Consider the following 49,681-nt stretch of genomic DNA (forward strand, 5'->3'; position numbering starts at 1 on the left):
GGCGCCTCAAATTGTGTCTAAGAGACAGGCACACACCCGACCCCACCGGAACCTGGTGGCGTTCGGCTCGGTTCCGGTGGGGCCGGGCGCGCGCCGGGGCGTCCCTTCGGGCACCGGACGTGGCCAGGGGGTGGACAGTGACGCGGTACAGCGTTCGGCGCCCTGCGGGGACGCCCCGGCACACACCCGACCGGGACGGGCCGGGGCAACCCAGCCCCGCCGGCGTTTGAGGCGCGGGTGCGGGCAGCGCCCGAAAAGGCTCCGCGCAGCGTCCCCCGGCCACCTCCCGCCTCCGCGGCGGAACCGGGAGGTGGCCGGGGGAGCGCCGGGACCGCGTACCGAGCCGGAGGCTAGATCGCTTCCTTGCGGGTCAGGAAGTTGAACGACACCCACCCCGGGAGGACCGGGAGCCAGAACGTCATCAGACGGAACAGCAGGACCGCCGAGATGGCGACCTCCCGTTCCAGGCCGGCCGCGATCAGGCCCAGCGTCAGGGTGGTCTCCACCGCCCCGATGCCGCCCGGGGTCGGGGCCGCCGAGCCCAGCGCGTTGCCCGCCAGGAACACCACGGCGATGCTCGCGTAGCTGATGGCCTCGCCGCCGCCGAACGCCCGGACCGAGGCGTCCAGGCACATGACGAAGCAGCCGGTGAGCAGCAGCATGCCGCCGATGCCGGTCATCAGCTTCTGCGGGCGCTGGAGCACGTCCAGCATGCGCGGCACCACGCCCGCGAACAGGGCCCGCACGCGCGTCGCGACGAACTTCCGCAGGAACGGGACGGCCGTCACCACCAAGACCAGCACCGCCACGGTCAGCAGACCCGCGATGACCGTCCTGGACGGGGTCATCTCCGGGGTCTTCTCCGTCCCGGTCAGATAACCGAAGGCCAGCAGCAGCAGGATGTGACTGGCGAGCCCGAACAGCTGCGAGGCGCCCACGCTGGCCACCGCCAGCCCCGGCCGGACGCCGGCCCGCTGGAGGAACCGGGTGTTCAGCGCGACACCGCCGACGGCCGCCGGCGCCACCAGCTTCACGAACGACCCCGCGACCTGCGCGACCACGGTCCTCAGGAACGGCACCCGCTCCGGCACGAAGCCCAGCAGGCTCATCGCCGCCGCGAAGTACGTCAGCACCGAGAAGGCCAGCGCCGTCCCGACCCAGCCCCACTGCGCCTCGCCGATGATCGTCGCAAAGTCCACGTGCGCCAGCTGCGTCAGCAGGAAGTACGCACCGAACGCGCCCGCGATGAAGGACACCAGCGTGCGCGGACGGATCCGCTCCAGGCGCGCCGGTTCCACCGGCGCCTGCGGGCGCAGCAGCAGCACCTGCTGGCGGATCTGGCTCAGCAGGTCCTCCTCGCGGGCCCCGTCGAGCGCGTCGTCCAGCGCCTTCTTCTCGGCCTTGCGGTCGGCGGCCGGGCTCGTCGCCGAGCCCCCGTCCCGCGGCGGTCTCGCCGCACGGGAGGACTCCAGTACAGCCTCCCGCTGCCGCTCGGCCCGCTCCCGGGCCAGCTTGCGCAGCGTCGCCCGCGTGGAACGGCTCAGCGCGATCGGCTGGAGCAGCGGCAGGCAGTCCGCCACCGCGTCCGGGCCGAGCACCGACACCGCCGAGGCCACCGCCCGCTCCGCGCCGACCCGCAGGCCGAGCGTGGTCAGCAGCTGCGCGATGTCCATCCGGAGCACCAGATCGCCCGCGGCGATCTCACCGCCCCGCAGGTCGGTGAGGATGACCGTGCCGGAACGATCCACCACGAGCGCGTCCCCGGTGAGCCGCCGGTGCGCGATCCGCCGCGACTGCAGGGCCCGTACCTGCTCCCACGCGTTGCGCGTCAGGTCGTCGGTGATCTCCTCGTCGGCGAGGGAGTCCAGCGTGCGGCCGCCCAGGTGCTCGTACACGAGCATCACGGCGTCCGGGCCGAGCTCGGAGGTGGCGATCAGCTTCTGCGCGTTCGCCCCGGCCGCGATGGCGGCGTACGCGAGCAGCGCCTCCTGCTCCAGCGCCTGGCGCAGCGACTGCAGGCTGCGCCGGGTGGTGATGCCGCGCAGGGTGAGCCGGCGCCAGACCCGGTAGAAGAAGCCCTGCGCCTGCTGCTCGCGGTCCACGACGGTGACGTCGAGCGGTGGGCCGTCCTCCAGGGTGACGTGGTAGCGGCGGCCCCGGTCGCTGACCTCGGAGGCCTCCGGGCCGTCGGTCGTCTCGGCGCGCATCGCGCTGACCGGCTGGAAGCCGACGCGGCGCAGTCCGGCGAGGAGGTTCTGCCCGGTGGGGCGCACATTGGGGGAGCCGACGGCGTACAGCGTCCCGTAGGCGACGCTCCAGCCGATCAGCACGGTCAGGATGATCGAGAAGGGCGTGGTGTAGCCGCTGACCAGCATGGTGAACGCGTCGAGGAGCAGGACCACCCACAGCGCGACGCGCCAGCGCGGTCTGCGGGTCATCCCGACGGCCGTCATGTACGCGATCACAGGCGCGAGGTAGCCGTGCACCGGGTCGGTCAGGGCCCCGCCGGCGCCGGCGGAACGGGTGAGGGCGTCCTGGATGCTCTCCGGCGCGGCCTGCGAGACCCACAGGTCGGTGGCGAGGGTGACCCCGTGGGCGAGGACCGCGGCGAGCACGCCGTCGGCGATGCGCAGTCCGTCGCGCTTGATCAGCCGCTCGATGGCGAAGGCGACGGGGAGCAGCAGCACCGCGATGCTCGACACCAGCGCGGCGACCTTGATCAGCAGGTCCGGGGCCTGGCCGGTGCCCTTGTTGATGTCCTCCTCCAGGCCGACGGTGGTGCCGTGGGCGAAGGCGGAGATGCCGAGTACGACGGCGATGCCGAGGATGCCGACGAGGAGGCGTACGAGGTCGGACGGCCGGTGGACGCGGGCGGCGAGCAGCGGTTCGTCCACCTCGAGCCGGTCGGCGGCCGTGGAGGCGCGCCTGTGCGGACCGGCCTTGGGGGGGGGCTCGGGACCGGCTTCGGGGGCGGCGGCGGCACCGGCCGGACCAGCCGGGGGACCGGCCTGCGGACTGGCCTGCGGACCGGCATGCGGACCGGCCTCGGGACCGCCCCGCGGACTGTGCTCCGGACCGTCGTCAGGGCGCGCGTCGTCGTCCGCCGTCGCGCCGTCCGGAGGGCCCACACCCTGCTCCTTAGTCGTCACTTCCGTCTCTTCTTGATCACGTATCACCAGTCACCGCCCGGAAGATGGTGGCACGGACCGACCGGCGTGCGGGGCATCAGGGTGCGAGCCGGTGCGGAACCGTGCCCTCCGTCGGCGGGCGGCCGACGTGCTGCACCATGGGCCGAATGAGCGAGGAGCTGCCCGCGTACGCGGAGCGAGTGCTGGACGCCGCCGAGCGGATTCCGCCCGGCCGGGTGATGACGTACGGGGACGTGGCCGAATGGATCGCCGAGGGAGGGCCCCGCCAAGTCGGCCGCGTCATGGCCCTGTACGGGGGAGCCGTGCCCTGGTGGCGCGTGGTGCGGGCGGACGGTGTACCGCTGCCCGGCAGCGAGCGGCGCGCCCTGGAGCACTACCGCGCCGAGGCCACCCCGCTGCGCACGACGGCGGCCGGCGAACCCCGGCTGGACATGCGCCGGGCCCGCTGGGACGGCGACAGCGGTGAGGGCGGCGACGGGGACCGCGACGGGGAACGCGACGAGGCTCACACCTGACAGCTTCCGCCATGGGCGGCCCGCACGGGCGGTCGAGCGCGCGTGCGAAGGACCGTACGGGGGACCCGGAGGAACTGCGCGCGGTCGTCGGCTTGCCGTAGCGTTGCCTCTTCGACTGCGGCCGGGGCTGTGCCCGCGGCTGTCACGGCAGACCCCCTCGCAGCACAGGCAGACCCACCAGGACCGGCACTTCACGTGATGACCTCTTCCTCCGACCGCACCGAGCGGCGGCGTACGCGGACCCCTGACGCGTACCGCCTCGTGCGCACCGGGCCGGAACGTGTGGATCCCCCTGTTCTGGACGCAGCCCAACGGGCGGTGGTTGACCACACCGCCGGACCACTGCTGGTCCTGGCCGGACCGGGCACCGGGAAGACGACCACCCTGGTCGAAGCCGTCGCCGCCCGCGTCGAGGCGGGCACGGACCCCGCCCGGATCCTCATCCTCACCTTCAGCCGCAAGGCGGCCGTGGAACTGCGCGACCGGACCGCCCTGCGCCTCGGCGGCGCGCGGGCTCCGCAGGCCACCACCTTCCACTCCTTCTGCTACGGCCTGGTCCGCGCCCACCAGGACACCGAACTGTTCGCCGACCCGCTGCGGCTGCTGTCCGGCCCGGAGCAGGACGTCATGGTCCGCACCCTGCTGGAGGGCCAGCGCCGCACCCACTCCGCCCACTCCCCCCACTCCGCCCACTCCGCCCACTCCACCTTGTCCATCCGCTGGCCGGACGACCTGCGGGCCGCGCTGACCACGCGCGGTTTCGCCGACGAGGTCCGGGCCGTGCTCGCCCGCGCCCGCGAGCTGGGCCTGGGCCCGGCCGCGCTCGACTCCTTCGCGACCCGGATCGGCCGCCCGGACTGGAAGGCGGCCGCGGCGTTCCTCTCCGAGTACCTGGACGTCCTGGACATGCAGGGCACTCTGGACTACGCGGAACTGGTCCACCGCGCCGTCCTCCTCTCGGAGCGCACCCCCTCCCTCTCCTCCTCCTACGACGCGATCTTCGTGGACGAGTACCAGGACACGGACGCCGCGCAGCTGCGGCTGCTGCGGGCCCTGACCGGCCCCGGCGGCACGCTGGTCGCCTTCGGCGACCCGGACCAGTCGATCTACGCCTTCCGCGGCGCGGACATCAACAACATCCTGGACTTCGAGTCCGCCTTCCCGGGCGCGGCCGTCCACGCGCTGACCGTGGGCCGCCGCTCCGGTGCGGCGCTCCTCTCCGCGACCCGCCTCCTGACGACCCGCATGCCGGTTCCCCGCCTGCCGTCCGCGGCGGTACGCGCCCACCGGAACCTCGAAGCGGTACGGGAGGGCGGCCGGGTCGAGGTCTTCACGTACCCGACGGCCGGCGCCGAGCTCGACAACATCGCCGACATCCTGCGCCGCGCCCACTTGGAGGACGGCGTCCCCTGGCAGGACATGGCCGTCCTGGTCCGCTCCGGCGGCCGCACCCTCCCGGCCATGCGCCGCGCCCTGATCACGGCGGGCGTCCCGGCCGAAACGGACGGCTCGGACACCCCCCTCCGCCACGAACCAGCCGTGGCCCCCCTCCTGACAGCCCTCCGCGTCACCGCCACCGCCGCCGCCACGGCCACACCGCAGCCCACCCCCGCCGCACCCGTGTCCGTACCGCCCGCATCGGCCGCCGCGGACCCGGCCCCCGCCGTAGACCCGGCCGCGCCGGCCGCCGAACCGGCCGCGCCGGAGCAGTCGGCCGAGTCCGCTTTGCCCGTGCCCGAGGCGGCTGCCGAGCCCGGCCCGGCTGCGCCGGCCACCGGCGAGCTGCCCGCCACGGCCGCAGGCCCGGGCGCCGAAGGCCCGGGCACAGGCGAGCTTGCTCGCATTTCCGGGGCGGGCGGGCGGGGAACGTCCCCTGATCCCGCCCCGCAGGCCCGGCCCGCCGAAGGCGCGATCCCGGCCGCGCCGGACGCCGCCTGCGCCGCAGGCGCCAGCGTGGGCGAGCTTGCTCGCACCTTTGGGGCGGGCGGGCGGGGAACATCCCCCGTCCCGGGCCCGGAGGCCGACACCGACGAGCCCGCCGCAGGCGACACCGCGGGGGGATCCGGTCCGCACCCGGGGGACCCCGCCGACCCCGCCGCCGGCGACGCCGCGGGGGGCCCGGGCCCGGACCCCAGCGACCCTGCCGGCGGCATCACGGTCGAGGCCGCCCTCGACCTCCTCGCCTCCCCCCTCGGCGGCATGGACGCCGCCGACCTCCGCCGGCTCGGCCGGGCCCTGCGCGACGAGGAGCGCGCCGCAGGCGTCAAGGTGCCCGCGCCCTCCGACGTGCTGCTCGCCCGCGCCCTCGCCGAGCCCGAGCGGCTCGTCGCCCACGACCCCGCCTACGCCCGCGGAGCGCAACGCCTCGGCCTGCTCCTGCGCAAGGCCCGCGAGCTGCTCCAGGGCGGCGGCACCGCCGAAGAGGCCCTGTGGACCCTCTGGGACGGCACCCCCTGGCCCCAGCGCCTGGAGCGCAGCGCCCGCCGCGGCGGCGCGGCCGGCCGCAACGCCGACCGCGACCTCGACGCCGTCTGCGCCCTCTTCGACACCGCCGCCCGCGCCGAAGAACGCACCGGCGGCAGCGGCGCCCTCAACTTCCTCGAACAGCTCGAAGCCGAGGACATCGCCGCCGACACCCTCACCACCCGCGCCTTTCGCCGCGACGCCGTCCGGCTGATGACCGCCCACCGCTCCAAGGGCCTGGAGTGGTCCCTCGTCGTCGTCGCCGGGGTCCAAGAAGGCCTCTGGCCCGACCTCCGCCGCCGCGGCTCCCTCCTGGAGGCCGACCGCATCGGCCTCGACGGCCTCGCCGAGCCGCTCACCCCCGGCGCGCTCCTCGCGGAAGAGCGCAGGCTCTTCTACGTCGCCGCCACCCGCGCCCGCGACCGCCTCGTCGTCACCGCAGTCAAGGCCCCCGCCGAAGACGGCGACCAGCCCTCCCGCTTCCTCACCGAACTCGGCGTCCCCCCGCTCGACATCACCGGCCGCCCCCGCCGCCCCCTCGCCGTCCCCGCGCTCGTCGCCGAGCTGCGCGCCACCACCGTCGACCCCGACGCCTCGCCCGCCCTGCGCGACGCGGCCGCCCGACGCCTCGCCCGCCTCGCCGCGCTCACCGACGACGAGGACCGCCCCCTGGTCCCCGCCGCGCACCCGCAGCGCTGGTGGGGCCTGTACGAGCCCACCCGCAGCAGCGTCCCGCTGCGCGACCGCGACCGCCCCGTCGCCCTCTCCGGCAGCGCCCTGGACCAGCTCGCCAACACCTGCTCCCTCCAGTGGTTCCTCGGCCGCGAGGTCAAGGCCGACACCCCCTCCACCGCCGCCCAGGGCTTCGGCAACGTCGTCCACGTCCTCGCCGACGAGGTCGCCTCCGGCCGCACCCCCGCCGACCTGGCCGTCCTCATGGAACGCCTCGACTCCGTCTGGGACGCCCTCGCCTTCGACGCCCCCTGGAAGTCCCACCAGGAGAAGGACAACGCCCGCGCCGCCCTCGAACGCTTCCTGCGCTGGCACACCACCGACCGCGGGGGCCGGGCGGCCGTGGCCACGGAGCACGAGTTCGACGTCACGCTCGAAGCGGGCGACTACGCCGTCCGGATCCGGGGTTCCATGGACCGGGTCGAATCGGACCCGCAGGGGCGCGCGTACGTCGTCGACTTCAAGACCGGCAAGGCCGCGCCCACGAAGGCCGAGGTCGCGCGCCACCCCCAGCTCGCCGTCTACCAGCTCGCCGTCCGCGAGGGCGCCGTCGACGAGGTCTTCGACGGGCTGCGCCCCGCGCCCGGCGGCGCCGAGCTCGTCCAGCTCCGCCAGGGCGCCGCCGACCCCAAGATCCAGGCCCAGGAGCCGCTCGACGGGGAATGGGTCGGCGACCTGCTCGCCACCGCCGCCGGCCGGGTCCTCGACGAGCGCTTCGCGCCCGCCACCGGCCGCCAGTGCGACCACTGCTCCTTCCGCAGCTCGTGCAGCGCCCGCCCCGAAGGCCGCCAGACGGTCGAGTGAGCGGGGATGTCAGTCCGGGCGGCTAGCCTTTTCGGGTGTCCGCGCGTCCGTCCGTCCTCACCGACCCCGAGCAGCTCAAGGAGCTCCTCGGCATCCCCTTCACGCCCGAACAGCTGGCCTGCGCCACCGCCCCGCCCGCCCCGCAGGTCATCGTCGCCGGCGCCGGCTCGGGCAAGACCACCGTCATGGCCGCCCGCGTGGTCTGGCTGGTCGGCACCGGGGCGGTCGCGCCCGAGCAGGTCCTCGGCCTGACCTTCACCAACAAGGCCGCCGGCGAACTGTCCGAGCGCGTACGGAGCGCCCTCGCGCGGGCCGGCATCACCGACCCGGACCCTTCCCCCGCCGATGCCGAGGCGGCCGGCGGCGAACCGCGGATCTCCACCTACCACGCCTTCGCCGGCCAGCTCCTCAAGGACCACGGCCTGCGCATCGGCCTCGAGCCCAGCTCCCGCCTCCTCGCCGACGCCACCCGCTTCCAGCTCGCGGCCAAGGTGCTGCGCGAGGCCCCCGGCCCCTACCCCTCCCTCACCAAGTCCGTCCCCGACCTGGTCGGAGACCTGCTCGCGCTCGACGCCGAGCTCTCCGAGCACCTCGTCGAACCGGCCGAGCTGCGCGCGTACGACACCGAGCTGCTGAACACCCTCGCCGACGTCAAGCTCACCAACGACGACCTGCGCAAGGTGCCGGAGGCCGTGCGCGGCCGCCTCGAACTGCTCGAGCTCGTCGGCCGCTACCGCGCCGCCAAACGCTCCCGCGACCTCTTCGACTTCAGCGACCAGATAGCCCTCTCCGCGCGGCTCGCCACCACCCGGCCAGAGGTCGGCGCCCTGCTGCGCGAGGAGTTCGGAGTCGTGCTCCTGGACGAGTACCAGGACACGTCCGTCGCCCAGCGCCTGCTGCTCTCCGGCCTCTTCGGCGGGGGCACCGGCCACGCCGTGACCGCCGTCGGCGACCCCTGCCAGGCCATCTACGGCTGGCGCGGCGCCTCCGTCGCCAACCTCGACGACTTCCCCGAGCACTTCCCGCACGCCGACGGCACCCCCGCCACCCGGCTCTCGCTCAGCGAGAACCGGCGCAGTGGCGGCCGCCTCCTCGACCTCGCCAACGGGCTCGCCGCCCCGCTGCGCGCCCTGCACGAGGGCGTCGAGGCGCTGCGCCCGGCGCCCGACGCGGTGGGCGCCGGCTCCGTCCGGGCCGCCCTGCTGGAGACGCACGCCGAGGAGCTGGAGTGGCTCGCGGACTCCGTCGCGCACCTGGTCCGCACGGGGACGCAGCCGCGCGAGATCGCCGTACTGTGCCGGTCCGCCGGGGACTTCGCGCGGATCCAGGCCGTCCTCGTCGACCGGGACGTCCCCGTGGAGGTGGTCGGCCTGTCGGGACTCCTCCACCTCCCCGAGGTGGCGGACCTCGTCGCCGTCTGCGAGGTCCTCCAGGACCCGGGCGCCAACGCCTCCCTCGTCCGGCTCCTCATCGGCCCCCGCTGGCGGATCGGCGCGCGGGACCTGGCGCTGCTGGGCCGCCGCGCCCGGCTGCTGGTGGGCCGGTCGCCTGCCGAAGCGGCGGCGGATCCGGACGAACGGCTCGCGGCGGCGGTGGAGGGGGTCGACCCGGCGGAGATCGTGTCGCTGGCCGACGCGTTGGAGACCTTCCTCGACGGCGCGGGATCAGCCCCGGACGACCTCCCCTTCTCGGCGGAGGCCCGGGTCCGCTTCGCGCACCTCGCCCAGGAACTGCGCGACCTGCGCCGCTCCCTCGCCGATCCGCTGATGGACGTCCTCCACCGCGTGCTGACCGCGACCGGCCTGGAGGTGGAGCTGTCCGCGTCCCCGCACGCGCTGGCGGCCCGCCGCCGTGAAACGCTGTCGAACTTCATGGACGTCGCCGCGGGCTTCGCCGCCCTGGACGGCGAGGCCTCGCTGCTGGCCTTCCTGGCCTTCCTGCGCACGGCCGCCCAGTACGAGAAGGGCCTGGACCACGCCCTGCCCGGCGGGGAGAACACGGTCAAGGTCCTGACGGCCCACAAGTCGAAGGGCCTGGAGTGGGACGTGGTCGTCGTCCCCGACCTCTGCGCGGGATCCTTCCCGAAGGACAAGGCCCCCGAGGCCTGGACCTCGTACGCGAAGGTGCTCCCGTACGCGCTGCGCGGGGACGCGGACACGCTGCCGAAGGTCCGGGCGTGGAACTCGGCGGGCCTGAAGGCCTTCAAGGCGGCCCTGAAGGACCACAAGGCGACGGAGGAGCTCCGCCTCGGCTACGTGACCTTCACCCGCCCCCGCTCCCTCCTCCTTGCCTCGGGCCACTGGTGGGGCCCGACCCAGAAGAAGCGCCGCGGCCCCTCCGCCTTCCTGACCGCCCTGTATGAGCACTGCACGGCCGGGTTCGGCGAGATCGAAGCCTGGGCGGACGAGCCGGCTCCGGACGCGGAGAACCCGGCTCTCGCCGACGCCTCCACCGAGGACCACTCCTGGCCCCTCCCCCTGGACCCGCACTCCCTCACCCTCCGCCGCCGGGCGGCGGCCCTGGTGGAGTCCTACCTGGCAGCCCCCCCACCCCCCGAGGAGGACCCCTACCTCTGGCCCCCGTCCTGCGAGGAACCCTCCTACGAGGACGAACCCCCCTGCCCGGCGGGCAATCCGGACCCCGAGGTCCCTTGGCCCACGGGCGCCACAGGCCCGTTCCCCGCCGGGGAGCCGGACCCCGAAGACCCTTGGGCAGCCGACCCCTGGGCGGCGGAGCTCCCGCTGCCCCCGGGCGGCGCAGCCGTGCCCGCGCGCGGTTCGGCAGTCCCTGCCCCCAGCGGGGAGCCGGACCCCGAAGACCCCTGGGCAGCCGACCCCTGGGCGGCGGAGCCCCCGCTGCCCCCGGGCGATACAGCCGTGCCCGCGCGCGGTTCGGCAGTCCCTGCCCCCGCCGGGGAGCCGGACCCCGAAGACCCTTGGGCAGCCGACCCCTGGGCGGCGGAGCTCCCGCCGCCCCCGGGCGGCGCAGCCGCGCCCGCGCGCGGGGGCGCAGTCCCGACCTCCCAGGGGGTCCTGGGCGGAGCCCCGGTTTCGGAAAGGGGCGGGGTGGGGGACACATCCTCCCCGGCCGCGCCCGCCGCCCCGCATGACGACGACCTCTGGCCGGAGGCCGCCGTACCCGCCCCGGCCGACGGGCGGGAACCCGACGACCTGTGGGCAGCGGAGGCCCCGCAGCCCGCCCGCCGGCTCCGGGGCGCGGACCCGTACGCGCCCGCCCCGCAGAGCGACGGCCCCTCGCCAGAGGCCGCGCAGCGACCCGGCACCGCACCGCTCACCCCCGAGGACGCACGCGCCATCGCCTCCTGGGACCGGGACCTCGAGGCCCTGGAGGGCGAGCTCCGCCGTGCCCGCGCCACCGTCCGCGACGTCGAGCTCCCCGCCGCGCTCTCCGCCAGCCAATTGCTGCGCCTCGCCGCGGACGAGCAAGGCTTCGTCCGCGAGCTCGCCCGCCCCATGCCCAAGCCCCCCCAGCCGGCTGCCCGCCAGGGCACCCGCTTCCACGCCTGGGTCGAGTCCCGGTTCGACGAGCTCCCGCTCCCCCTCCTCGACGTCCTCGACCCCGCCACCGAGCTCCCCGGCTCGGACCAGGAGGTCGCCGACGAGGCCGACCTCGACGCCCTCAAGGCCGCCTTCGAGCGCAGCCCGTACGCCGACCGCCCGCCGCACCGCATGGAGGCACCGGTCCAGCTCACCCTCGCCGGCCGTGTCATCCGCGGCCGGATCGACGCCGTGTACAAGAACCCCGACGGCTCGTACGAGATCGTCGACTGGAAGACCGGCCGCACCACCGAGGCCGACCCCCTCCAGCTCGCCGTCTACCGCCTGGCCTGGGCCGAAGCCACCGGAACCCCCCTCTCCCAGGTCACCGCCGCCTTCCTCCACGTCCGCAGCGGCCGCGTGATCCACCCCCGCAACCTCCCCGACCGCGCCCGCCTTGAGCGGATCCTCCAAGGCGAACCGGGCCCGGACGGTGCCCACCAGGCGGACAGCTAGGCTCGTGGGCATGAGCCACACCCCGCCGGACAGCGTCGTCCGCACGTACATCGACACCCACCGCGCCGCCTTCCTCGACGACCTCGCCGAGTGGCTCCGCATACCCTCCGTCTCGGCGCAGCCCGAGCACGCGGGCGACGTACGCAGCAGCGCGGAATGGCTCGCCGTGAAGCTCAAGGAGACCGGCTTCCCGGTCGCCGAGGTCTGGACCCCTTCTGATTCGAAGACGGGCCCCGGCGCCCCGGCCGTCTTCGCGCACTGGCCGGCCGCCGACCCGGCCGCCCCCACCGTCCTCGTCTACGGGCACCACGACGTCCAGCCCGCCGCCCTCGCCGACGGCTGGCACACCGACCCGTTCGAGCCGGTGATCCGCGACGGCCGCATGTACGGCCGCGGCGCCGCCGACGACAAGGGCCAGGTCTTCTTCCACACCCTGGGGGTACGCGCGCATCTGGCGGCCACCGGCGCCGCCGCCCCCGCCGTGCACCTCAAGCTCCTCATCGAGGGCGAGGAGGAGTCCGGCTCCCCCCACTTCCGCGACCTGGTCGAGCGCGAGGCGGAACGGCTCGCCGCCGATGTCGTGATCGTCTCCGACACCGGCATGTGGTCCGAGACCACCCCCACCGTCTGCACCGGCATGCGCGGCGTCGCCGACTGCGAGATCGACTTCCACGGCCCCGACCAGGACATCCACTCCGGCGCCTTCGGCGGGGCCGTGCCCAATCCGGCCACCGTCGCCGCCCGCCTGGTCGCGGCCCTGCACGACGCCGACGAGCGGGTCACGATCCCCGGCTTCTACGACAACATCGCGGAGCTGACCGACGCCGAACGCCGGCTGATCTCCGAGCTGCCCTTCGACGAGTCCGAGTGGCTCCGTACGGCCAAGTCCCACGCGGCCGCGGGCGAGAAGGGCTACTCCGCCCTGGAGCGGGTCTGGGCCCGCCCGACCGCCGAGGTCAACGGCATCGGCGGCGGCTACCAGGGCCCCGGCGGCAAGACCATCGTGCCCGCCTCCGCCCACCTGAAGCTTTCGTTCCGCCTGGTGTCCGGGCAGGACCCGTACGAGGTCGAGGCGGCCGTCACCGACTGGGTCGCGGCCCGCGTCCCGGCCGGAATCCGCCACTCCATCACCTTCGGCGCCCCCACCCGCCCGTGCCTGACCCCGCTGGACCACCCGGCGCTGCAGTCGGTCGTACGGTCCATGGGCCGCGCCTTCGGCCAGCAGGTCCGCTTCACCCGCGAAGGCGGCTCCGGACCCGCGGCGGACCTCCAGGACGTGCTGGGCGCGCCCGTCCTCTTCCTCGGCATCTCCGTCCCGTCCGACGGCTGGCACTCGCCGAACGAGAAGGTCGAGCTGGACCTGCTCCTCAAGGGCGTCGAGACCACCGCCTACCTGTGGGGCGACCTGGCCGCCCACTGGAAGCCCGCCTGACCGCACCGCACGGCACCGCACCGCACCGCACCGCACCCACCACACGAGTCACCGAGCCTGCCTTGTCCCACCCACCGGGGGAGTTGGAAGTACCTGTGAGCACCCAAACCGAGCGCCCTCTCTCGCTCGCCGCGCCCAGCGGAATCGACCGTGCCGCGCACCACCGCCTCGACGAGGCCTGGCTCGCCGCCGCCTGGAGCCACCCGACGACCCGCGTCTTCGTCGTCTCCGGCGGCCAGGTCCTGATCGACGACACCCCCGACGGCGGGACCGGCATCGTGATGACCCCGGCCTTCGAGGCCCCGGTCACCGAGACGCACCGCTACTTCCTGGGCACCGACGAGGACGGCGTACGGTACTTCGCGCTGCAGAAGGACGCGCTGCCGGGCCGCATGGACCAGTCGGCCCGTCCGGCCGGCCTGCGCGAGGCCGGGCTGCTGCTGAACCCGCGCGACGCCGGGCTGATGGTGCACGCGGTGGCCCTGGAGAACTGGCAGCGGATGCACCGCTTCTGCTCCCGCTGCGGCGAGCGCACCGTGGTCGCGGCGGCCGGGCACATCCGCCGCTGCCCGGGCTGCGGCGCGGAGCACTACCCGCGCACCGACCCGGCCGTGATCATGCTGGTCACGGACGAGCAGGACCGCGCGCTGCTGGGCCGCCAGGTGCACTGGCCGGAGGGCCGGTTCTCCACCCTCGCCGGCTTCGTCGAACCCGGTGAGTCGATCGAGCAGTCGGTCATCCGCGAAGTGTGGGAGGAGGCGGGCGTCAAGGTAGGCGAGGTCGAGTACGTGGCCAGCCAGCCGTGGCCCTTCCCGTACAGCCTGATGCTGGGCTTCACGGCCCGCGCCACCACATCGGAGATCAACGTCGACGGTGAGGAGATCCAGGAGGCCCGCTGGTTCTCCCGCGAGGACCTGCGTGAGGCGTTCGAATCCGGCGAGGTCATCCCCCCGTCGGGCATCTCCATCGCGGCCCGACTGGTCGAACTCTGGTACGGCAAGCCCCTCCCGAAGCCGGCCCCGGCGACCGCCTGACGCAGAAGGCCCCCGCCGGGGCGGGGGCCGTTCTGCGTGCGAGGAGGCCGGTCAGACGGCGAGCGCCTGCTTGACCTGGGCCAGGCTCGGGTTCGTCATGACCGACTCGCTGCCGGCCGGGGATACCACCAGGACGGTGGGAACCGTCTGGTTGCCGTCGTTCGCCTTCTCGACGAACGCCGCGGACGCGGGGTCCAGCTCGATGTTGATCTCGTTGTACGCGATGCCTTCCCGGTCCAGCTGGGACTTCAGCCGACGGCAGTAGCCGCACCAGGTCGTGCTGTACATCGTCACGGAACCCTTGTCCTGCATGCTGCGGTCTCCTCTGTGGGGTCTCGGCGGTCTCGGCGGTCTCGGGGCCTCGGGGGTCTCCGTGGTCCGAGTACTCGAACGTACGGCACCGCGCGGCCATTCCCGTACGAGAGGTGCGGCTGGTACGGCCGGTGCGGCCGGTCCATCAGGTGCGCGACCGGCCGGCAACCCGGCGTGACGAGCCGGTGTGACAAGTACGACGGACCAGGGCGGCCTGTGGACAAGTTTCCCGCCCGACCCACGAGACCTGGCAGCATGGCGGGGTGACAGCAGCAACGCACTCCTCATCCTTCCCCGCCGCCGCCGCCGACTCGGCGGACGCGGTGCTCCTGGGCCTGGACCCGGAGCAGCGCGAGGTCGCGACGACCCTGCGCGGACCGGTGTGCGTGCTGGCGGGCGCCGGCACCGGCAAGACCCGCGCGATCACCCACCGCATCGCCTACGGCGTCCGGTCCGGCCAGCTCATGCCGGCCAGTGTGCTGGCCGTCACCTTCACCAACCGCGCCGCCGGCGAGATGCGCGGCCGCCTGCGCCACCTCGGCGCGGGCGGGGTCCAGGCCCGGACCTTCCACTCCGCCGCCCTGCGCCAGCTCCAGTACTTCTGGCCCAAGGCGGTCGGCGGCGACGTCCCCCGGCTGCTGGAGCGCAAGATCCAGTTCGTCGCCGAGGCCGGCGCGCGCTGCCGCATCCGCCTCGACCGGGGCGAGCTGCGCGATGTCACCGGCGAGATCGAGTGGGCCAAGGTCACCCAGACCGTGCCCGCCGACTATCCGGCGGCCGCCCTCAAGGCGGGCCGCGAAGCCCCCCGGGACATGGCCGAGATCGCCCAGATCTACGGGACGTACGAGCAGCTCAAGCGCGACCGCGGCATGATCGACTTCGAGGACGTGCTGCTCCTGACCGTCGGCATCCTCCAGGACCGCCACGACATCGCCGAGCAGATCCGCACCCAGTACCAGCACTTCGTCGTCGACGAGTACCAGGACGTCAGCCCGCTCCAGCAGCGGCTGCTCGACCTGTGGCTCGGCGAGCGCGACAGCCTCTGCGTCGTCGGCGACGCCAGCCAGACGATCTACTCCTTCACCGGCGCCACCCCCGACCACCTGCTGAACTTCCGCAACCGCTACCCGCAGGCCACCGTGGTCAAGCTGGTCCGCGACTACCGCTCCACCCCCCAGGTGGTCCACCTCGCAAACGGTCTGCTGAACCAGGCCAAAGGCAGGGCCGCCGAGCACCGCCTCGAGCTGGTCTCCCAGCGCGAGCCCGGACCCGACCCCGTCTACGCCGAGTACCCGGACGAGCCCGCCGAGGCGGAGGGCGTCGCCGGGCGGATCCGCGACCTGATCGCGGCGGGCGTCCCGGCCGGCGAGATCGCCGTGCTCTACCGCATCAACGCCCAGTCCGAGATCTACGAGCAGGCCCTCGCCGACGCCGGAGTCCCGTACCAGCTGCGCGGAGCCGAGCGGTTCTTCGAGCGCCAGGAGGTCCAGAAGGCCATCCTCGCGCTGCGCGGAGCCGCCCGTTCCGGCGGGAACGACCCGCTGCTCGACGACGTCGTGGAGCTCGGCTCCCAGGTCCGGGCCGTGCTCAGCTCCACCGGCTGGTCCACCGAGCCGCCCGCCGGCTCCGGCGCCGTCCGCGACCAGTGGGAATCGCTCGCCGCGCTGGTCCGGCTCGCCGAGGACTTCGCCCGCGCCCGGCCCGCCGCCACCCTGGCGGACCTCACGATCGAGCTCGACGAGCGCAAGGCCGCCCAGCACGCCCCGACCGTCCAGGGCGTCACCCTGGCCTCGCTGCACGCGGCGAAGGGCCTGGAGTGGGACGCCGTGTTCCTCGTGGGCCTCACCGACGGCATGATGCCGATCACCTACGCCAAGACCGACGAACAAGTCGAAGAGGAGCGCCGGCTGCTCTATGTCGGCGTCACCCGGGCGCGCCTGCACCTGACCCTCTCCTGGTCGCTCTCCCGCGCTCCGGGCGGCCGGGCCGCCCGACGCCCCAGCCGCTTCCTGAGCGGCCTGCGGCCGGGCTCCGCGGCCCCGGGAACCGGGCCGGGCGGCGCGGCCGAGCGCGGGGCCCGCAAGCGCGGCCGCCGCGGCCCGGCGCTGTGCCGGGTCTGCGGCAAGACGCTGACCGAGGCCGGCGAGATGAAGCTGATGCGCTGCGAAGACTGTCCTTCCGACATGGACGAAGGACTCTACGAGCGGCTGCGGGACTGGCGCGCGGTCCAGTCGAAGGAGCAGGGACTGCCCGCCTACTGCGTCTTCACGGACAAGACGCTGATGGCGATCGCGGAGGCCGCACCCTCCGAGGCGGGGGAGCTCTCGATGATCTCCGGGGTGGGCGTCCGCAAGCTCGAGCGGTACGGCGCCGACGTCCTGGCCATCTGTGCAGGTCAGGAGTCCGGGGGCGAGGATTCTGACGACGCGTAGAAACTCGTCGGAAAAATAGTTTGCACATGTCCAGCGAAGCCCCATAGGTTCTTAGCAACGGAAACGGTGGCTTCTCCGAAGCCCCTGATCCGTGCTGTACTTATCCGAATACGCATGGGACAGGCCCCAGGGCCCCGTCCCCGAGACGCCGAGAGGAGGCGAGATCAGTGACCAGCTTCATGACCAACACCACCAAAATGGCCGATCGTTCGGTCGTCGCCTCCTGCCTGCTCGGTTCCGTCTCTCTCCGGGGTACCGGTCTGTCCGCGATTGCCGCTGACAGCCCCGCCCTGGCGGCGGCCCTGCCGGTCCGCGAGCGCAATGAGCGACCGACTCAGGCACCGGTGGCAGTACTGGCAGCAGAAGCTCAGGCGCATGGCGCCTATGGGTTTGCGGCCGCAGCCGGTGCCGCCAGTGCCGGATTCAAGACGCAGCAGACGAAGCAGACGACGAAGCAGCAGCACCACCTGATGTGGGCCTTCCGTGGGCTCGAACCCTGGAGTGATCCAGTCTGATCGCATGATCAGGCCGGCGCCTTCAGGGCCGCGGAACCCCACCCGGGATCCGCGGCCCTTCTGTTTGTCCCCGAACGGGGACGACGCAGGGAAGGCGCCTCGGGACTGGCATTACCAGTCGGTGTGAGAACGAAGCCCAGCCGAACCCGGCCGACCGGCCGGAACGACTAGCCGACCCAGACGAGGAAGAAACCACCGTGCAACTCGAAGCGCACGCCCCGTCCGTACCGCAGACCCAAACGATCTCCCCGCCCGCAGTCCCGGAGGACCACGCCTTGACCCCGCTCACCGCGCTGACCGCGCTCGACGACGCCATCGAGAACCTCGGCGTCCCGGTTCCGTGCCGCACCTTCGACCCCGAGGTCTTCTTCGCCGAGTCCCCGGCCGACGTGGAGTACGCCAAGTCCCTGTGCCGGACCTGCCCGCTGGTCGAGGCCTGCCTCGCCGGGGCGACCGAGCGCCGCGAGCCCTGGGGCGTCTGGGGCGGCGAGCTCTTCGTCCAGGGTGTCGTCGTGGCCCGGAAGCGTCCGCGTGGCCGTCCGCGCAAGAACCCGGTTGTCGCGGCATGACCGCCAACGGAACCATCGACCGCCCCCTCACGCACGACCCCCTGAAGCAGGCCCTCATGACCCCCGACACCACGAGCGAGCAGCCGCACGGCTCCGCCCACGCAGCCTTCATCACCGCCGGCGCGATCACCTCGCGTCAGAACAGGACCCGCGAAATGCAACTCATCCAAGAAGCCCTGGCCCGTGCCCATATGGACGACCGCATGCGTGAGGCCGACGCCGAGCGTCACGCCCTGCGCCTGCTGGCCGCCCGCCGCANNACCAGCCGAGAAGAAGCTCCCCGGGGGGACCGGTCCGAACGAACGGACCGGTCCCCCCGGTGCGTTGCGCAGGGCAGTCCACCCCTGACGGGGATATCGTCTTGGAGGTGGACCAGCCGACTCCCCACCCCGCCCCTCCGGGACCGGAGGCCCAGCCCGTCGTCTGCGCGCGCTGCGGCACACAGTCTCCCAACGGCCCCCCGCCCACCTGGACCTGCTCCGTGGAGAACGGGACGCGACAGTTCTTCTGCGTCGACTGCGCCCGGGCCAACCTCCGGGCGATCGAGGGCAGGCTCGACTCCTCCTGGTGGTGAGCCCCCCGCCCCTCCCCCCGCCCGCGCCCATCCCCGCATGCCAGCACGCCGTGCCTGCCCGGCACGCCCTCATGCGCGCCGGTAGCTCCGCGTCCGTCACTCCACTCCGCGCCGGTTACTCCTCGGAGGGGAACCCCGGCAGCCAGGAGTCCAGTTCGTCCCGCAGCCGCACGGTCGCGCCCAGCTGGCACAGCACGCCGATGGTGCTCAGCGTCACCCGGTGGATCAGCAGGTAGGAGGGCGGCAGGTTGATCTGCCGGCCCAACTGGTGTGCGGGGGAGCGGGGATCGGCGATCCGCGCCGCCTGCCCGCGCAGCCACGGCCGGGTGAAGGTGAACTCCTCGGCCTCGGCGGGCTCGATGATCGGCTTGAGGTAGCCCAGCACCGCGTCGGGGTCCAGATCGATGGACTCCTTCACGAACCCCTCGGCGCGCAGGTGCCCGTAGACCCCCTCGGCGTCACCGTCCAGCGTCATCCGCAGCGACCGGCCGATGGGCTTGGGCCAGCCGCCGGGCAGCCGGTCCACCGTGCCGAAGTCCAGGACCCCCAGCTGCATCCGGCCGTCCGGCCCGGATAGCAGCCGGAAATTGCCCGGGTGCGGGTCCGCGTGCAGCAGCCCGGTGCGCGCGGGGCCGGAGAAGAGGAACCGGGCCAGCAGCTGTCCGGCACGGTCGCGCTCCTCCTGCGAGCCGTCGGCTATGACCTCCGACAGCGGGGTCCCCTCCATCCACTCGGTCACCAGCACCTGGTCGCCCTGGTGCACGACATCCGGTACGACCACGTCCGGGTCACCCGCGAACGCGTCCGCGTGCGTGCGCTGGGCCTCCGCCTCCAGCTCGTAGTCGAGCTCCTCCTCGACCCGGTCGCGCAACTCCTTGATCAGCGGCTTGATCTCCATGCCGGGTATCAGCGGCCCCAACAGCCCCGCGAACCGGCCCAGCTGCTTCAGATCCGACAACAGCGCCTCGCCGGCCCCCGGGTACTGGACCTTGACCGCCACCTGCCGGCCGTCGTGCCACACCGCCCGGTGCACCTGGCCGATGGAGGCCGCCGCGGCCGGCTTGTCCTCGAACTCCTCGAAGAGATCCCGCCAGTCCGCACCGAGCCGGTCGGCCAGCACCTGGTGCACGGTGGACGTGGGCAGTGGCGGCGCCGCCTCCTGAAGCTTGGTCAGCGCCGCCCGGTAGGGGCCCGCGACCTCCTCGGGCAGCGCCGACTCGAAGACCGACAGGGCCTGCCCGAACTTCATGGCACCGCCCTTCAGCTCCCCGAGCGTCCGGAACAGCTGCTCGGCGGTGCGGTTCTGAAGCTCGCGCGCCACGATCTCCGCGGACTTGCCGCCGATCCGCTTGCCCAGCCCCCACGTGGCCCGACCCGCGAAGCCGAGCGGTAGTGCGGCCAGCCTGACGGTACGGGTGACCGCCTTCCGGGGAAGATCAGACATATGCCCCTCCAATTCCCAGACAGCTGCGCCGCAAGCGGCGGTTTCAGGAAGGGCTCCGGTGATCCGACAGCCCCCAGCATCCTGTCATGGCCCTCCCGGCCGATCCGCTCCCGATCCTCCTCCCGACCGCTCCAGCGCCGCTGGACCGTCGGCGCTCGCCCCGCACGGGCAGTCGGGGTGGGCGCGCAGGGGGTTCGGCTCCCAGTGGAGAGCCGGGAGGGCGGCCTCCCAGCGGGAGGCGGTGGACGCGGGCAGTTCGCCGTCGAGGAAGGACAGCGCGTGGGCCGCGGCCAGGCCGGCCACCGCGGTGGACAGGCCCAGGTCGCAGGCGGCATCGGCTCTTCGGCGGTGGGCCGAGCGCCACTGCACCAGCATCCGCGGCCAAGCCGGATCCAGGTCCACCCGGTCACGCTCCATGCACCCCGCGCAGGCCGTCGCCCCCGGCAGGACCAGCGGTCCCACCAGCCCGGTGCCCTCCAGCACCCCTGCGTACAGGTGCGGGATGCCCGTGGCGACCCAGCCGGCGGCGGTGTCCGGATCCGGGGCCCAGGCCTGCAGCCCGTCGCGCGGCGCGACCACCACCAAAGCGAGCCCGGGCTCCGGCCCCCCGCCCTCCCCGGCCCGCGGGGCGCGGGCCGGGGCGGACTCGCGCACCAGCTTCCCCGCGGCCTCGGCCCGCAGCCGGCCCACACTCCCGGCCCCCAGCCCGCCCGGGGCCACATCCGCCGGCTCCACCCGGCCCCCGTCGAGCACATCGACCCCGCCCACGCCGGCTCCCGCCAGGACCGCGGCGATCAGAGCGCCGACGCGGCCGCTCCCGCGCACCTGGACCCGTATCGCCCGGCGCGCGGCCATACCCCGCAAGTCACCGCCCGGCTCCCGGTGGACCAGCGACAGCGAGCCCAGATCGGGCGCCAGCCGCTCCAGGGCCTCCGGCCGCTTGCGCACGGCCTGGGCCCGCGGGCCGCCCGCGGTGGCGTCGTCGAGCAGCCCGGCCCCCGCCAACCGCCGGACCAGTTCGTCGGCCTGGCCGTCGGGCAGCCCCATCCCCGAGGCGTCCGCCCGCAGCAGGTCCATCCCCCGCGTCCCGTCGATGCGGTCGATGAGCGCGCCCGTCGCCGTGTCGACGGGACCGAGCACCACCGCGTGCGCGGGGGTCACCCCGAACTGCACCGTCTGCATATCGCGCCAGGCCCGTGCCAGTGCCGGCTTCACCTTTGGATACATGGCAGTCCCCCGCTCCCGATTTCCTTCGCGTTCTCCGTTCCTCCGCCACAGTGCACGCCCGTCGAAATGCGTGCAGGAATTTGTCCACAGGCGAGGGGTATTAGGCATATGAGATGGAGAAAAGAGGTGTTCCGTGTGCCCACGGTGAATCGATCATGTTCGAACCCTGGACGCGCGGGACTTCGGCCACGGCTACCGGGTACGGTCGTGTGGTGTCCGCCGACCCATCGCAGCGCGCCGTAGAAGTCCGCCGGAGCGCGCGCCGCCGCAGGACCGTATCCGCCTACCGCGAGGGTGACCGTACGGTCGTCCTCATCCCTGCCCGGATGTCGGAGGCCGAAGAGCAGCGCTGGGTGGGCGTCATGCTCGACAAGCTGGCCGCCCAGGAGAGCAAGCGCACCCTCGGGGACGCGGAACTCACCCAGCGCGCCGAGCGTTTGTCCGACCAGTACTTCAGCGGCCGCGCCCGCCCCCGCTCGGTCCGCTGGGTCACCAACCAGAACACCCGCTGGGGCTCCTGCACCCCTGCCGAGGGCAGCATCCGGCTCTCGCACCGCCTCCAGGGAATGCCGGAGTACGTCGTCGACTACGTACTCCTGCACGAGCTGGCGCACCTCCTCGTGCCCGGCCACGGCCCCCGCTTCTGGGAGCTGCTGGAGGCCTACCCGCGCACCGAGCGGGCCCGCGGCTACCTGGAGGGCGTGGTCGGGGCCGAGAGGCTGCCGAAAGTGCCCGCCGCCCGCGACGAATAACCCCGAGTGACACAGCGTGATATGTACCGGGTCGGTACCGGCTTGGCCGGATGTCGGCAGTTGCCGTTAGCCTGAGCGGCAGTATTCACAGTCGGGATGGGGGACGGTCGTTACGTATGGCCAGGGAATTCCAACGCGGCCACAAGGCCAAGATCAGTGATCTGACAGCGGGCACCGATCTGTACGTGGGCGTGCAGATCGCCGGGCCCGGACTCACCTTCGACATCAGCTGTTTCGGGCTGGACGTGAACGAGCAGCTGTCGGACGACCGCTACTTCATCTTCTTCAACCAGCCGAAGTCGCCCGAGGAGTCCATCCAGCAGCTCGGCGCCCAGTCCGGCGACACCGAATCCTTCCGGGTGACCCTGGACCGTGTTCCGGCCTCCATCCACAAGCTGTCCTTCACCGCCACCATCGACGGCGCCGGGCAGATGTCGCAGATCGGGCCGGGCTACATCCGGATCGTCGCGGGCGGCGAAGAGGTCGTCCGGTACGCCTTCAACGGCTCGGAGTTCACCACCGAGCGGGCCGTCATGCTCGGCGACTTCTACCTCAAGGACGTCTGGCGCTTCGCGGCCGTCGGCCAGGGCTTCGACGGCGGGCTCGACGCACTGCTGAAGAACTTCGGCGGCGAGGTCGCCGAGGAGCAGCAGCCGCAGCAGCAGGTCCCGCCGCAGGCAGCGGCCTCGCCCGGGTTCGCCCCGCCGCCGCAGGCGGCCGCCCCGGGCCCGGGCCCGGCACCCGCTCCGAACTTCGGCGCCCCGGCCCCACACGCCCCGGCCCCACACGCCCCGGCCCCGGCACCCGCTCCGAACTTCGGCGCGCCCGCCCCAGCCCCGCAGGCTCCCCAGGCCCCCGTACCGCAGCCGCAGGCGTACCAGCAGCACACCGCGCCCACCATGGCCGCGCCGCTGGCCCCGCCGGCCCCCGCGCCCTACGGCCAGCCGCCCCAGCAGCAGCCCCCGTACGGCCAGGCACCCGGCCAGTACCCGGGCCAGGTCCCCCCGCCCGCCCCGGCCCCCGCGCCCTACGGGCAGCAGCCGGGCTACGGCCAGTTCCCCGGTCAGGTCCCGGGCCAGCAGCCGCCGTACGGCCAACAGCCCGGCTACGCCCCGCAGGCCGCGGCCCCCGCCTCGGCCGGTCTCGCCGCGGCCCTCCAGCCGTACAAGGAAGCCCCCACCGGCACCCGCTGGACCCCGCAGAACCAGCAGCTCATGCGGGTCGACTTGGCCATGGGCGGCCAGGCCGTCCTCGCCCGCCAGGGCAGCATGGTCCTCTACCAGGGCAAGGTCGACTTCAGCTACAAGGGCGCGGGCTTCGCCGGCCGCGTCGTCGGCAACGCCACCGGCCAGGAGATGCAGCTCATGCGCTGCACCGGCCGCGGCCAGCTCTTCCTCGCCGAGAACGGCGCGCACCTGCACGCCATCGAGCTTCAGGGCGACGGAATCTGCGTCTCCGCCGAGGCCGTCCTCGCCTTCGACGAGTCGCTCCAGCACGAGGTCCGCCGCATCGAGGGCCACGGCATCCCCGGCGGCGCCCTGTTCACCATGCAGTTCCAGGGCACGGGCACGGTGATCGTCAAGACGAACGGCGTCCCGGTCGTCCTCCCCGTCACCCCGACCACCTTCGCGGACAGCAACGCCATCGTCGCGTGGTCGGCCGCCTCCCAGGTGATCATCTCCAGCCAGGTCCGGCTCCGGCGCAACGCCTACCCCGGCCACAGCGGGGAGACCGTGAACCTCCAGTTCCGCGGCGCTCCCGGCAACTTCATCGTCGTCCAGCCGTACGAGGTCTGAGGGAGCCCGACATGAACGCAATGAACCAGCAGCTCGCGGGCTACGCCCCGACCCCCGTCACGGCCCGCATGGAGAACCACGGCCGGGCCATGCTCAAGGTCGCCATGCAGAGCGGCCAGGACCTCTTCGCCCGCACCGGCTCGATGGTCGCCTACGAGGGCTTCGTCCAGTACGAGCCCAATCCGCCGGCCGTCCGCCAGATGGCCTCGCAGTGGCTCACCGGCGAAGGCGCACCGCTGATGAAGTGCACCGGCGACGGCCTGCTCTACCTCGCCGACTACGGCGCCGACGTCGTCGTCATCAACCTCAACAACGACTCGCTCTCGGTCAACGGCACCAACCTGCTCGCCTTCGACGCGCACCTCCAGTGGGGCGTCGAGCGGGTCAAGGGCCTCGCCAAGTTCGCCGGCCAGGGCCTGTTCAACGTACAGATCGCGGGCACCGGCTGGGTCGCGATCACCTCCCGCGGCACCCCGATCGTCGTCGACTGCGGCCGCGGCGAGGACGAGACGTACGTCGACCCCGACGCGCTCGTCGCGTGGTCGCCGAACCTCAAGGTCAAGGGAAAGCGCAGCTTCAAGGCCTCGTCGATGATCGGCCGGGGCAGCGGGGAGGCCTACCAGATGGCCTTCTCCGGCCAGGGCATCGTCGTCGTACAGCCCAGCGAGGACAGCACCGACCGGCTCCGGGCCCGGGGCTGAGGGGGAGAAGGCACACCATGCAGAGTTCACTTTTCGCCCACGCCGAGGCGCAGTCGCAGGAGCGGTACGCCGTCCAGAACCCGCAGATGCTGCGGGTCACGCTGAGCGGCTCCGACGACGTCCTCGCCCGGAAGGGCGCAATGGTCGCCTACCAGGGGATCGTCGACTTCGACGGCGAGTACCAGTCCACCACCCAGCGGGGCGCCCGCCGCCGCACCGGCGAGGGCCTGGACCTCATGCGCTGCTCCGGGCAGGGCACGGTCTACTTGGCCAACCTGGCCCAGTACGTGCACATCGTGGACGTGGACCAGGACGGCCTGACCGTCGACAGCAGCTACGTCCTGGCTCTGGACTCCACCCTGCACCACGAGGTCATCGCGGTGGACAGCCAGTACGGAATCTCCGGGTCCGGCAAGTACCAGCTCAACATCACCGGCCGCGGCAAGGTCGCGCTGATGACCTCCGGACAGCCGCTGATGATGCAGGTCACGCCCGACAAGTACGTCAACGCCGACGCGGACGCCATCGTCGCCTGGTCCACCAACCTGCGGGTGCAGATGCAGGCCCAGACGCACTCCAGCGGCGTCTGGCGCCGGCGCGGCAACACCGGCGAGGGCTGGGAGCTGAGCTTCCTCGGCACCGGCTTCGCACTGGTGCAGCCCAGCGAGGTGCTGCCGCCGCAGAACGCCCAGCTCGGCCAGGGCGTCGCGGCCCAGTTCGGCATGGGCCAGCACGGCTCCCACGCGCAGAACCAGAACAACGCCTGGAACTAGCCGTTCCGGGAGGCGCGGCGAAGGGGCGGTCCCGAGCAGGGACCGCCCCTTCGCCATGCCACGCGGTTACGCCGTCACGCCCTGAGGCCCTTGTGCCCCCAGCCGCGCCAGGGTCGCCTCCACCAGCCGCACGACCGAGGTGTCGGCCACCGCCGCCACCTCCTCGTACGGGAACCAGCGCAGGTCCAGGGACTCCTCGCTGATCTCCGCCCGCGCACCGGCCGGGGCCAGTGCCGCGTACTGCACGTCCAGGTGCCAGTTGCAGGGCGCCGGGATCGGATGCCGGTCCAGGCGCACCGGGCCGCCCGCGAGCAGCGTCAGCCCGGAGGCGATGCCCGACTCCTCGCGGGCCTCGCGCAGCGCCACATCCGCCAGCGTCGCGTCGCCGGCCTCGCAGTGGCCGCCCATCTGCAGCCACATGCCGAGCTTCTTGTGCAGGGTCAGCAGGACGCGCCCCCGCTCGGGGTCGATCACCAGCGCGCTGCCCGTGACGTGCCCGGCCTGGCAGGGCTTGTAGACCCCGTCCGGATGGGACGCCAGGTGCTCCAGGTAGAGGTCGCGCAGCTCCGGCTGGTCCTCGTAGGCCTTCAGTACGAGGACCGCGTCGTCGTGCAGTCTCACTTCTTCTCGTCGCCGTCCTCTTCGCGCTTCTCGGCGGCCTCGCCGAGCATCTTGTCCAGCTCCGAGAAGTCCAGGTGCTCGCGGTGCACGAAGCCGTCCGGGTCGTCCAGGTCGGAGGCGGTCGGCAGCATGTCCGGGTGCTCCCACAGCCCGTCGCGGCCGTCGACACCGCGCGCGTCGGTCAGGGAGGCCCACAGCCGCGAGGCGTCGCGCAGCCGGCGCGGCCGCAGCTCCAGGCCGATCAGCGTCGCGAAGGTCTGCTCCGCCGGGCCGCCCGAGGCGCGCCGCCGGCGCATGGTCTCGCGCATGGCGTCGGCCGAGGTCAGCCGGGGCTTGGCCGCCTCGTGCACGACCGCGTCCACCCAGCCCTCGACCAGCGCGAGCGCCGTCTCCAGGCGGGCCAGCGCGGCCTTCTGCTCCGGGGTGTCCTGCGGCTGGAACATGCCGCCCTGGAGCGCCTCCTGGAGCTGCTCCGGATTCGACGGGTCGATCTGGCCGACCACGTCCTCCAGCTTCGAGGTGTCGACCTTGATGCCGCGGGCGTAACCCTCGACCGTGCCGAACAGGTGCGAGCGCAGCCACGGCACGTGTGCGAAGAGGCGGGCGTGCGCCGCCTCGCGCAGCGCCAGGTACAGCCGCACCTCCTCCGGGGGCACGCCCAGGTCCTTGCCGAAGGCCTCGATGTTCAGGGGCAGCAGCGCGGCCTTGCCGGCCGGGCCCAGCGGCAGTCCGATGTCGGTGGAGCCGACGACCTCGCCCGCGAGCACACCCACGGCCTGCCCGATCTGCTGCCCGAACATGGCCCCGCCCATGGAGCGCATCATCCCGAGCAGCGGGCCCGCCATGGCCTGCATCTCCTCGGGCAGCACGCCGCCCATGGCCGCGCCGACCCGCTCCGCGACCGGGTCCACGAGCTCCTTCCACACCGGCAGGGTCGCCTCGACCCACTCGGCGCGGCTCCACGCCACGGCGGTGTTGGCGCCCGAGGGCAGCGAGGTCACGCCGTCCAGCCAGTGGTCGGCGAGGCGCACGGCCTCTTCCACCGCGGACTTCTCGGCGATGCCGACGCTGGTGTCCTTCACGCCGTCCGCAGTGCCCTGCGCGACGGTCTGGCGGGCGATGTCCTTGGCCATGTCCCAGTTCACGGGACCGCCCTCGTAGCTGAGCATCTGGCCGAGCTGCTGGAAGGCCGCACCGAGGTCGTTCGGGTTCATCGCACCGAACATCGCGGCGAACGGATTGTCCGCGCCGCCGGGACCCCCCGCGCCGCCCGGCAGGCCCATGCCGGGGAACCCGAACGGATTCGCCGGGCCGCCCTGGCCGCCCTCATTGCCCTTCTTCTTGCCTTCGTCGCCGTTGTCCGGCTCCTCCGGCGGAAGGCCGAATCCGAATGGGGTGTCGCTCACGGGTTTCCTCGGCTCGTAGGGCCGCCGGCGGGAGCCGGCGGGCGATGGTCCGACAACACACCAAGCGTAGACACCCCACCCGCTTGCGGGCTCGGTGCTCCGCCGACTCCCGGGCTGCGGCAGGATGGACATCACCTGGTGGGTACGCGTCACGGCGCGTCCCTACTGAAGACAACCGCTGGAGACGCCCGGTGAGTTCCCCAGATCCGCACCTTTCGGATGAGCGCAGTGCGCCGCTCGACCCCGAAACCCGCCCCGAACACGGCGACAGCGCCCACGGCGTTCGCCAGCCGCGAAACCCGGCCGCGCGAGGCCCCGTGATCGCCGTGACCGGCGCCGCGACGGGAGTGGGCGCGGCCCTGGTGAGCCGCCTGGCCGCCTCCGACGAGGTCAAGCAGGTCGTGGCGATCGACGAGCGGCGCGGGGACTGCCCGGCCGCGCTGTGGCACGTCCTGGACGTACGGGACCCCGCGATCGCCGAGAAGCTGCGGGGCGCGGACGTCGTCGTGCACCTCGCCCTCGACCTGGACCTGGAGACCGACCCGGCGGCCCGTACGGCGTACAACGTGCGCGGGACCCAGACGGTGCTCACGGCCGCCGCGGCGGCCGGGGTGCACCGGGTCGTGCTGTGCACCTCCGCGATGGTCTACGGGGCCCTGCCCGACAACGACATCCCGCTCTCGGAGGACTCCGAGCTGCGGGCCACCGCGGAGGCGACGGGCGTCGGGGACCTGCTGGAGATCGAACGGCTGGGGCGGCGGGCCCCGCGGGCGCACCCCGGCCTCAACGTCACGGTGATCCGCCCGGCGGTCCTGGTCGGCGGCACGGACACCGCCCTGACCCGCTACTTCGAGTCCCCGCGGCTGCTCGTGGTCGCCGGATCCCGGCCGACGTGGCAGTTCTGCCATGTGGAGGACCTGGTCAGCGCGCTGGAGTACGCGGCCCTGGAGAAGGTCGAGGGCGAGCTCGCGGTGGGCTGCGAGGGGTGGCTGGAGCAGGAGGAGGTGGAGGAGCTGAGCGGTATCCGCCGCATGGAACTCCCCTCGGCGGTCGCCCTGGGCGCCGCGGCCCGGCTGCACCGGATCGGCCTGACGCCGTCTCCCGCCGGGGACCTCGCGTACACGATGCACCCATGGGTGGTCAGCGTCAGCGGGCTGCACGCGGCGGGCTGGCGGCCGCGCTGGACCAATGAGGAGGTGCTGGCCGAGCTGCTGCAGGAGGTCGCGGGGCGGCACACGGTGGCGGGGCGCCGCCTGGGCCGCAAGGACGCCGCGACGGCTGCCGGGGCGGCGGGGGCCACGGTGGCCCTGCTGGGTGCTGCCGCGGCGGTCCGGCGGGCCCGCAAGCGGCGCGGCCTCTGAGCTCCGCCGGGCCGGTGCCGGGCCGGTGCGGCGCCGCCGCGCAAGCGGCCCCGGGCTGTGCCCGGGCTTCCTGGGGCTCTGCCCCAGACCCCGCGCCTCAAACGCCGGCGAGGCTGGATTTTTGCCCCGCCTGGGTGTGTTTGTGCGGGCCGCAAGGGCCTGGGCCCCGCCTTCCCGCGTGGCCGGATGTACTCCGCCTGGGTGCGCGGTGGGGCGTACGGGCCGCTGATCCGCGCCGGATCCTGCGCCGCCGAAAGGCGCGTACCACCTGGGGTTTCCTGTAGGAGGCTCCCAAGCGGGGCGTCGCGGCACGGGTGAAACAGCTATTCCGCCGCGTCAGCGGCTAGGGCACGATGGACGGTATGGCACCGCACTTCGATCACCCCGGCGAGCAGGCCGCTTCGGACCCGATCCGGCTGCTCGCGATCCGTGAGACCCCGCTGTCGATCGACGAGGTCTTCCAGGCCGTCGGCGACGATGCGACGGGCGGTACGACGCTCTTCGTCGGCACGGTGCGCGACCACGACAGCGGAGCGGACGTCGATTCGCTCGGCTACTCCTGCCACCCGACGGCCGAGGCCGAGATGCGCCGGGTGGCCGAGCGCGTCGTGGCCAAGTACCCGGTCCGCGCGCTGGCCGCCGTACACCGCGTGGGCGACCTCGCCGTAGGTGACCTGGCGGTCGTCGTCGCCGTGTCCTGCCCGCACCGCGGCGAGGCCTTCGACGCCTGCCGGATGCTGATCGACGACCTCAAGCACGAGGTTCCGATCTGGAAGCACCAGACCTTCGCCGACGGCACCGAGGAGTGGGTCGGAGCCTGCTAGGGCCAAGCCGCACCCCGCCTGCGCAGGCGCCCCCGGCAACGGATAGCCTCCACCCGTTCGGCCGCGCAACACGCCCTCGATTTGCGTAACCCCTTCCCGGGCACCAGCGTTGAAGCCACAACGAAACGTACGCACTTCGGGGTAGGGAGGCAGGCCCATGGCGTCTCTGGCGTGGTTGCTGATTCCGCTGTTCGCCGCGATCGGCGCGGGGATATGGGGTAGCTGGGCGGCTCGCGACCGCACACAAGGCGACATATCCGAGCTGGCCGGATACGCGCGATTCCGTGAAGCCATGGACAAGGCAGACAAGGCCGAACAGACCAGAGCGAAGGTAGAGGCCCACTCCGGTTCCGACGCCGTCTGAGCGTCCCGTGAGAATCCCTGCGGCCCACCTGAGACGCAGCTGAGAGTTTCGCCCGCGGGCCCCGTACGGACCGGCCCCGGGGGCCGCCCGTCAGGGCCGTCCCGTACTGTCGGATCCATGCCACGCCGCACCGCGACGATGCTCGCTTCCACCCTCGTGCTGTTCGCGCTGCTCTGCGCAGGCGTCTTCATCAAGGTCCCGTACTCGGAGATGAGCCCGGGCCCCACCGTGAACACCCTCGGGGACTCGCACGGCGAGCCCGTCCTCAACATCTCGGGGCGCACGACGTACCCGGCCAGCGGTCACCTCAACATGACGACGGTCCGCGTCACCGGCGCGGATTACGACATGAACCTGCTGGAAGCGGTGTACGGGTGGCTGGCCGACGACAACATCGTCGTGCCGCACGAGAACCTCTATCCCGACGGCAAGACGGACGAGCAGTCCACCCAGGAGAACGCCGAGGAGTTCAGCCAGTCGCAGCAGAGCGCCAAGGTGGCGGCCCTGAAGCAGCTCGGCATCCCGGTCACCGCCCGCGTCATCGTCGCCTCCGTGGTCAAGGACAGCCCCTCCGACGGCAAGCTGCACGCCGGTGATGTGATCAAGGCCGTGGACGGTGCGCCCGTCACCGCCCCCGAGGACGTGGCCAAACTCGTCACCAAGCACAAGCCCGGCGAGCCGGTCGAGTTCACCATCGTGCCCGCCGCGGAGGCGGCCGAGGCGGCGAAGGCGAGCCGCGAGCCCAGCGGATCCACCAAGGTCGCGATCACCGCCGCCAAGGCGGAGGGCGACGGCCACGCCATCGTCGGCATCCGGGCCGGCACCGACCACACCTTCCCGTTCACGATCGACATCAAGCTCGCCGACGTGGGCGGCCCCAGCGCCGGCCTGATGTTCGCCCTGGGCATCGTCGACAAACTGACCCCGGAGGACCTGACCGGCGGCAAGTTCGTCGCAGGGACCGGCACCATCGACGACGCGGGCAAGGTCGGCCCGATCGGCGGCATCCAGATGAAGACGATCGGCGCCCGCAAGGCCGGCGCCGAGTACTTCCTGACGCCCGCCGAGAACTGCGCCTCGGCGGCCAGGCACGTGCCCGACGGCCTGACCCTGGTGAAGGTGTCCACCATCGACGACGCCGAGAAGGCACTGGAGAAGATCAGCAAGGGGGACCCGGCCGGGCTGCCGCAGTGCAGCGCCAAGCCCTGACCGGTCCGCCCCCTCGGGCAGCGCGGCTACGAGAAGGTCGCCGCCAGCGCCTCCGCCAGCCCGGGCACCAGGTTCCCGCCGGTGAGGACCTCCGTCGAGGAGTCCTTCTCACGCAGCCGTACGGCCGACTCGCGCGAGCCGTCGCGCAGTACGGCCACGGTCAGCCGGACCTCCTGCCGCTCCGGGTGCGCGGCCACCCACTTCGCCAGCTGCTTGTCGCTCAGCCCCTCCGGTACGGAGGCCTCCGCGGACGGCGGCAGCATCAGCCGCTCCACCGTCAGCGCGCAGCCGACGACGGCGTCGGGCCAGGCGATGGTGCCCAGGAACTTGTCGAGCGGGGTCCCCGCCGGGACCTCCTCCTGCTCGATGGGGGTGAGGGAGGACTTGCCGGCGTCGTCCTGGTCGAGGCCGAGCTGGCCCGCCAGGCGCGGCTCCTGCTTCTTGAGCCGGGCGGTGTCGACGAGCGCGAACAGCCGTGCGGGCTTGTCCCAGCCGAGGCCGGCCGCGTACTCGTCGATCTCGAGGCAGGCACGGGTCAGCGGGCTGGCCGCCATCGGAGTGCCGGGGGAAGGGGGAAGGTTGGACATGGACAACATCCTGCCTCCTTTCCCCCGGATACCGGGAACTGACCAAAGCCTCAGTAAGTTGCATGAGTGGGCTCTACGATCGGGGCCCGTTCATTACCAGACAGCGACTTTCGAGGTGCGCACCTTGGCTTTCCAGATGCCGGACCGCGGCGGAGGCCCTTCCGGGCCACGGATGAGAGTCGGCCGCCCGTCCCGGCGAGCCCGCACTCTCCTCATGACCCTGGGCGTGCTGGCCGTCCTGGCGATGCTCTTCATCATGTTCGCGGGCTTCTGGACGGACTGGCTCTGGTTCCGGTCCGTGAAGTACTCCGGTGTCTTCACCACCACCCTGTGGACCAAGATCGGCCTCTTTGCCGTCTTCGGCCTGCTGATGGCCGGGGCCGTGGGCTTCAACATCTGGCTGGCGCACCGGCTGCGTCCGCCGCTGAGCGCGATGTCGATGGAGCAGCAGAGCCTCGACCGCTACCGGATGAGCGTCGCCCCGTACAAGAAGTGGCTGCTCCTGGGCATTTCCGTGCTCGTCGGCCTGATCGCGGGCGCGTCGGCGGCCGGCCAGTGGAAGACCTGGCTGATGTATGTGAACGGGGTGCCCTTCGGGCAGAAGGACCCCGAGTTCGACATGGACGTGTCCTTCTACACCTTCGACCTGCCCTGGTACCGCTTCCTGCTCGGCTTCGGCTTCGCCGCGGTCGTGCTGTCGGTGATCGCCGCGGCCGTCGTGCACTACCTGTACGGCGGACTGCGCGTGACCAGCCCGGGCGCCCGGGCCACCGCCGCGGCGACCGGGCACCTGTCGGTGCTGCTCGGCCTGTTCGTCACCCTCAAGGCGGTCGCGTACTGGCTCGACCGGTACGGCCTCGCCGTGAAGTCCAGCGACTTCAAGGCCGCGGACAACTGGACCGGCCTGCGCTACGTCGACGCGAACGCGTACCTCCCGGCGAAGACGATCCTCGTCGCGATCGCCGCGATCTGCGCCCTGCTGTTCTTCGCGACGCTGTGGCGCCGGACCTGGCAGCTGCCCGTCATCGGCTTCGGCCTGATGGTGCTCTCGGCGATCCTGATCGGCGGGCTGTATCCGGCGATCGTGCAGAAGTTCCAGGTCCAGCCGAACGAGCAGGCCAAGGAATCGCCGTACGTCGAGAAGAACATCAAGGCGACGCGCGACGCCTACGGGATCGCCGGCTCCGAGGTCAAGGACTACCCGGGCGTACCGGCCGCGGGCACGGACAAGAACCAGCTGCGCAAGGCGGCCGACACGACCGCCAGCATCCGCCTCCTCGACCCGAACATCGTCTCGCCGGCCTTCCAGCAGCTCCAGCAGGTCAAGGGCTACTACGCCTTCCCGTCCACGCTCGCCGTGGACCGGTACAGCGGCCAGGACACGGTGATCGGGCTGCGCGAGCTGAACATCGGCGGCATCCCGAAGAACAACTGGATCAACGACCACTTCAAGTACACGCACGGCTACGGCGTGGTCGCGGCCAAGGGCACCACCGTCGGTGACCAGGGCGCTCCGGACTTCACCCAGTCCGACCTGCCCTCCAAGGGCATGTTCGGCACGGACTTCGAGCAGCGCATCTACTACGGCGAGCAGACGAAGCAGTACTCGATCGTCGGCGGACCGCAGAAGGAGCTCGACTACTCGGACGACCAGAAGGGCGAGAAGGAGACCAGCTACAGGGGCGGCTCCGGCGTCAGCCTCGACAACCCGATCAACCGGGCCGCCTACGCGCTCACCTTCTCCGAGCCGCAGATCCTCTACTCCGGGGCCATCGGCGACGGGTCGCGGATCCTCTACAACCGCACGCCCAAGGACCGCGTCGAGGCGGTCGCGCCGTGGCTGACCATCGACGGGGCGCCGTACCCGGCGGTCGTGGACGGCCGGATCAAGTGGATCGTCGACGCCTACACGACGACCAACGGCTACCCGTACGCCTCGCGCACCACGCTGGGCCAGAGCACCGCGGACTCGCTGACCAACAGCCAGCGCGCGGTGGTGGCCCAGGAGAACCAGGTCAACTACATCCGCAACTCGGTGAAGGCCACGGTCGACGCGTACGACGGCACGGTCAGCCTGTACCAGTGGGACACCCAGGACCCGGTCCTCAAGACCTGGATGAAGGCGTTCCCGGGCACGGTGAAGCCCAAGAGCGAGATCTCCAAGGCGCTCATGGACCACCTGCGCTACCCGCAGGACCTCTTCAAGGTCCAGCGCGAGCTGCTGACCCGCTACCACGTCACCGACCCGCAGACCTTCCTCAGCGGCAGTGAGGCCTGGGCCGTCCCCGACGACCCGACCACCAAGGCCGGTACGGCGGTTCCGCCCTACTACCTGTCGATGAAGCTGCCGGGCCAGACGGAGAAGGACCAGGTCTTCTCGCTCACGACGACCTTCACGCCGAACGAGCGGGACAACCTGAGCGCCTTCATGGCGGTCAACGCCGATCCCGGCACCCCGGACTACGGCAAGATCAGCGTCCTGAAGCTGCCGACCAGCAAGCCGGTCGACGGCCCCAAGCAGGTCCAGAGCAAGTTCCAGTCCGAACCGAAGATCGCCGAATCCATCCGCCTGCTGCGCGGTGGCGACTCGGAGGTCGAGTACGGAAACCTGCTCACGGTCCCGCTCGACGGCGGAATGCTCTACGTGGAGCCCGTGTACGTGCGCAGTTCGGGGCTCAAGTACCCGCTGCTGCGCAAGGTACTCGTGACCTACGGCGGCCAGACCGCCTTCGAGGACACGCTGGAGAAGGCGTTGAACGTGGTCTTCGGGGCCGAGGCGCCGACCACGCCCGTACCGCCGGCCCAGCCGCCGGGCGAAGGCACCACCACGCCGCCGCCCGCGGGCCAGGACCCGACGGTCAAGGCGGCGCTCGCCGACGCGCAGAAGGCGGTGGAGGACGCCGAGAAGGCCAGGCAGGCCGGCGACTGGGCGGCCTTCGGCAAGGCGCAGGACGAGATCAAGGCGGCGCTGAAGCGGGCGGTCGACGCGGAGGCGAAGCTGACGCAGCCCACGCCGGGCGGCCAGTAACAACGCGGTAATGGCTCCGCCCCGCGTCGTGATACTGTGGTTTCACCGACGCGGGGTGGAGCAGCTCGGTAGCTCGCTGGGCTCATAACCCAGAGGTCGCAGGTTCAAATCCTGTCCCCGCTACTGAAGATGAAGGCCCGGATCCAATGGGATCCGGGCCTTCGTCATGTCCGGTGGCGGACACGCGGTAGCTGAGACGGGTGAGTTGGGGCGGGAGCGTGTTTGACTTGACTCTCTATGGGCATGTCGACAAAACGCTGTAGTGACCTCACTGGCTGCGACATACCAGGTGTACGCGGGTAGCAGGTGATGCGACGATGGGATATATGGGGGACAGGTCAACTCTGCTGGAGACAGGGCGGTTTGCGAGGGCAGAAGCCGAGTCGGGTACGGGAGCCGGTGGGATGGCTCGTGCTGACAACGCGCAGACCGCACTGACCGATGCGGACTTCTTGGACAAGCACAGCGCGGAAGACATGTTCGCCGAGACCGACGCGGCGAGCGACGCCGAGCTGGAGGCACGCCACCGCGTGGCCGCCGACAAGGGCGACCCGGGCGCCATGAGCGTGCTCGGGGCGCTGCTGCTGCGCCGCGGCGACCTGGCCGGAGCCGAGCCGTACCTGCGCGGCGCCACCGCGGAAGGGGACCGCGCCGCCGCGAACAACCTGGGCGTACTGCTGCACCAGCGGGGCTATCCCGAGGAGGCCGCCGGCTGGTGGCGGGTCGCCGCCGTCGCCGGATCCGCGCCCGCCGCGCACGCCCTGGGCCGTCACTTCCGCGAGCGCGGGGACGAGCCGGCCGCCGAGTACTGGCTCCGCCAGGCGGCGCAATCCGGCCATGCCCTGGGCGCGTACGGACTGGCCGACCTGCTGGAACACCGCGGGGACAAGGGGGTCGAGCGCTGGTTCCGGGCCGCGGCCGAGCAGGGGCACCGCGAAGCGGCGTACCGGCTGGCCAGGCACCTGCGGAAGGGCGACCCCGCCGAGGCCGAGCAGTGGTACCGGCAGGCCGCCGCGCGCGGCCACCGGCGTGCCGCGCTGCACCTGGGCGCGCTGCTGGAGGCCCGCGGGGAGCTCAAGGAGGCGGGGCGCTGGTACCTGACCTCCGCCAAGCAGGGCGAGGCCCGAGCGGCCTGCGCCCTCGGCTTCCTGCTGCGCGACGCCGGCGACGAGGACAGTGCGGCCGCCTGGTGGCACCGGGCCGCCCAGGACGGGGACGGCAACGCCGCGAACGCGCTGGGCGCGCTGCACGCCGCCCGGGGGGAGACGCAGACCGCGGAGCGCTGGTACCGGACCGCCATGGACGCGGGCGACCAGAACGGGGCGTACAACCTTGCTTTGCTGTGCGTCGCACAGGACCGGACCGCGCAGGCCGAGCAGTGGTACCGGCGGGCCGCCTACGCGGGTCACCGCGAGGCGGCCAACGCGCTGGCCATCCTGCTCCTCCAGGGCGGGGACGCGGCGGGCGCGGAGCCGTGGTTCTCGAAGGCCGCGGAGGCGGGCAGCGTGGACGCCGCCTTCAACCTCGGGATCCTCTTCGCCAGCCGGGACGAGGACCGCACGGCGCTGAAGTGGTACGAGCGGGCCGCGTCGGCGGGACACACCGACGCCGCGCTCCAGGTCGGCATCGCGCTGGTCCGGGACGGCGAGGAGCGGGCCGCCGAGCGGCACCTGCGGTGCGCGGCGGGCGGCGGCAGCGCGGAGGCGGCCTTCCGGCTGGCCTCGCTGCTGGAGTCGCTGGCCCCGCCGCCGGAGCCGGTGGCGCTGGGCGAGCCGGCGGGCGGCGCGCCGCGGACCGAGAGCGAGGAGTGGTACGAGCGGGCCGCCGAGCTGGGGCACCGGCGTGCCCAGGTGCGGGTCGGCATGCTGGCCGCCGCCCGGGGTGACCTGGCGGCCGCCGCGCGGTGGTACCGGGAGGCGGCCGAGGCCGGGTCCCGGAACGGGGCGTTCAACCTGGGGCTGCTGCTGGCCCGCGAGGGGAGCGAGCCGGAGGCAGCGCTGTGGTGGACGCGGGCGGCGGTGGCGGGCCACGGGCGCGCCGCCCTGCGGCTGGGGCTGCTGGCGGCGCGCCACGGGGACCTCGCGGAGGGCCAGAAGTGGTGCGTCCGGGCGATGGAGTTGGGGCCGGAGGAGGTTTCGGAGCGGGCGGCGCGGCTGCGGGAGGCGCTGGCGGAGGAGCTCTCCGCCTGACCCGTGCCGGGGGCTTCGCGGCGTGCGGGTGCGGCGCCGCTCCCCGGGGCGCTGCACCGGACCCCGCGCCTCAAACGCCGGCGGGGCTGGAATGTGGCCGGTGTGGCTGGGCGGGTGCGGCTCAAGGATCCGGGGCTCCGCCCCGGCCCTGCGCCTCACATCGATGATCTCGATGCCCGGCTACGGAGGCCATGACCGGTGGGGCGGCTCTGGACGACGACGAGGTGGTCGACACCCCGACCGCGCTGCTCCTGCGAGGGCCGGCCGGTTAAGCGATTTGCATCTGCCGGGGGGCCTCACGTAAAGTCAGGTTTACCGACGCGGGGTGGAGCAGCTCGGTAGCTCGCTGGGCTCATAACCCAGAGGTCGCAGGTTCAAATCCTGTCCCCGCTACTGAAGGCTGAAGGCCCGGATCCTCTGGATCCGGGCCTTCAGCCGTTTCGGCGAAGAAGATGAACGAAAGACGGGAAGGACCCGGGAGCAGTGTTCCCGGGTCCTTCCCTCGTTTGGTCCGCTACGCGGCCGCGCAGTTCGGGCAGACCCCGCGGTACGTCACCTCGACCGCCGACACCACGAAGCCGAAGCGCTCCGTGTCCGGCAGGTCGGCCAGCGGGTTGCCGGCCGGGTGGACGTCGCGGATCGCGCCGCACTGGGCGCAGACCAGGTGTTGGTGGGGGCGGTGGGCGTTCGGGTCGTACCGCTTGGCGCGGCGGTCCGTGGAGACTTCCAGGACCTCGCCCAGCGTGACGAGCTCACCCAGCGTGTTGTAGACGGTGGCGCGCGAGATCTCGGGCAGCTTGGCCACGGCGCGCGCGTGCACCTCGTCGGCCGTCAGGTGAACGTGGTCACCGTCGAGCACCTCGGCCACGACGCGTCGCTGTGCCGTCATGCGCCAGCCGCGTCCGCGAAGTCGTTCCAGCAGGTCACTCATGGACACCAGCCTAACAGCGAGGGGATTCGGTGTAACTCCCGAACCGGTGCGGATTTAGATGCTCACTTGACTTAGACAAAGTCTATCGTAGGATCGGTTACGGCACACGCCAAGACAGGACATGCAGGTAACGCAGGAGGCGCACGTGACGCAGGGACCGCTCACCACGGAGGCCGGGGCCCCGGTCGCCGACAACCAGAACAGCGAGACCGCCGGCCTCGGCGGCCCCGTTCTGGTTCAGGACCAGCTCCTGCTCGAGAAGCTCGCGCACTTCAACCGCGAGCGCATCCCGGAGCGCGTGGTGCACGCCCGCGGCGCCGGCGCCTACGGCACCTTCACGCTGACCCGCGACGTCTCGCAGTGGACCCGCGCCAAGTTCCTCTCCGAGGTCGGCAAGCAGACCGAGACCTTCCTGCGCTTCTCCACCGTCGCGGGCAACCTCGGTTCGGCCGACGCCGTGCGCGACCCCCGCGGCTGGGCGCTGAAGTTCTACACCGAAGAGGGCAACTACGACCTCGTCGGCAACAACACCCCGGTGTTCTTCATCAAGGACGCCATCAAGTTCCCGGACTTCATCCACACCCAGAAGCGCGACCCGTACACCGGCTCGCAGGAGGCGGACAACGTCTGGGACTTCTGGGGTCTGTCGCCCGAGTCCACCCACCAGGTGACCTGGCTGTTCGGTGACCGCGGCATCCCGGCGTCCTACCGCCACATGAACGGGTTCGGCTCGCACACGTTCCAGTGGAACAACGAGGCCGGCGAGGTCTTCTGGGTCAAGTACCACTTCAAGACCGACCAGGGCATCAAGAACCTCACCCAGGCCGAGGCCAACAAGCTTGCCGGTGAGGACCCCGACAGCCACCAGCGCGACCTGCGCGAGGCCATCGAGCGCGGCGACTTCCCGTCCTGGACCGTGCAGGTCCAGATCATGCCGGCGGCCGAGGCGGCCGGATACCGCTTCAACCCGTTCGACCTCACCAAGGTGTGGCCGCACGCGGACTACCCGCCGATCGAGATCGGCAAGCTGGAGCTCAACCGCAACCCCGAGAACGTCTTCGCCGAGGTCGAGCAGAGCATATTCAGTCCGGCCCATTTCGTCCCCGGTATCGGTCCGTCCCCGGACAAGATGCTCCAGGGCCGCCTCTTCGGCTACGGCGACGCCCACCGCTACCGCGTCGGCATCAACGCCGACCACCTGCCGGTGAACCGCCCGCACGCCACCGAGGCGCGCACCAACTCCCGTGACGGCTACCTGTACGACGGCCGCCACAAGGGTGCGAAGAACTACGAGCCGAACAGCTTCGGCGGCCCGCACCAGACGGACCGCCCGCTGTGGCAGCCCATCGACGTCACCGGTGGCACGGGCAACCACGCCGCCCCCGTGCACAGCGAGGACAACGACTTCGTCCAGGCGGGCAACCTCTACCGCCTGTACTCGGAGGACGAGAAGTCCCGTCTGATCGAGAACCTGTCCGGCTTCATCGCCAAGGTCTCCCGTGACGACATCGTCGAGCGGGCGATCAACAACTTCCGCCAGGCGGACGGCGACTTCGGCAAGCGGCTCGACGCCGCGGTCCAGGCCCTTCGCGGCTGATACGGATCGCTTGCCGTAGCAAGACGACGGGCCGGAATCCTCCTCGGAGGGTTCCGGCCCGTCGTCGTATCCGGAGCGGGCCGCAGCCGCTACGCGGAGACCGCGCGCCGCGTCGGCGCCCAGCAGCGGATGACGTCGCGTACGGAGACGATGCCCACCGGGCCGCCGTGCTCCAGGACGATCAGATGCCGGAAGCCGCCGTGGGCCATCGCCTCGGCGGCCTCCTGCACGGTGGCGTCGGGGGTGCAGAACACCACGTTGTTGGTGGTGTGCGCGCCCACGGACTCACGGTCGGGATCGTGGCCCGCGCCGATCGAGTTGAGGATGTCGCGCTCGGTCAGGATGCCGATGCCGCTGTGGTCGGGATCGAGTACGACGGCCGCGCCGACGCGCCGGCCGGACATCAGGCAGGCCGCCTGCCGGAGGGTGTGAGCGGGGCCGAGGGTGAGGATCACGGTGCTCATTGCGTCACGGACGAGCATGAAGAGAGCCACCTCCTGGGGTGAGCCCCCCGCTTGGGTGGGTGCGCCCGCGGACGCCTCCTTGAGAAGGAATTCACAAGCGCACAAGCGTGGGGAGTCTCAGATTCCCATGGACACGAAGCGTCATCAAGGGGGCGCGCTCAGCTCATACGGTCGGTCAGGTGCGCGGGCGGAGCAGGTCCAGCATCTCCTCGTGGAGCAGCCCGTTGGACGCCGCCGCGTTCCCGCCGTGGACCCCGTCCACCCCGTCCAGGCTGGTGAACCGGCCGCCCGCCTCCTGGACCACGACCGCGATGGCCGCCATGTCCCAGAGGTTCAGCTCCGGCTCGGCGCACAGGTCCAGCGAGCCCTCCGCGACCATCATGTACGGCCAGAAGTCGCCGTAGCCGCGCGTACGCCAGCACGCGCGGGTCAGGTCCAGGAATCCGGGGAGCCGGCCCTGCTCCTCCCAGCCGCTCAGCGAGGAGTACGCGAAGGAGGCGTCGCCCAGCGTGCCCACCTTCGACACGCCGATCGCCGCGGTCTCGCCGAGCACGCCGCCCGCGTACGCGCCCCCGCCCTGCGCCGCCCACCAGCGCCGGCCGAGCGCCGGCGCGGACACCACGCCGACCACCGGGCGGAAGACCCCGTCGGCGCCCTCGGCCATCAGGGAGATCAGGGTCGCCCAGACGGGGACCCCGCGCACGTAGTTCTTCGTACCGTCGATCGGGTCCACGACCCAGCGGCGCGGGCCGCTGCCCTTCAGGCCGTACTCCTCGCCCAGGACGGCGTCGTCGGGGCGCGCGGCCTCGATGCCCGCGCGGATGATCTCCTCGGCGGCCTTGTCGGCCTCGCTCACCGGGGTCATGTCCGGCTTCGTCTCGACCTTCAGGTCGAGGGCGCGGAACCGCTCCATCGTGGCGGCGTCCGCCGCGTCGGCGAGTTCGAGGGCAAGGCGCAGGTCATCGTCATACTCGGGCATGCCCGAACAGTATCGAGACTCCAGGACCCCGACCAACGACGTCCACAGTGCGGCCGGGAGGCGCCCTTGACAGGATCTGTCGCCCCGTCAACTCTGGCGGGGAGCCAATCGGGGAGGCGTGACGATGCCGGCAGCCCGGGAGTCCTTGCTGGAGGCGGCGGGAGCGGCGCTCTCGGCGCGCCCCTGGCCTGCCGTGCGGATGGTCGAGGTGGCGGCTGCCGCCGGGGTGTCCCGGCAGACCCTCTACAACGAGTTCGGCGGCAAGGCGGGCCTGGGCCGCGCCCTGGTCCAGCGCGAGGCCGAACGCTACCTGGAAGGCGTCGACCGGGCCCTGTCCGTCCCGGCGCAGGCCGCCGAGCGCCTCGCCGCGGTCGCCGAGTGGACCGTACGGGCGGCCCGCGCCCACCCCCTCGTACGGGCCCTGCTCACCGGGTTCTGGGACGCGGCCCTGCCCGCCGCGGGCGTCCGGGCGCCCGGACCGGGCGAGCTGGCCCGCGCCGTGCGCGACCGGGCGGCCGCCGCACTGCCGCCCGGGGAAGGCGTACAGCGCTGCGAGCTCGCCGTACGGCTCGCCCTGTCCTACGTGGTCGCCCCGGGCGAGGAGCCGGGGGCGGGAGAGCTGCTCCGGCTGCTCAGTGGGCAGACCCGGACAGCTGGAGCCCGATGACCCCGAGGATCACCAGGGAGATCGAGACGAGCTTCAGGGTGGAGACCAGGTCCCCCAGGAAGACCATGCCGTAGATCGCCGTCCCGGCCGCACCGATGCCGGTCCACACCGCGTAGGCCGGGCCCACGTCCAGCTTCTTGAGGGCCAGCGTCAGCAGCCCGAAGCTGCCGAGCGCGAAGCACGCGAAGGCGACGGTGGGCCACAGCCGGGTGAAACCGTGGGACAGCTTCAGGCAGACCGCGAAACCGGTCTCCAGGAATCCCGCGACCACGACGAGCAGCCACGCCATGTCGAATGCCTCCCCGCGTCACGTGACCACGCGTCACTTGGTGCGATTGTGCAGTTATCCAGGCATGACCTTCGACGAACACGAGTAAACCCCGCCCGGCCGCCTGAAGGCCCGACCGCCCGAAGGCCGGACCGCGCGAAGATTCAGTCGCCTTCGCGGCGCTCGCGGGTCTCCAGCAGCCGCCGCAGCGAATACAGCCGCGCCGGATCCGCGTGGCCGTCCTCCGCCCACTTGTCGAGCGCACAGTCCGGCTCGTCGTGGCTGCACGCCCGCGGGCACCCCTCCGTACCCGGCACCAGGTCCGGGAAGGCCAGGATCACCCGGGACGGGTCCACGTGGTGCAGGCCGAAGGAGCGCACGCCCGGGGTGTCGATGACCCAGCCGTCCATCCCGGGCAGCGGCAGCGCCAGCGCCGAGGTGGTGGTGTGCCGGCCGCGGCCGGTGACCGCGTTGACCACGCCGGTCGCCCGCTTGCGGTCCGGCGCCACCAGGGAGTTGACCAGGGTGGTCTTGCCGACACCCGAGTGGCCGACGAAGGCGGTGATCCGGCCCTCCAGGCGCTCGCGCACCTTGTCGGCCGCGTCGCCCGTCGCGAGCTCCTCGCGGTTGGTCACGACGTAGTTCACGCCGAGCGTCGAGTAGATCTCCAGGATCTTGTCCGCGGAGGTCAGGTCGGACTTGGTGAGCACCAGAAGCGGCTCCAGGCCGGCGTCGTACGCCGCGACCAGGCAGCGGTCGATCATCCGGGGCCGCGGCTCGGGGTCGGCCAGGGCCGTGACGATGGCCAGCTGGTCCGCGTTGGCCACGACCACCCGCTCGTACGGGTCGTCGTCGTCGGCGGTGCGGCGCAGGACGGACTTGCGCTCCTCGATCCGCACGATCCGGGCGAGGGTGTCCTTCTTGCCGGACAGGTCCCCGACGATCCAGACCCGGTCGCCGACCACCGCCGCCTTGCGGCCCAGCTCCCTGGACTTCATCGCGTGGACGGTGCGGTCCTCGACCAGGCAGGTCAGCCGCCCCCGGTCGACGGTGAGGACGAAGCCCTCGGAGGCGTCCTCGTGCTTGGGCCGGATGCTGGTCCGGGGCCGGTTGCCCTTGGGGTTGGGGCGCTGCCGGATGTCGTCCTCGTCGGTGTGCTTGCCGTACCTGCGCATGACGGCCCTACGCTCCCGCTCCCGTGAGCATGTCTGTCCACATCTTCGGGAAGTCCGGCAGGGTCTTCGCGGTCGTCGCCACGTTCTCGATCCGCACGCCCTTCACGGCCAGGCCGATCACCGCGCCCGCCGTGGCCATGCGGTGGTCGTCGTACGTGTGGAAGGTGCCGCCGTGCAGCGGGCGCGGGCGGATGTGCAGGCCGTCCGCGGTCTCGGTGACATCGCCGCCGAGGCCGTTGATCTCGGCGGTCAGCGCGGCCAGCCGGTCCGTCTCGTGCAGCCGCAGGTGCGCCACCCCGCGCAGGGTGGACGGGGAGTCGGCCAGCGCCGCGACCGCCGCGATGCCCGGGGTGAGCTCGCCGACCTCGCTCAGGTCGGCGTCGATGCCGGTGATCCGGCCGGTGCCGGTGAAGACCAGGCCCGCGTCGGTCAGCTCGCAGGAGCCGCCCATCGCGGTGAAGATCTCCCGAAGCATGTCACCGGGCTGGGTGGTGTGCTCGGGCCAGTCGGGGATGGTGACCGTGCCACCGGTGATCATGGCGGCGGCCAGGAAGGGCTGCGCGTTCGAGAGGTCCGGCTCCACGACCAGGTCCCGGCCGAGCAGTGCGCTGGGAGCGACCCGCCAGACGTTCTTCTCGCCGCCCGACTCCGGAGTGTCCACCTGCGCACCCGCCATGCGCAGCATGTCCACCGTCATCCGGATGTGCGGCATCGACGGCAGGGTGGCGCCCGTGTGCCGGACCTCGATGCCCTGGTTGAAGCGCGGGGCGGAGAGCAGCAGCGCGGAGACGAACTGCGAGGAGTTGCTGGCATCGATCTCGACCGTGCCGCCCTCCAGGGCCCCGCCGCCCTGGACGGTCATGGGCAGCGCGCCCCGGCCGTCGTCGTCGATGCGGGCGCCGAGCGTCCGCAGGGCGGTGATGACCTGGCCGAGCGGGCGCTCGTAGGAACGCCGGTCGCCGTCGAAGCGGATGTCGCCGTCCGCGAGGGTCGCGACCGGCGGCAGGAAGCGCATGACCGTGCCCGCGTTGCCGACGTCCACGGTGGTCGGGCCGTGCAGGGCCGCCGGGATGATCCGCCAGGCCTCCCCGCCCGCGCCGTCACCGGCGGAGCTGGAGGAGACGGTCTCCTCGATGCCGACGCCCAGCGCGCGCAGGGCGTCCGCCATCAGCTGGGAGTCGCGCGAGCGCAGCGGGCGGCGTACCCAGCCCGGCTCGGCGGCGATCGCGGCGAGCACGAGGGCCCGATTGGTGACCGATTTGGACCCAGGCACGGTGACGGTGGCGTGGACGGCCCCGTCCGCGAGCGGAGCGGGCCAGAGGGCGTGGAGCGCGGGGGTCTCGGTCATGGCCCCCACTTTAGTGGCTTCCCCTGACCCCGGATCTTGATCGCTGCGCCGTCTCAGAGGTCGAGAAGCCAACGCCCGCCGCCCACCAGCGAGCACAGCGCGACGATGTGGAACAAGAGCAGCCACACCACCGGGTGCACGTGGGTGAGCCGGCCGAGCTGGTCGGCGTCGGAATCCGGCGCCCCGCCGTGCCGGCGCTTGGCCCCGAGCTCGAAGACCGGCCGGACCCCGCCCAGGAGCAGGAACCACACCACCCCGTACGCGAAGACGGCCTGTACGTCGGCCGGCGTCAGCCAGGAGACCAGGACGAACAGCGCGCCCGTCAGGACCACCGTCAGGGCCCCGTACACGTTCCGGATCATCACCAGCATCGCCACCAGCAGGGCGGTCGCCGCCCACAGCAGCAGGGTGATCCGGTGAGCCGACAGCAGCACCGCCCCGCCGAGCCCGAGCAGCGAGGGCGCCGTGTATCCGGCGGCGGCGGTCAGGATCATCCCGAGCCCGGTCGGCTTGCCCCGGCTGACGGTGACGCCGCTGGTGTCGGAGTGCAGCCGTATCCCGTCGAGCCGCCTCCCGGTCAGCAGCGCCAGCAGGCCGTGCCCGCCCTCGTGCGCGATGGTGATCGCGTTGCGCGACAGCCGCCACAGCGGGCGGGGGCCGACGGCGGCCAGCGCGGCGAGCCCGGTCGCGATCACCAGCCACCGGTCGGGCGCTGCCTGTATACCCGTCAGCCGGTCCCACAGACCGGACGCGGTGCTGCTGTCCATAAGGTGGCGGACTCCTTGCGGTGGTGGGCTGGTGACGTGGCAGTGTGGCACGCATGTGCGGAAGGTATGCGGCGAGTCGCAAGCCCGAGGATCTGGTGGAGGTCTTCGGCATCGAGAAGTGGGAGCCGGAGGAGGCGCTGGCCCCGGACTGGAACGTGGCGCCGACGAAGGAGGTCCACGTCGTCCTCGACCGTCCCCTGAAAGACGCTCCGGACCCGCGTCCGGTTCGCCAGCTGCGCGTCCTGAGGTGGGGGCTCGTGCCTTCCTGGGCCCAGAACCCCGAGGGCGCCGCCCGGATGATCAACGCCCGGGCCGAGACCGTGGCCGAGAAGCCCTCCTTCCGCCGCCCCTTCGCGCAGCGCCGCTGCATCATCCCCGCCGACGGCTACTACGAGTGGGTCACCGCCCACGACGAGCGGCAGCTGGAGGTGGAGGGGAAGAAGAAGCGGGCCCGCAAGCAGCCCTATTTCGTGCTCCCGTCCGACGGCTCGGTCTTCGCCATGGCCGGGATATACGAGTTCTGGCGCGACCGGACCGTGCCCGACGCGGATCCCCGCGCCTGGTGGGCCACCTGCTCGGTGATCACCACCGAGGCCGAGACCGGGCCGCTGGGCGTGGCCCCTGCCGAGGGCCCGCGCTCGCTGTCCGACATCCACCCGCGGATGCCCCTGATGCTGACCCCGGACCGCTGGGACGCCTGGCTGGCCCCCGCGAACACCGACACGGAGGGCTCCCTGCGGGACCTGCTGGCGCCGCCGCCGGGCGGGCTGATGCGGGCCTACCCGGTGTCGACCGCCGCGAGCAACGTACGGAACAACGGGCCGGAGCTGCTGGAGGAGCTGGCCGCGCCGGAGGAGGGAACGCTCTTCTAGCGCGGGCACCATGGGGGCATGACCACGCGTACCGAGAGTGTCGACACGCCGGCGGGCGAGGCCCGTATCACCTGGCACACCGCCCGCCAGGCGAGGCTCGTCCTGGCCGTGAGCCACGGCGCGGGCGGCGGCATCGAGGCCCGGGACCTCCAGGCGCTGGCCGCCGCCCTGCCGGCGCGGGGGATCACCGTGGCCCTCGTCGAACAGCCGTGGCGGGTCGCCGGGAAGAAGGTCGCCGCCGCCCCCAAGGTGCTGGACGAGGGCTGGCGCGCGCTGTGGCCCGCGCTCGCGAAGCCCGGGCTGCCGGTCGTCGCGGGAGGGCGCAGCGCCGGGGCCCGGGTGGCCTGCCGGACCGCCGCCGGGCTGGGCGCGGCCGGGGTGCTGGCGCTGGCGTTCCCGCTGCACCCGCCGGGCAAGCCGGAGAAGTCCCGCGCCGAGGAGCTGCTCGGCGCCGGGCGGCCCACCCTGGTGGTCCAAGGCGGCCGGGATCCCTTCGGGCGCCCGGAGGAGTTCCCGCGGGGCCCGCACACGCTGGTGGAGGTCCCGTACGGCGACCACGGCTTCGCGGTGCCGAAGAAGGCCGGGCTCACCCAGGACGAGGCCCTCGCGGTGATCACCGAGTCGGTGGGGGAGTGGCTCGCGGGGCTCCCCGTATGACCATGGCGGGGGCGCGGAGAGGACGCGACGGGGGCGCGGAGAGGACGCGACGGGGGCGCGGAGAGGACGCGACGGGGGCGCGACAGGGGCGCGACCTGACGGATTCCGGCGGCGCCGGCGGGTGATGGCACTCACTTCGGCCACTGCGACCCAGCGCAGGCCGAAAACCCCCCCCCGGTCCTGGGGGAATGCGCCGCACGGCCCTTCTGTTGTCCCGGATGTCGGTACGCACCGGAATTCGTCGGAGGAGAGGGAGCGCATGACCCAGGTCATCAGCCACAACCGTCCGCAGGCCGCTGACCTGGACTGGACGGTGCTGCCCGGGCCCAGGCGCGGCTCGCTTCGGGCGGCGGAGGGCCGGGATGGTCGACTATTCTCCGATTCGAGCGGATCCGCTTTCGGAGCCGCCACGCAGTCGGAGGAGGTGGGTCCTGTCGCTGGGACCGACGAAGGCCACGCGGAGGAGACGACCCCCGAGCGCAATGCGCGTTTCGAGCGGGACGCCCTCGGCTACCTCGACCAGATGTACTCGGCCGCGCTGCGCATGACGCGCAATCCGGCCGACGCCGAGGACCTGGTCCAGGAGACGTACGCGAAGGCATACGCGTCCTTCCACCAGTTCCGCGAGGGCACCAACCTCAAGGCGTGGCTGTACCGCATCCTGACCAACACCTTCATCAACTCCTACCGCAAGAAGCAGCGCGAGCCCCAGCGCAGTGCGGCGGAGGAGATCGAGGACTGGCAGCTGGCGCGCGCCGAGTCGCACATGTCGACCGGACTGCGCTCCGCCGAGTCGCAGGCGCTCGACCACCTGCCCGATTCCGATGTGAAGGAAGCTCTCCAGGCCATTCCGGAGGAGTTCCGCATCGCGGTTTACCTTGCCGACGTAGAGGGGTTTGCGTACAAGGAGATCGCGGACATCATGGGTACACCCATCGGTACGGTCATGTCGCGACTGCACCGTGGCCGCCGTCAACTCCGCGGAATGCTGGAGGACTATGCCCGTGAGCGCGGGCTGGTGCCCGCCGGCGCGGGAGAGTCGAACGACCGGAAAGGCTCGGGCTCATGAGTTGCGGAGAGCCGCACGAGACGGACTGCTCTGAGGTCCTGGACCACCTTTATGAGTTCCTCGACCATGAGATGCCCGACAGCGACTGCACGAAGTTCGAGACACATTTCGGCGAGTGCAGCCCCTGTCTGGAGAAGTACGGCCTGGAGCAGGCCGTGAAGAAGCTCGTGAAGCGCTGCTGCGGGTCGGACGACGTGCCGACGGATCTGCGCTCGAAGGTGATGGGCCGGATCGAGCTGATCCGGTCGGGGCAGGCCGTGCCCGACCACGACATCACCGCGGAGAACACCGCCGCCGGCTGACGGCCGGCGGAAGTCTGAACCACCGCCCCCGGACGGGCCCTTCGTTCACTCGAAGGTGCTAATCCGGGGGCGTCCGCATGGCGCAATGTGAAAATGTGGCCCACTTCGCTCGGGCCCCCACTTATTCTCCCCCTTCGGTGCTGGTTTGATTCGGTACCCGGCTGAAACGGCACAGGGGAGGAGGGCGCCATGCGGGTACTTCCGCCGGGCGCGCGCGCCTGCATCCTCTGCGCCGTCCTCGCGGCCCTCGCGTGCGTCGCGCCGGCCCTCACGGATTCCGGTACGCGCTGGGGGGCCGTCGCCCTGCTGGCCGCGCTCTACCTCGGCTGTGAGCTGGTGAAGGTCTTCCCGCTGCCGGCCGGCCGGGTGCCCGAGGGCATCGGCTCCTTCTTCCCGGTGGTGCTGGCCGCCGTCTTCCTGCTGCCGCCCGAGGCGGCCGCGCTCGTGGCGCTGCCCGGGGGGCTGGCGGGGACCGTGGTCCAGCGGCCCGCCTGGGTGCGCCGGGTGTGGCACGCGGCGCAGCAGTCGATAGCCGCCTGGGCCGCGGGGCAGACCTACCGGCTGCTGCGGGGCCCGGCCGCACTGGGCTCACCCGGAGGATCCGGACCTCCCGACCCGGGAGATCCGGCTGTCTGGGTGGCCGACTTCCCGTACGTGATGGTCCCCGCGGCGGCCGCGGCCGTCGCCTTCTGCCTGGTGCTCACCGCCCTCGACGGGGGCATCCTGGCCGCCGCCGAACGCCGGCCCGCCGCCACCGCCTGGCGCGGACTGCTCACCCGGTCCCTCGCCCCGCACTGCGTGCACGGCCTCGCCGGCCTGATGATGGCGGTCATGTGGCGCAGCCCGTACGGACTTCCGGCCGCCCTGCTCGTCCTGCTGCCGATGTACATCTCCTGCTGGGTCTTCGCCCAGTACCACCGCGAGCGCGCCGCCCACCGGGCCACCATCCGCGCCCTCGTCCAGGCCGTCGACATCAAGGACCGCTACACGCGGGGCCACAGCGAACGGGTCGGCCAGGCCTCCGCGATGATCGCCCGCGAGCTGGGCATGGCCGAGGACCGCCTCGAAGTCGTCCGCATCGCCGGGATCCTGCACGACGTCGGCAAACTCGGCGTCCCGACCCGGCTGCTGCGCAAGGACGGGCCGCTCACCCCCGAGGAGCGCCGGATCATCGAGCTGCATCCCGAGTACGGGCACGAGATGGTGCGCGGCATCGGCTTCCTGGGGGAGGCCCGGTCCGCGATCCTGCACCACCACGAGCGGGTCGACGGCTCCGGCTACCCGTACGGGCTGACCGGCGACCAGATCCCGGTGCCGGCCCGGGTGGTGGCGGTGGCCGACGCCTTCGACGCGATGACCTCGACCCGCTCGTACAGCCGGGCCCGGCCGGTGGCGGTGGCCCTGGCGGAGCTGGAGCGGTGCGCGGGGGCGCAGTTCGACCCCGCGATGGTGGGGGCGCTGGCGGGGGCCATCGGACGGCACGGCTGGCACCCGGTGGTCACCTCGGACGAGGACCTCCAGGTGATCACCGGCTCCGCTCCCGCCGGTGCCGGTGCCGGTGCCGGTGCCGGCCCCGCTCCCGCTCGGGGCGGGCCTGGTGCTCCGCCGCTGCCCGCCCTGCCGGGGCAGGGCTCCCGGCCGTCCGCCGACGAGCCCCGGGCCGTCGCCCAGGGCGCGGTACGCCTGGCAGGGGGCCCCGCCGGGAGTACGGAGGCCGCCGCCCCAGGCGAAAGGGTTCGCCCCGGCGGGGACGGCGGCG

At 72.6% G+C, this 49,681-nt stretch carries 40 protein-coding genes, 2 tRNA genes and 1 pseudogene; 29 read left to right on the forward strand and 14 right to left on the reverse strand.

All coding sequences use genetic code 11. The annotated features are described in order from the left end of the window. Positions 1-350: 350 nt before the first annotated feature. Complete coding sequence (locus tag J7E94_RS07890; protein WP_374224401.1) at positions 351-3,149, reverse strand: YbhN family protein; 2,799 nt, start codon at positions 3,147-3,149, stop codon at positions 351-353. Between the two features lie 137 nt (positions 3,150-3,286). Between J7E94_RS07890 and J7E94_RS07895 the strand changes: the two genes are divergently transcribed. The 5 genes from J7E94_RS07895 to nudC all read left to right on the forward strand — a co-directional run bounded on the left by J7E94_RS07895 (position 3,287) and on the right by nudC (position 14,142). Further along, positions 3,287-3,664, forward strand: coding sequence for an MGMT family protein (locus J7E94_RS07895; protein ID WP_251056310.1), 378 nt, complete (start codon positions 3,287-3,289; stop codon positions 3,662-3,664). A 198-nt stretch (positions 3,665-3,862) separates the two neighbouring features. Further along, positions 3,863-7,663 (forward strand): ATP-dependent DNA helicase, encoded by a 3,801-nt coding sequence (locus J7E94_RS07900; protein ID WP_215013579.1) that lies wholly within the window; start codon positions 3,863-3,865, stop codon positions 7,661-7,663. 35 nt (positions 7,664-7,698) lie between these two features. Next, positions 7,699-11,676, forward strand: a complete 3,978-nt coding sequence (locus J7E94_RS07905; protein ID WP_215013580.1) for an ATP-dependent DNA helicase — start codon at positions 7,699-7,701, stop codon at positions 11,674-11,676. A 10-nt stretch (positions 11,677-11,686) separates the two neighbouring features. After that, positions 11,687-13,108, forward strand: a complete 1,422-nt coding sequence (locus J7E94_RS07910; RefSeq protein ID WP_215013581.1) for a dipeptidase — start codon at positions 11,687-11,689, stop codon at positions 13,106-13,108. Between the two features lie 83 nt (positions 13,109-13,191). Continuing rightward, a complete protein-coding gene (gene nudC / locus J7E94_RS07915) occupies positions 13,192-14,142 on the forward strand; it encodes an NAD(+) diphosphatase (RefSeq protein WP_215013582.1) in 951 nt (316 codons plus the stop codon). A gap of 51 nt (positions 14,143-14,193) precedes the next feature. On the opposite strand, the gene J7E94_RS07920 is transcribed toward nudC, so the two are convergent. After that, positions 14,194-14,454: a mycoredoxin gene (locus J7E94_RS07920; RefSeq protein ID WP_215013583.1), complete on the reverse strand. Its 261-nt coding sequence runs from the start codon at positions 14,452-14,454 to the stop codon at positions 14,194-14,196. A gap of 263 nt (positions 14,455-14,717) precedes the next feature. Between J7E94_RS07920 and J7E94_RS07925 the strand changes: the two genes are divergently transcribed. From J7E94_RS07925 to J7E94_RS07940, 5 genes and pseudogenes are all read left to right on the forward strand, one after another. Then, on the forward strand, positions 14,718-16,886 hold the full coding sequence (locus J7E94_RS07925) for an ATP-dependent DNA helicase UvrD2 (RefSeq protein WP_215013584.1): 2,169 nt from the start codon (positions 14,718-14,720) through the stop codon (positions 16,884-16,886). 179 nt (positions 16,887-17,065) lie between these two features. Then, positions 17,066-17,401 carry a hypothetical protein gene (locus J7E94_RS07930; RefSeq protein ID WP_215013624.1) on the forward strand — a complete coding sequence of 112 codons (336 nt, stop codon included), beginning with the start codon at positions 17,066-17,068 and terminating at the stop codon, positions 17,399-17,401. A gap of 197 nt (positions 17,402-17,598) precedes the next feature. Next, complete coding sequence (locus J7E94_RS07935) at positions 17,599-17,970, forward strand: WhiB family transcriptional regulator (protein WP_215013586.1); 372 nt, start codon at positions 17,599-17,601, stop codon at positions 17,968-17,970. Beyond that, a pseudogene (locus J7E94_RS34305) lies at positions 17,967-18,245 on the forward strand (hypothetical protein); the annotation flags it as partial. The gene J7E94_RS07935 and the pseudogene J7E94_RS34305, both read left to right, overlap by 4 nt. Before the next feature lie 92 nt (positions 18,246-18,337). Then, a complete protein-coding gene (locus J7E94_RS07940) occupies positions 18,338-18,544 on the forward strand; it encodes a hypothetical protein (protein WP_215013588.1) in 207 nt (68 codons plus the stop codon). 115 nt (positions 18,545-18,659) lie between these two features. On the opposite strand, the gene J7E94_RS07945 is transcribed toward J7E94_RS07940, so the two are convergent. Together J7E94_RS07945 and J7E94_RS07950 are read right to left on the reverse strand one after the other, a co-directional pair. Then, positions 18,660-19,988 (reverse strand): AarF/ABC1/UbiB kinase family protein, encoded by a 1,329-nt coding sequence (locus tag J7E94_RS07945; RefSeq protein ID WP_215013590.1) that lies wholly within the window; start codon positions 19,986-19,988, stop codon positions 18,660-18,662. 84 nt (positions 19,989-20,072) lie between these two features. Next, positions 20,073-21,215 (reverse strand): ThiF family adenylyltransferase, encoded by a 1,143-nt coding sequence (locus J7E94_RS07950; protein WP_215013592.1) that lies wholly within the window; start codon positions 21,213-21,215, stop codon positions 20,073-20,075. A 209-nt stretch (positions 21,216-21,424) separates the two neighbouring features. Between J7E94_RS07950 and J7E94_RS07955 the strand changes: the two genes are divergently transcribed. From J7E94_RS07955 to J7E94_RS07970, 4 genes are all read left to right on the forward strand, one after another. Continuing rightward, positions 21,425-21,967, forward strand: coding sequence for a M48 family metallopeptidase (locus tag J7E94_RS07955; RefSeq protein WP_215013625.1), 543 nt, complete (start codon positions 21,425-21,427; stop codon positions 21,965-21,967). A 116-nt stretch (positions 21,968-22,083) separates the two neighbouring features. Continuing rightward, the gene (locus J7E94_RS07960; RefSeq protein ID WP_215013594.1) at positions 22,084-23,763 is read left to right on the forward strand and encodes a TerD family protein; all 1,680 of its coding nucleotides are present in this window, start codon (positions 22,084-22,086) and stop codon (positions 23,761-23,763) included. Positions 23,764-23,783: 20 nt separating this feature from the next. Then, complete coding sequence (locus J7E94_RS07965; protein ID WP_215013626.1) at positions 23,784-24,464, forward strand: AIM24 family protein; 681 nt, start codon at positions 23,784-23,786, stop codon at positions 24,462-24,464. A gap of 17 nt (positions 24,465-24,481) precedes the next feature. Further along, positions 24,482-25,237, forward strand: coding sequence for an AIM24 family protein (locus J7E94_RS07970; RefSeq protein ID WP_215013596.1), 756 nt, complete (start codon positions 24,482-24,484; stop codon positions 25,235-25,237). Positions 25,238-25,303: 66 nt separating this feature from the next. On the opposite strand, the gene J7E94_RS07975 is transcribed toward J7E94_RS07970, so the two are convergent. Together J7E94_RS07975 and J7E94_RS07980 are read right to left on the reverse strand one after the other, a co-directional pair. After that, positions 25,304-25,858, reverse strand: a complete 555-nt coding sequence (locus J7E94_RS07975) for an NUDIX hydrolase (protein WP_215013597.1) — start codon at positions 25,856-25,858, stop codon at positions 25,304-25,306. Next, positions 25,855-27,264 (reverse strand): zinc-dependent metalloprotease, encoded by a 1,410-nt coding sequence (locus tag J7E94_RS07980; protein ID WP_215013598.1) that lies wholly within the window; start codon positions 27,262-27,264, stop codon positions 25,855-25,857. Before J7E94_RS07980 ends, J7E94_RS07975 begins: the two co-directional genes overlap by 4 nt. Positions 27,265-27,455: 191 nt before the next feature. On the opposite strand from J7E94_RS07980, the gene J7E94_RS07985 reads away from it, so the two are divergent. The 4 genes from J7E94_RS07985 (at position 27,456) to J7E94_RS08000 (ending at position 31,022) form a co-directional block, all read left to right on the forward strand. Continuing rightward, on the forward strand, positions 27,456-28,625 hold the full coding sequence (locus J7E94_RS07985) for an SDR family oxidoreductase (protein WP_215013599.1): 1,170 nt from the start codon (positions 27,456-27,458) through the stop codon (positions 28,623-28,625). Positions 28,626-28,987: 362 nt separating this feature from the next. Then, the gene (locus J7E94_RS07990) at positions 28,988-29,449 is read left to right on the forward strand and encodes a molybdenum cofactor biosynthesis protein MoaE (protein WP_215013600.1); all 462 of its coding nucleotides are present in this window, start codon (positions 28,988-28,990) and stop codon (positions 29,447-29,449) included. A gap of 157 nt (positions 29,450-29,606) precedes the next feature. Next, positions 29,607-29,813 (forward strand): hypothetical protein, encoded by a 207-nt coding sequence (locus J7E94_RS07995; RefSeq protein ID WP_215013601.1) that lies wholly within the window; start codon positions 29,607-29,609, stop codon positions 29,811-29,813. 117 nt (positions 29,814-29,930) lie between these two features. Next, on the forward strand, positions 29,931-31,022 hold the full coding sequence (locus J7E94_RS08000; protein ID WP_215013602.1) for a PDZ domain-containing protein: 1,092 nt from the start codon (positions 29,931-29,933) through the stop codon (positions 31,020-31,022). A gap of 26 nt (positions 31,023-31,048) precedes the next feature. On the opposite strand, the gene J7E94_RS08005 is transcribed toward J7E94_RS08000, so the two are convergent. Then, positions 31,049-31,618 carry a PPA1309 family protein gene (locus tag J7E94_RS08005; protein ID WP_251056313.1) on the reverse strand — a complete coding sequence of 190 codons (570 nt, stop codon included), beginning with the start codon at positions 31,616-31,618 and terminating at the stop codon, positions 31,049-31,051. Positions 31,619-31,745: 127 nt separating this feature from the next. Between J7E94_RS08005 and J7E94_RS08010 the strand changes: the two genes are divergently transcribed. The 4 genes from J7E94_RS08010 (at position 31,746) to J7E94_RS08025 (ending at position 37,219) form a co-directional block, all read left to right on the forward strand. Then, entirely contained in the window at positions 31,746-34,637 is a 2,892-nt protein-coding gene (locus J7E94_RS08010; protein WP_251056321.1) for a UPF0182 family protein, read from the forward strand. 49 nt (positions 34,638-34,686) lie between these two features. Continuing rightward, a tRNA-Met gene (locus J7E94_RS08015) sits at positions 34,687-34,760 on the forward strand. A gap of 353 nt (positions 34,761-35,113) precedes the next feature. Further along, positions 35,114-36,826: a tetratricopeptide repeat protein gene (locus J7E94_RS08020; protein WP_374224403.1), complete on the forward strand. Its 1,713-nt coding sequence runs from the start codon at positions 35,114-35,116 to the stop codon at positions 36,824-36,826. A gap of 319 nt (positions 36,827-37,145) precedes the next feature. Next, positions 37,146-37,219 (forward strand) — tRNA-Met (locus J7E94_RS08025). Positions 37,220-37,340: 121 nt separating this feature from the next. Here J7E94_RS08025 and J7E94_RS08030 read toward each other — a convergent pair. Then, the gene (locus J7E94_RS08030) at positions 37,341-37,757 is read right to left on the reverse strand and encodes a Fur family transcriptional regulator (protein ID WP_031144892.1); all 417 of its coding nucleotides are present in this window, start codon (positions 37,755-37,757) and stop codon (positions 37,341-37,343) included. 121 nt (positions 37,758-37,878) lie between these two features. Here J7E94_RS08030 and J7E94_RS08035 point away from each other — a divergent pair, with 121 nt between their 5' ends. Beyond that, positions 37,879-39,354 (forward strand): catalase, encoded by a 1,476-nt coding sequence (locus J7E94_RS08035; protein WP_251056314.1) that lies wholly within the window; start codon positions 37,879-37,881, stop codon positions 39,352-39,354. A gap of 89 nt (positions 39,355-39,443) precedes the next feature. Here J7E94_RS08035 and J7E94_RS08040 read toward each other — a convergent pair whose 3' ends face one another. Together J7E94_RS08040 and hisN are read right to left on the reverse strand one after the other, a co-directional pair. Next, a complete protein-coding gene (locus J7E94_RS08040; RefSeq protein WP_215013611.1) occupies positions 39,444-39,836 on the reverse strand; it encodes a cyclic nucleotide-binding/CBS domain-containing protein in 393 nt (130 codons plus the stop codon). Positions 39,837-39,993: 157 nt separating this feature from the next. After that, positions 39,994-40,797 carry a histidinol-phosphatase gene (gene hisN, locus J7E94_RS08045; protein ID WP_215013612.1) on the reverse strand — a complete coding sequence of 268 codons (804 nt, stop codon included), beginning with the start codon at positions 40,795-40,797 and terminating at the stop codon, positions 39,994-39,996. Positions 40,798-40,921: 124 nt separating this feature from the next. Here hisN and J7E94_RS08050 point away from each other — a divergent pair, with 124 nt between their 5' ends. Further along, entirely contained in the window at positions 40,922-41,464 is a 543-nt protein-coding gene (locus J7E94_RS08050; protein WP_215013627.1) for a TetR/AcrR family transcriptional regulator, read from the forward strand. On the opposite strand, the gene J7E94_RS08055 is transcribed toward J7E94_RS08050, so the two are convergent. The 4 genes from J7E94_RS08055 to J7E94_RS08070 form a co-directional block, all read right to left on the reverse strand. Next, positions 41,430-41,753, reverse strand: a complete 324-nt coding sequence (locus J7E94_RS08055; RefSeq protein WP_215013613.1) for a multidrug efflux SMR transporter — start codon at positions 41,751-41,753, stop codon at positions 41,430-41,432. The two genes, J7E94_RS08050 and J7E94_RS08055, sit on opposite strands and share 35 nt — an antisense overlap. A 143-nt stretch (positions 41,754-41,896) precedes the next feature. Beyond that, positions 41,897-42,907, reverse strand: a complete 1,011-nt coding sequence (gene rsgA, locus J7E94_RS08060; protein WP_215013614.1) for a ribosome small subunit-dependent GTPase A — start codon at positions 42,905-42,907, stop codon at positions 41,897-41,899. A gap of 7 nt (positions 42,908-42,914) precedes the next feature. Next, positions 42,915-44,255, reverse strand: coding sequence for a 3-phosphoshikimate 1-carboxyvinyltransferase (aroA, locus tag J7E94_RS08065; protein WP_215013615.1), 1,341 nt, complete (start codon positions 44,253-44,255; stop codon positions 42,915-42,917). A gap of 53 nt (positions 44,256-44,308) precedes the next feature. After that, positions 44,309-45,022, reverse strand: coding sequence for a M50 family metallopeptidase (locus J7E94_RS08070; RefSeq protein ID WP_215013617.1), 714 nt, complete (start codon positions 45,020-45,022; stop codon positions 44,309-44,311). A 53-nt stretch (positions 45,023-45,075) separates the two neighbouring features. Between J7E94_RS08070 and J7E94_RS08075 the strand changes: the two genes are divergently transcribed. From J7E94_RS08075 to J7E94_RS08095, 5 genes are all read left to right on the forward strand, one after another. Further along, positions 45,076-45,894 carry an SOS response-associated peptidase gene (locus J7E94_RS08075; RefSeq protein WP_215013619.1) on the forward strand — a complete coding sequence of 273 codons (819 nt, stop codon included), beginning with the start codon at positions 45,076-45,078 and terminating at the stop codon, positions 45,892-45,894. An 18-nt stretch (positions 45,895-45,912) separates the two neighbouring features. Further along, positions 45,913-46,551, forward strand: a complete 639-nt coding sequence (locus J7E94_RS08080; protein WP_215013621.1) for an alpha/beta family hydrolase — start codon at positions 45,913-45,915, stop codon at positions 46,549-46,551. 424 nt (positions 46,552-46,975) lie between these two features. Beyond that, a complete protein-coding gene (locus tag J7E94_RS08085) occupies positions 46,976-47,620 on the forward strand; it encodes a sigma-70 family RNA polymerase sigma factor (RefSeq protein WP_030709911.1) in 645 nt (214 codons plus the stop codon). After that, positions 47,617-47,922, forward strand: a complete 306-nt coding sequence (gene rsrA / locus J7E94_RS08090; protein ID WP_215013623.1) for a mycothiol system anti-sigma-R factor — start codon at positions 47,617-47,619, stop codon at positions 47,920-47,922. The genes J7E94_RS08085 and rsrA overlap by 4 nt, the downstream gene beginning before the upstream one ends. Before the next feature lie 189 nt (positions 47,923-48,111). After that, positions 48,112-49,681: HD-GYP domain-containing protein (locus tag J7E94_RS08095; protein ID WP_251056316.1), on the forward strand; the 1,570-nt coding region annotated here is incomplete at its 3' end.

Origin of the sequence: Streptomyces sp. ISL-94, assembly GCF_018614075.1 — a bacterium.
GTDB lineage: Bacteria > Actinomycetota > Actinomycetes > Streptomycetales > Streptomycetaceae > Streptomyces.

Bases quoted from the DNA above. Each gene is read 5' to 3' on its own strand.
- J7E94_RS07950 (WP_215013592.1), bottom strand. From the start codon at position 21,215: ATGTATCCAAAGGTGAAGCCGGCACTGGCACGGGCCTGGCGCGATATG.
- aroA (WP_215013615.1), bottom strand. From the start codon at position 44,255: ATGACCGAGACCCCCGCGCTCCACGCCCTCTGGCCCGCTCCGCTCGCG.
- J7E94_RS07945 (WP_215013590.1), bottom strand. From the start codon at position 19,988: ATGTCTGATCTTCCCCGGAAGGCGGTCACCCGTACCGTCAGGCTGGCC.
- hisN (WP_215013612.1), bottom strand. From the start codon at position 40,797: ATGCCCGAGTATGACGATGACCTGCGCCTTGCCCTCGAACTCGCCGAC.
- J7E94_RS07990 (WP_215013600.1), top strand. From the start codon at position 28,988: ATGGCACCGCACTTCGATCACCCCGGCGAGCAGGCCGCTTCGGACCCG.
- J7E94_RS07900 (WP_215013579.1), top strand. From the start codon at position 3,863: ATGACCTCTTCCTCCGACCGCACCGAGCGGCGGCGTACGCGGACCCCT.
- J7E94_RS07965 (WP_215013626.1), top strand. From the start codon at position 23,784: ATGAACCAGCAGCTCGCGGGCTACGCCCCGACCCCCGTCACGGCCCGC.
- rsrA (WP_215013623.1), top strand. From the start codon at position 47,617: ATGAGTTGCGGAGAGCCGCACGAGACGGACTGCTCTGAGGTCCTGGAC.
- rsgA (WP_215013614.1), bottom strand. From the start codon at position 42,907: ATGCGCAGGTACGGCAAGCACACCGACGAGGACGACATCCGGCAGCGC.
- J7E94_RS08000 (WP_215013602.1), top strand. From the start codon at position 29,931: ATGCCACGCCGCACCGCGACGATGCTCGCTTCCACCCTCGTGCTGTTC.
- J7E94_RS07970 (WP_215013596.1), top strand. From the start codon at position 24,482: ATGCAGAGTTCACTTTTCGCCCACGCCGAGGCGCAGTCGCAGGAGCGG.
- J7E94_RS07895 (WP_251056310.1), top strand. From the start codon at position 3,287: ATGGGCCGAATGAGCGAGGAGCTGCCCGCGTACGCGGAGCGAGTGCTG.
- J7E94_RS08080 (WP_215013621.1), top strand. From the start codon at position 45,913: ATGACCACGCGTACCGAGAGTGTCGACACGCCGGCGGGCGAGGCCCGT.
- J7E94_RS07910 (WP_215013581.1), top strand. From the start codon at position 11,687: ATGAGCCACACCCCGCCGGACAGCGTCGTCCGCACGTACATCGACACC.
- J7E94_RS07920 (WP_215013583.1), bottom strand. From the start codon at position 14,454: ATGCAGGACAAGGGTTCCGTGACGATGTACAGCACGACCTGGTGCGGC.
- J7E94_RS08055 (WP_215013613.1), bottom strand. From the start codon at position 41,753: ATGGCGTGGCTGCTCGTCGTGGTCGCGGGATTCCTGGAGACCGGTTTC.
- J7E94_RS08075 (WP_215013619.1), top strand. From the start codon at position 45,076: ATGTGCGGAAGGTATGCGGCGAGTCGCAAGCCCGAGGATCTGGTGGAG.
- J7E94_RS08035 (WP_251056314.1), top strand. From the start codon at position 37,879: ATGCAGGTAACGCAGGAGGCGCACGTGACGCAGGGACCGCTCACCACG.
- J7E94_RS08040 (WP_215013611.1), bottom strand. From the start codon at position 39,836: ATGCTCGTCCGTGACGCAATGAGCACCGTGATCCTCACCCTCGGCCCC.
- J7E94_RS08070 (WP_215013617.1), bottom strand. From the start codon at position 45,022: ATGGACAGCAGCACCGCGTCCGGTCTGTGGGACCGGCTGACGGGTATA.
- J7E94_RS08030 (WP_031144892.1), bottom strand. From the start codon at position 37,757: ATGAGTGACCTGCTGGAACGACTTCGCGGACGCGGCTGGCGCATGACG.
- J7E94_RS08010 (WP_251056321.1), top strand. From the start codon at position 31,746: ATGCCGGACCGCGGCGGAGGCCCTTCCGGGCCACGGATGAGAGTCGGC.
- J7E94_RS07930 (WP_215013624.1), top strand. From the start codon at position 17,066: ATGACCAACACCACCAAAATGGCCGATCGTTCGGTCGTCGCCTCCTGC.
- J7E94_RS08020 (WP_374224403.1), top strand. From the start codon at position 35,114: ATGTTCGCCGAGACCGACGCGGCGAGCGACGCCGAGCTGGAGGCACGC.
- J7E94_RS08050 (WP_215013627.1), top strand. From the start codon at position 40,922: ATGCCGGCAGCCCGGGAGTCCTTGCTGGAGGCGGCGGGAGCGGCGCTC.
- J7E94_RS08005 (WP_251056313.1), bottom strand. From the start codon at position 31,618: ATGTTGTCCATGTCCAACCTTCCCCCTTCCCCCGGCACTCCGATGGCG.
- J7E94_RS07960 (WP_215013594.1), top strand. From the start codon at position 22,084: ATGGCCAGGGAATTCCAACGCGGCCACAAGGCCAAGATCAGTGATCTG.
- J7E94_RS07995 (WP_215013601.1), top strand. From the start codon at position 29,607: ATGGCGTCTCTGGCGTGGTTGCTGATTCCGCTGTTCGCCGCGATCGGC.